We start from the raw sequence: 48214 nt of genomic DNA, 5'->3' as shown, positions 1-48214 counted from the left end.
AGGCCGGGGTATAAAATTGGCATTGAACATAGTGCACGCTGTTGAGTTCTCAAGAATCGGACACATCCCGCCTCCACACCAGAACGGTGCTTCACAACGGAAGTGATCGAAGATAATGTTGCTTGCGTCATACGCGTCTTCTCGGTAGACTAGGAGAAGTTTCTTTCTCCCTGTCGCCGTGGCAACTTGTATAACTTAGCACATCCGCAGGCCGTGTCAAATCCGGCTTCTTCGCGATGCCGTCACGCTCATAGGCGCTCCGACGTTGCTCGGTTCAGGACCTGAGTCCTGCGCCGGGCGGCGAAGTTGCTGGATCCGAGGGATCCTGCGAAGGCTTTACATCCGTGCGGCAGACCTGCTCCGAAAAGCTGTCTTGCCGGGTGGATGGTCCCGATTGAGGCCGGGACGTAGGAGCTGCTGCTCTTTCCGTTTCCCTGCGGCCTTTGTGGCGACTCGGAATAAGTTACGCAGCGATCGCGGTGCTGTCAAACGACGGGCCGAAATCGCACATCCCGGGCGTGTCGGGATCAGGGGTCCTCCCCGTCGGCGCCCGGTTCCGCGGGCGGATCCGGGGTCCGAGCCGGCTGCATCGGACCGAGGCGGGCACCCGCGCGCGCGGGATCCGACTCCACCGAGTGGAAGGACCCTCCCCGGAAACGACGAGGAGCGCGCGGCCCGGATCGCTCCGGTACCGCGCGCTCCTCGAGGGGATGCCGGGACTACGCCCCGATGCCGACCGCCTCGGGGGAGACGTCCGCACCGGGAGCCGAGGGCTCGAGCGCCTCGGCGACGCGCTGCGAGAGCGACGAGTCGACGTTCGCCCAGTACTGGAGCACGCGCTGCCGCAGCTCCGGACGGGTGACCTTCGACACGTGGCCGGCGATGTTCGCGACCAGGCGGGCGCGCGCGTCGTCGTCGAGGACCTCGCGGTAGAGCGTCCCCGCCTGACCGAAGTCGTCGTCCTCCGGGTGGAGGGTCGCCGCGGCGCGCGTCAGCTCGCCGTCGGTCTCCCAGCCGGCCGACTCCGCCGCCCGGGCGGGATCGGCGTGGGCGCCGCCCATCGTGTTCGGCGCGTAGACGGGCACCTCGGACTTCTGGAAGTCGAACCGCATGGGGCCGTCCTTCGAGTACGAGTGCACCGGCGACTTCGGCGCGTTCACCGGCAGCTGCGCGTGGTTGGTCCCCACGCGGTAGCGGTGCGCGTCGGCGTAGCTGAAGATGCGCGCGAGGAGCATCTTGTCGGGGCTGGCCGCGATCCCGGGCACGAAGTTCGAGGGGGCGAACGCCGCCTGCTCGATCTGCGCGAAGTAGTTCTCGGGGTTCCGGTCGAGCGTCATGGTGCCGACCTCGATCAGCGGGTAGTCGGCGTGGGGCCAGACCTTGGTGAGGTCGAACGGGTTGAACCGGTAGCTCTTCGCGTCCTCGTACGGCATGACCTGCACGGACAGCGTCCACGAGGGGAAGTCGCCGCGGTCGATGGCGGAGGACAGGTCGCGGAGGTGGAAGTCCGCGTCCTCACCGGCGATCTGGTCGGCCTGCTCCTGGCTCAGGATCTCGACGCCCTGATCGGTCTTGAAGTGGTACTTGACCCAGAAGCGCTCGCCGGCGGCGTTGATCCACTGGTAGGTGTGCGAGCCGAACCCGTCCATGTGCCGCCACGAGGAGGGGAGGCCGCGGTCGCCCATGAGCCATGTGACCTGGTGGGCCGACTCGGGCGAGAGGGTCCAGAAGTCCCACTGCATGTCGTGGTCGCGCAGGTGGCTGCCGGGCAGGCGCTTCTGCGAGCGGATGAAGTCGGGGAACTTGATGCCGTCGCGGATGAAGAAGACGGGGGTGTTGTTGCCGACGAGGTCGTAGTTGCCCTCGCTCGTGTAGAACTTCAGCGCGAAGCCGCGGGGGTCGCGCCAGGTGTCGGGCGAGCCCTGCTCGCCGGCGACAGTGGAGAACCGCGCGAGCATCTCGGTCTCGACTCCGGGCTGGAAGAGCGCGGCACGCGTGTAGGCGCTGACGTCGGCGGTGGTGGTGAAGCGTCCGAAGGCTCCGCCGCCCTTGGCGTGGACGACCCGCTCCGGGATGCGCTCGCGGTTGAACTGGGCCAGCTTCTCGACGAGGTAGTGGTCGTGGAGCGCGAGGGGTCCGTCGGCTCCGACGCTCAGCGAGTGGTCGTCACTCGCGACCGGTGCTCCGGAGTTCGTGGTGGTGAATCGTTCCTCGGTCATGTTCCTCCTGTCGGCGAGGGGCACGGAGCCCGCCGCTGCGGTGTAGCGGATGTCGGTCAGTGGGCCAGGGCCAGGCAGTCGGGGCAGGTGCCCCAGAACGTGACGTCGGCGGTGTCCACGGCGAAGCCGCTCGCGGTCTGCGGATGCAGGCACGGCGCCTCCCCGACGACGCAGTCGACGTCGGCCACGGCCCCGCAGCGCCGGCACACCACGTGGTGGTGGTTGTCGCCGACCCGCAGCTCGAACCGGCGGGGGTGGCCCTCCGGCTCGATGCGGCGGACGATCCCGGCGTCGGTGAACGCCGAGAGCACTCCGTAGACGGCCTGGGCCGAGGCCTCGGGGAGGCCCTCGCGCACTCGGGCCAGGACCGCGTCGACCCCGGAGTGCGGGTGCTCCTCGAGAGCGAGGAGCACCGCGCGCCGGGTGGCTGTGACCTTGAGCCCGGAGGCTCGGAGCCGCTCGTCCACTGTCGTCATGCCGAGGACACTACCCGAGTTGTCTTGAGCGGATCAAAACAACGGGCGGCGTGGCGCGCTCGTCCGGGTGAACGGCCGGGAACGCTCCGGCGGCCACGCGGAGGCTCCGATCAGGCGACCGGACCCTCGACCAGCACGACCTGGGCGGAGCGGGCGGCGCCCGCGGAGTCGGTCCACGAGATCGTCACCGACTCCCCGGGCTCGCGCTGCGCGAGCGAGGCGGACAGCTGGTCGGCCGAGGCGACGGCGACCCCGTCGACCGCGGTGACGACGTCCCCCGCCTCGAGGCCCGCCTGCGCGGCCGGCCCGCCCTCGACGACTCCGCCGATCACGGCGCCGGACTCGGTGGTCGCGAGCGCGCGCGAGGTCGGCGACGCGGTGCCGGAGGAGAGGGAGACGCCGAGGAAGGCCGGATAGCCGATCTCGACGGTGGCCGTGTCGGCGCCCGCCTCGATGGTGGCCACGATGTCCAGGGCCTTCGAGATCGGGATCGCGAAGCCGGTGATGTCGGCCGTTCCGCTGGAGGCGGCGGTGTCCATCCCCACGACGCGGCCGGCGGAGTCGACGAGCGGGCCGCCGGAGTCGCCGGAGACGATGTCTGCGTCCGTCTGGATCAGCCCGGTCAGCGTCTCGGCGGAGATCCCCGACTCGGAGCGGGTGGTGATCTGCTGATCGAGACCGGTGACCGTGCCGGTGGCGGCGACCAGGTCGCCCGTCCCTCCCGCGTTGCCGACGGCGGTCACGGTGTCGCCCACAGCGACCCCGTCCGTGTCGAGCGAGGCGGGGGTGAGGCCGGAGGCGTCCTCCAGCTGCAGGACGGCGACGTCGTTCGTCGCGTCAGTGCCGACGACGCGGGCGGTGTAGCTGCGGCCCGTCGACTCCACCGTGACCGAGATCGCGGTGGCGCCCTCGACGACGTGGTTGTTGGTGAGGATCATGCCGTCCGAGGTGAGGATCATGCCGGTGCCGGCCGAGCGGGCGCCCTGGTAGGTGAGCTCGGAGGTGATCGTGACGACGCCGGCGGTCTGCGCGGTGCTCGCGGCCACGGCGTCGGTCGCGCCGGTGGCCGGCTCGGCGGCGGAGGAGCCGCCCTGCGTCGAGCCGTACGGGGAGGAGCCGCCCTGCGTCGATCCGCCCCAGGAGGGGACGATCACGTACCCGCCGCCGAAGGATCCCCGCGAGCCGCCGGGATAGACGATCGTGGCGGCGCCGGCCGAGGCGGAGGAGGCCGCCTCGGTGCGGCCGGCGGTGGCGACTCCGCCTGCTGTCACTCCGATCAGCACGGCGAGGCCGAGGCCGCCGGCGATCAGCGCTCGACGACGACGACGGCGGTCGTCCGCGCGCAGCGCGCGCACCTCGTCGGCGCCCGTCGCCTCGGTGGTGGCGGGCTGGTCGGTGAGCTCTCGCTCGTCGGATTCGTGTCGCTCGTTCATGGTGTCGTCCTCGTGCCGGGGCCGCCCCTGACGGCGACCGGTTCCCATTCCACGCCCGGCCTCCCGGCGCCGCCTGGATGCCGCTTATGCGGTTCCTATGAGCGCTCACCTCCCCGAATGGTTGTAGCGTCAACCAAAAGCGGGTAGCGTCTCCGCGTGACCATCTCCTCCCCCGACCTGCTCGCTCCCGACACCGCGATGGGCGCGGTGACCCTCCGCGTCGCCGACCTCGACGGGATGATCGCCTACTACCGCGACGCCGTGACGCTCGAGCTGCTCTCGCACGACGGACCGGTCGCGGTGCTCGGCCGCGGCGGAGTGCCGGCCGTGATCCTCCAGCACGCGCCCGAGCTGGTGCACGCCTCGCCGCGCAGCGCCGGCCTCTTCCACACGGCGATCCTCTTCGAATCGGAGGCGGCGCTCGCCGCGGCCGTGTACAGCGTCGCGACCCGGCACCCCGGCTCCTTCACCGGCAGCTCCGACCACCTGGTCAGCAAGGCCTTCTACTTCGACGACCCCGAGCACAACGGCGTCGAGCTCTACTGGGACCGCGACCGCACGCAGTGGTCGTGGACGCACGGGCGGATCGAGATGAGCACGCTCTTCCTCGACCCGAACGCGTTCCTGCAGGAGCACCTCACCGAGGAGTCGATCGCGCAGCCGCGCCTCGGCGGCGCCTCCGTCGGCCACGTGCACCTGAGTGTGGGCGACGTCGCCACGGCGAAGGAGTTCTACGTCGACCGGCTCGGCTTCGAGACGACGATCGCGTACGGCGGGCAGGCGCTCTTCGTCTCGGCGGGCGGCTACCACCACCACATGGCGATGAACACCTGGAACTCGGCGGGCGCCGGACGCCGGCAGCAGGCCCTCGGCCTCGGACAGGTGGAGATCATGGTGCCCGGCGCCGACGACCTCGGCGCGCTCGGCGAGCGGCTGGCCCGCTCCGGAGTCGCCACCCGCGACGACGGCCGCACCCTCGCCTTCGAGGACCCCTGGGCGAACGCGATCCGCGTCACGACCTCCTGAGCGCCGCCGACCGCGGGGACCCCCGCGGGTACGATGGTCGCGCGGAAGACCGCACTCCCCCGAGACTCCGGAGAACACGGTGCCCACGATCGTCGTTGAAGTCATGCCCAAGGCCGAGCTGCTCGACCCGCAGGGGAAGGCCGTCGCCGGCGCGCTCGCGCGACTGGGCCACTCCGCCCTCCACGGCGTGCGGGTGGGCAAGCGCTTCGAGATCACCGTCGACGAGGTGACCGACGAGGTGCGCGCCTCGGTGCAGCGCATCGCCGACGAGATGCTCTCGAACTCGGTGATCGAGGACGTCGTCGGGATCCACTACCCGGCGGAGGCCGCCCGATGAGGATCGGCGTCATCACCTTCCCCGGCTCGCTCGACGACCGCGACGCCCAGCGCGCCGTCCGGTTCGCGGGCGCGGAGCCGGTCGCGCTGTGGCACGGCGACCACGACCTCGACGGCGTCGACGCGATCGTCCTGCCGGGGGGCTTCTCCTACGGCGACTACCTGCGCTGCGGCGCCATCGCCTCCCACTCCCCGATCATGCGCGAGGTCGTCGACGCGGCGAACGCCGGGACCCCGGTCCTCGGCATCTGCAACGGCTTCCAGATGCTCACCGAGGCGCACCTGCTGCCCGGCGGCCTGATCGCGAACGACATCGGATCCTTCGTCTGCCGCGACCAGCGCCTGATGGTCGCGAGCACCGAGACCGCCTGGACGAACGGCTTCGAGCCCGGCCAGGAGATCACGATCCCGCTGAAGAACGGCGAGGGCGGCTACATCGCCTCGGCCGACACGCTGCTCGAGCTCGAGGCGGAGGGACGCGTCGTCGTCCGCTACCTCGGCCACAACCCGAACGGCTCCATGAACGACATCGCCGGCATCAGCAACCGCCGCGGCAATGTGGTGGGGCTCATGCCGCACCCGGAGCACGCCGTCGAGGAGGGCTTCGGGCCCGACACGGCCGCCGCGATGCGCTCGGGCGTGGACGGGCTGACCTTCTTCACGTCGGCGCTGAAGTCGCTGCTCGCCTCCGCCTGACGCATCCGGTCCGGCCGGCTCCGCCCGCCCGCGACGCACGAGACCCCCGGTTCCGGCCGGGGGTCTCGTGCGTGATGGGCGATGTTCGCGGCGCCGGTCAGGGCCCGGTCAGCACCTCGGGCTCCGGAGTCATCGAGATGGTGGGGATCGAGGCGGTGATCACGGTGCCGTCGGAGCGGCGGGTGCCCTCGATGTCGGACGTGGTCGGCGCGCCGTGCAGCCGGCGGCCCTGGTGCGTGAGCGGGACGCGCACGGGGCTGCCGGCAGCGACGTGCACGCGCTCGTCGCGGACGGTGATCGCGGCGGAGTCGCCGGTCTCGACCGTCAGCAGGACCTCGGTCTGCGTCACCTCGACGCGCACGCGCGTGCCGTGGAGGGTGATGCGGAAGGCGAGGCGGTCCCAGTCGTCGGGCAGGCGCGGGTCGAGCGTGATCCGGCCGCCGTGGTCGCGCATCCCGCCGAAGCCGTAGACGAGGGCGCTCCAGACGCCGCCCGTCGAGGCGACGTGGATGCCGTCCGCGGTGTTGCGGTGCAGGTCGGCGAGGTCGACGAACAGCGCCGACAGGAAGTAGTGGCGGGCCAGGTCGCTGTAGCCGACCTCGGCGGCGATGATCGACTGCACGACGGCCGACAGGGTCGAGTCGCCGGTGGTCAGCGCGTCGTAGTACTCGAAGTCGGCGCGCTTCTGCTCGGCGGTGAACTCGTTGCCCTGCAGCAGCAGCGCGAGCACGACGTCGGCCTGCTTGAGCACCTGGAAGCGGTAGATCACCAGCGGGTGGAAGTGCAGCAGCAGCGGGCGCTTGCTCGCGGGGGTGTTCTCGAGGTCCCACAGCTCCTTCTCGAGGAAGGCCGCGTCCTGCGGGTGGATGCCCGCCCGCGCGTCGAAGGGGATGTGCATCTTCTCGGCGGCGCGCGCCCACTCGAGCACCTCGCCCTCGTCGAGAGCGAGGCGGTCGGCCATCCGCTCGTACGCGGCGGGCTCGACGGCCTTCAGCAGCTCGACGGCGCGGGCGGCCGAGCGGAGGTTCGCCCGGGCCATGACGTTCGTGTACAGGTTGTCGTTGACGACGGTCGTGTACTCGTCCGGCCCCGTCACTCCGTGGATGTGGAAGTGGTCGTCGCCGTTGCTGCGCCAGAAGCCCAGATCGGCCCACATCCGCGCGGTCTCGACGAGGATGTCGATCGCTCCGCGGGCGAGGAAGTCGTCGTCGCCCGTGGCACCCACGTACTGCATGAGCGCGTAGGAGATGTCGGCGTCGATGTGGTACTGAGCGGTGCCGGCGGCGTAGTACGCCGACGACTCCTGCCCGTTGATGGTGCGCCAGGGGAACAGCGCGCCGCGCTGGTTGAGCTCGGAGGCGCGCGCGCGGGCCGCCTCGAGCATGTTCTGCCGGAAGCGCAGGGCGTTCCGGGCGACGAGAGGCGCCGTGTAGCTGAGGAACGGGAGGACGTAGACCTCGGTGTCCCAGAAGTAGTGGCCGCCGTAGCCGGAGCCCGAGACGCCCTTGGCCGCGACTCCGCCGCCGTCGGTGCGGGCGGTGGACTGGGCGAGCTGGAAGAGGTTCCAGCGGGTGGCCTGCTGGATCGCGGGCTGGCCGTCCAGCTGCACGTCGGAGCGGGTCCAGAAGTCGTCGAGCCACTCGCGCTGCTTGACGAACTGCTCCTCGACCGGCGTCTCGCGGGCGCGGTCGAGCGTGCGGTCGCAGCGGTCGGCGAGCTCGCGCACGGGCACGCCGCGGGAGGTGTGGTAGGTCAGCGTCTTGACCAGGCGGACCGGCCGGCCGGCCTTGGCCTTCACGCGGTAGACGTGCTTGGCGAGGTCGTCGTCGATCTGGGAGGTCTGGTCCCACTCGTTCTCGGTCTCGAGCTGGTGCTCGGCGCCGCAGGCGACGGTCATCTGGGAGTTGGTGGTCCGGTAGCCGAGGAGGTAGCGGGTGCCGCTGACGCGCTTGAGGCGCGGCTGGAGCACGCGGTCCTCGAACGACTCCGCCTTGCGCGGGTCGAAGCCGGCCCCCTCGCTGCCGGAGGGGGCGTGGTACTCGTCGACGCCGTCCTGGCGGTTGAGGATCTGGCTCGAGATCAGCACGGACGCGTCGTGGTCGAGCATCTCGACCTCGTAGTCGAGGATCGCGAGGTGCCGGTCGGTGAACGAGACCAGGCGGCGCGAGCGGATCAGGACGCGCTTGCCGGAGGGGGTGCGCCACTCCAGCTCGCGGGTGAGCACGCCGTTCGCGAAGTCGAGGCGGCGCGAGTAGGCGAGGACGTCGGCCTCGCTCAGCACGAAGGGCTCGTCGTCGACGTAGAGGCGGATGATCTTGGCGTCCGGCACGTTGACGATGGTCTGGCCGACGCGGGCGAAGCCGAACGCCTCCTCCGCGTGGCGGATGGGCCAGGTCTCGTGGAACCCGTTGATGAAGGTGCCGTAGGCGTAGCCGTCGCGCCCCTCCTCCACGTTGCCGCGGAGGCCGAGGTAGCCGTTGCCGGTGGCGAAGAGCGTCTCGGTGCGGCCCTGCAGCTCGGAGGCGAACTCGGTCTCGACGAGGGCCCACTCGTCGATCGGGAAGCGGTTCCGGTCGAGCGGGTCGGAGGTGATGGGGTTCATGCGGCGTCCTCGGGGGCGGGAGCGGTGGGGAGGAAGGGGAGCAGCTCGGCCAGGTCGTCCACGACCAGGTCGGCGCCGTGCTCGAGCAGGGTGTCGGCCCCGACTCCGCGGTCGACGCCGACGACGAGGCCGAAGCCGCCCGCGCGGCCTGCCGCGACTCCGGAGTGCGCGTCCTCGAGGACGGCGCACTCGGCGGCCGGGAGGCCGAGGAGCTCGGCCGCGTAGAGGTAGGTGTCGGGCGCGGGCTTGCCGGCGATCGAGCGCTCGGCGGCGAGGAGCCCGTCCACGACGACCTCGAAGCGGTCGCGGAGGCCGGCCGCCTCGAGCACCGGCACGCCGTTGCGGGAGGAGGTGACGACGGCGACCTGCACGCCCGCGGCGATCGCGGCGTCGACGAAACGGAGCGAGCCCGGGTAGGGAGCGACGCCGGTCTCGGCGAGGGTGCGGTTGAAGGCGTCGTTCTTGCGGTTGCCGAGCCCGCAGACGGTCTCGAGCGACGGGTCGTCCTCGGGCGCGCCCTCGGGGAGGGTGATGCCGCGCGAGGCGAGGAGCGCCCGGACGCCGTCGTACCGCGGGCGTCCGTCGATGTACCGGAAGTAGTCGGCGTCGGTGTAGCCCTCGGCGATCCCGCGCGAGGAGAGGTACTCCGTGAACAGCCGCGACCAGGCCTGCATGTGGACGTCGGCGGTCGGCGTGAGCACGCCGTCGAGGTCGAACAGGAGCGCGCGGACGCCGCGGAGGGCGGAGGCGTCGGGGCGCGTCGGGGATGCAGTCACGGCGGGGAGGACCTCTGATCGGGGGCAGGCGTTCGGCGGTTCCGCCGATGACGGTCGTCCGCCGCGGACTGCAGGTATCGTATACGCCCCCCGGCCGCCGTGTGGAACCGTTTACACGTCCGTCATCTGCGCGCCGCCGGGGGCGTCGATCCGCTCGGGGGCGAGGCGGTGCCGCCCGAGGGGGAGCATCAGCGGAGTGCCCGAGGTCGGGTCGGTGATGATGCGGCTGTCGAGGCCGAACACGGCGAGCACCGTCTCCTCGGTGAGCACCGCGGCCGGGGTGCCGGAGGCGTGCACCGCGCCGTGCGCGATGGCCACGAGGTGGTCGGCGTAGCGGGCGGCCATGTTGAGGTCGTGCAGCACCATCACCACCGTCGTCCCGCGGGTGCGGTTGAGGTCGACGAGCAGGTCGAGCACCTCGATCTGGTGGCTGACGTCGAGGAAGGTGGTCGGCTCGTCCAGCAGCAGCACGTCGGTCTCCTGCGCGAGGGCCATCGCGATCCAGACGCGCTGGCGCTGCCCGCCGCTGAGCTCGTCGACGGAGCGGTCGGCCAGGGCGGCGGTGTCGGTCGCGTCGAGCGCGGTCGCGACGGCCTCGTCGTCGTGGGCGCTCCAGCGGCTCAGCATCCCCTGGTGCGGATGGCGGCCGCGGCCGACGAGATCCGCGACGGTGATGCCCTCCGGGGCGATCGGCGACTGCGGGAGGAGGCCGAGCGTGCGGGCGAGCTGCTTCGCCGGCGTCCGGTGCACGGCCCTGCCGTCGAGCAGCACGGCGCCGGAGCGGGGCGCGAGCAGGCGCGACATCGAGCGCAGGAGCGTCGACTTGCCGCAGGCGTTCGCTCCGACGATCGCGGTGATGCGGCCGGGCGGGACGACGAGGTCGAGGCCGTCGACGACCGTCCGGTCGCCGTAGCCGAGGGTGACCCCCTCGGCCGTCAGGGTGTGCGCGGTGGTCACAGTGAGCCTCCCGCTCTGTTGCTGCGGACGATGAGGTAGACGAGGTAGGGCGCCCCGAGGACGCCGGTGACCACTCCGACCGGGTAGCGCAGGCCCAGCCCGAACTGCCCGACGAAGTCGGCGACGAGCACGAGCAGCGCGCCGACGAGGGCCGAGGGGATGAGGAGCGACGCGCCGGGCCCGATCAGGCGGGCGGCGATCGGGCCGGAGAGGAAGGCCACGAACGCGATCGGGCCGGCGGCGGCCGTCGCGAAGGCGATCAGCCCGACCGCGGCGACGATCACGACGAGGCGGGTGGCGTTCACGCGGATGCCGAGCGCGGAGGCGGTGTCGTCGCCGAGCTGCGTGGCGGAGAGGTCGCGCGAGCGCGAGAGCAGGACGGGGGTGAGGACGACGACCGCGGCGAGGACCGGCACGACCTCGCTCCAGCTCGCGCCGTTGAGGCTCCCGGTGAGCCAGCGGGACGCCTCCTGCAGGTCCCACGCGGCGGCCTGCGAGAGCACGTAGGCGGTGAGGGAGTCGAGCATGGCGGCGACCCCGATGCCGATCAGGATCAGCCGGGTGCCGGCGACTCCGCTGCGGTGGGACAGGGCGTAGACGAGCAGGGCGACCACGAGTCCCGCGACGATCGCGAGGGCCGAGACCTGCGCGGCCCCGAGCGAGAGCGTCACGATCGCGAAGGCCGCGGCGGCGCTCGCCCCGGCGCTGATCCCGATGATGTCGGGGCTGGCGAGCGGGTTGCGGAGCATGGTCTGGAAGCTCACTCCGCCGAGCCCGAAGCACAGGCCCACCAGCAGGGCGAGGACGGCGCGCGGGAGGCGGAGGCGCCCGACGGTGAAGCTCGCGCCGGGGACCTGCTCGCCGAGGATCACGCGCAGCACCTCGTCGGGCGAGTAGACGGTCTGGCCGACCAGCAGGGAGACGGCGAGGACGGCCGCGATCAGGACAGCGAGCACGGCGACGACGATCCGGCGGCGGGCCCCGCGGCGGCGGCGGCCGGCCGCGACGGCGCGAGCGGTGGCGGAGGGCGCCTCAAGCAGCGGGGTCACAGCTCGCGCACCTTCTGGCGGCGGACGATCGCGATGAACACCGGGGCGCCGACCAGCGCGGTGACGATGCCGACGTCGATCTCGCTCGGGCGCGCGACGACGCGGCCGACGATGTCCGCCGCGATCAGGAGGACGGCGCCGGTCACCGCCGAGAACGGCAGCAGCCAGCGGTGGTCCACGCCGACGAGGAGGCGGCAGGCGTGCGGGACGACCAGGCCGACGAAGCCGATGGGCCCCGTGACCGCGGTCGTCGCTCCGCAGAGCACGACCGCGCCCAGGGCGGCCCCGCCGCGCGCGAGGGCGACCCGCTCCCCCAGGCCCGCGGCGAGCTCGTCGCCGAGCGCGAGGGTGTTGAGGCTCTTGGCCGAGAGCACGCAGAGGACGAGGCCGGCCAGGAGGAAGGGGAGCACCTGCGCGATGCTCGCGGACGTGGCGCCGCCCACTCCGCCGATCTGCCAGGAGCGGATGCCGCCCGCGATGTCGGCGCGCGGCAGGACGATCGCGCTGATCACCGAGACCAGCGCGGCCGAGGTGGCGGCCCCGGCCAGGGCGAGTTTGAGCGGAGTCGCGCCGCCGCGCCCGAGCGACCCGACCGTGTAGACGAAGACCGCGGCGACCGCGGCCCCGCCGATCGCGACCCAGACGTAGGCGGCGGAGCTCGTCAGTCCGAAGAAGACGATGCCCGTCACGACCGCGAGCGAGGCTCCGGTGTTCACCCCGAGGATGCCGGGGTCGGCCAGCGGATTGCGGGTCACCCCCTGCATCAGCACGCCGGCGACGCCGAGGGCCGCGCCCGCGATCGCGGCGAGCACGGTGCGCGGGATGCGCTTGGCGACCGCGGCCTGCGCGAATCCGTCCGTGGACCCGCCGAACGCGGCGACCACGTCGCTCCACGCCACCTCCCGCGACCCCACCAGCACCGAGACCACGGCGGCGGCGAGCAGCACGGCCACGGCCGCGACCAGCCAGAGGGCGCGCAGCCGCCTCGGGCGGCGCACGGCGGCGACGCCCGAGGCGGCGGGAGGAGCGGCGAGGGTCACGCGGGTCGGATCCCGGCTCAGGCGGCCGGAGTGCTCTGCGCGGCCTTGGCGGCGGCCTCGTCGAGCAGGTCCAGGTAGTCGTCGAGGACCCACGAGATCGAGAGCGGCGTCGGGTTGGCGGCGGTGCCGAGCGGGGTGGAGGGCAGGCGCACGATGGCGTCGTCGGCGACCGCGGGGATCTGCGAGAGCAGCGGGTCGGCCTTGAGGGTGCTCACGAGCTCGTCGTCGCCGTAGGTGACGATCACGTCGACGTCGCTGAACGCGTCGGCCTGCTCGGCGCTCTGCGTGAGCGAGAACTTGTCGGTCGCGGCGGAGGCGGTGGCGATGCTGCCCGGGGTCGCCATGCCGAGGTCCTCGAAGAACGCGGGGCGGGTGTCGTGCGAGGTGTAGAAGCTGACCTGGCTGAGGTCCGTCGGGTCGACGTGGGTGAGGAACATCGCCGAGGTGCCGGCCAGCTGCGGGTGCGCGGCGACCTTCTCCTCGATCTCGCCCTCGAGCTCGGTGATCAGGGCGGCGCCCTCGTCGGCCCTGCCCATCGCCTCGCTGTTCAGCGTGATCATGTCGCGCCAGGAGGTGCCCCAGGCGGTCTCGGGGTAGGCGACGACGGGGGCGATCTCGCTCAGGGTGTCGTAGTCCTCCTGCGTGAGGCCGGAGTAGGCGGCGAGGATGACGTCCGGGTCGGTGTCCGAGACTGCCTCGAAGTCGATGCCGTCGGTCTCGTCGAAGAGGACGGGGGTCTCGGCGCCGAGCTCGTCGAGCTTCTCGCTCACCCAGGGGAGGAGCCCGTCGCCGTCGTCGTCGCCGAAGTTGGCGGCGGCCATGCCCACGGGGACGACACCCAGCGCGAGCGGGACCTCGTGGTTGGCCCAGTTGACGGTCGCCACGCGCTCGGGGGCCGACTCGATGGTGGTGGTGCCGAGAGCGTGCTCGATCGTGATCGGCGTGAAGCCGCTGTCGGCGGCGGCGTCGTCTCCGGCGGCCGAGCCGCTGCAGCCGGCGAGGCCGATCGTCAGCGCGGTGGCGGCGAGCAGGGCGAGGGGCGTGGTGGCGCGGGGCATGGGTCCCTTTCGAGAGGCTGTGCGGGAGGCGGCGCAGGGTCCGAGTGGACCGGCACTAAGGACAGCCTAACCAAAGAATGTGCGTGCTCTCAGCCCCGATTCCTCGCCTCCCGAGGTCGGAGGCGCCCCGAGGCGCCGCTCGCAGAGCCCGGAGACGGCACTGCCACGGCCGCGGACGTCACGCCGTCGCGAGCCTCTCGACGGTGCGCAGGTTCCGGGTCGTGGTGCTCGAGCGGTAGGCGGAACGGGCGAGGATCCTCGCGACCGGAGTGTCCGTCGAGGAGCCGCGCGGGCAGCGCCAGTAGAGGACACCGGCACCCCGGGCGACGAGCTCGACCGCCGGATCCGGCTCGCCGATCGCGGCCTGCGCGGCGTCGAGCGCCTCCTCGTCCGAGCCGAAGACGACGTACGGATGCGCCTCCTCGTCGATCCGCGGGAACGGGTAGGCGGCGAGCACCGCGGCGAGCGCCTCCTGCGTCACGAGCACGATCCAGGCGTCGTAGCCGAACCGCTCGGCGAGCGCCGCCTCGAGCGCGGGCTTCAGCTCGGCGGCCGGGCGGTCGGAGTCGAAGGCCGCGTTGCCGCTCGCGAGGACCGTCCGCACCCGGTCCACGCCGATCCCGGCGACCGTCTCGGCGAGCTCGGCGCTGCGGACGGTGCGGCCGTTGACGTTCACTCCGCGGAGGAGGGCGAGGAACCGGGTCATGCGGCCGACGGTAGCGTGACGGCATGGCGCGCGGAAGCGGACGACGACGACCCCGGCGGACCCTCGAGGAGGAGATCCTGCGGGCGAGCGAGCGCGGACCCGGGGCGAGGACGCGGGCGGAGACCGTCCCTCCCTCTGGACGCCGGCTGGTGGCGCCGCCCGCCTCGGGCACCCTGCTCCACCTCGACGTGGACGCGCTGGTGGCGCTCGCCGCGCGGGAGGACCTGCTGATCGCGCTGGAGCGGCGGATCGGCGAGCACGCGGTGGCCGCGACTCCGGTGCTCTCGTGGTGGTCGGCGACTCCGTCGGTCCCGGGCGAGGAGGAGGAGCGCCGGCTCGACGCGCTCGTGCTGCGGACGGTGGAGCTCGGGGCGGGGCCGGCCGAGGACGTGGACTCGCGGCTGCGGGAGCTGGCGCACGAGGGCGATCTGGACGAGCTGGGCGCCGCACTGGCGCTGCTCGCGCGGGTCCCGGATCCGCCGGCGGCGTTCCAGGATCCGGACGGGTTCCTGCGCGTGACGGTCCCGGAGTCGCCGTTCGAGCGGCGGCTCGAGGTCCTCGCGGAGGCGCAGGGCCGGGCGGGCGAGCTGCTGGTGCTGCTGCGCGACTGCGCGTTCACCGCGACCCTGCCGCGGCGGCGCTCGGCGATCGCGGCGATGAGCGGGCGGATCAGGGCGGCCGCGGACCCGGGGCGCCTCGACTCCCGGCGGCTGGACGAGCTCGCGGAGGCGGTGGACGCGGCGCTCGAGAAGCGGTGGACCGTGCTCTGACGGCGGTCCGCGTTACGGGCGCGCCCGTCGCGGTGACCGTTCGCGCACCGGTTCAGCCCCCGCGCACCCCGGGTGAATAGGCTGGACGGATGCCTCTCACCGGTCTCGACCTCCGCCGCTTCCCCGCCGCCCTGAACGACGAGGGCGGTCCCGACGCCGCCACCGCCGCGTGGGCCACCGCGATCAACGCGGGCTTCCACGAGAAGGAGTTCACGCCGGAGAAGCTGCGCGACTGGGCCGAGCACATGGTCGCCGACCAGCGCGTGCTCACCGCGGTCGTCGACTCCTCCGCCCCGGAGGGGCTCGACGGCGCGGGCGTGCCGGTCGGCACCTACGCGGCGTTCCCCGGGGCCCTGCAGGTCGGCGGGGGACGCGAGCTGCCGGCGCACCTGGTGTCGCAGGTGACCGTGCGGCCCACGCACCGGCGCCGCGGCATCCTGCGCGCGATGATCACCGAGGACCTGCGCCTGGCGAAGGAGGCCGGCACCCCGGTCGCCGCGCTCACGGCGAGCGAGGCCTCCATCTACCGCCGGTTCGGCTTCGGCCGCTCGGCCTTCACCCGCTCGATCCGCGTCGACACCGGGCCGCGCTTCGGCCTGCAGACCGAGCCCGCCGGCCGCGTCGAGGTGGTCGCGACGAGCTGGCTGCAGCCGCGCATCCCCGCGGTGTTCGCCGCGTTCCAGGCGTCGACCCCCGGCTCGCTGACCCGCCAGTCGCGCTACGAGGCGAACTCCGTCGGCACCGCGTCCGGCGAGACCACGCCCGGCCTCGACGTCCGCTCGGCCGTCCACCTCGACGAGGAGGGGACGCTCGACGGCTTCGTGACCTACCGCGCGGTCGGGCCCGAGGACGACAAGACCCTCGAGATCGTCGACCTCGTCGCCCCCGGCGCCGACGCCTATCTCGCGCTCTGGGGCTACCTCGGCGCGGTCGACCTCGCCTCCGCGGTGACCTGGGACATGGCGCCGGTGGACGATCCGCTGACCTGGGCGCTCCGTGACGCGCGCGTGGTGCAGGTGAGCCACGTGGGCGACCTGATCTGGCTGCGGATCCTCGACGTCGCCGCCGCGTTCTCGGCCCGGCCGTGGACCGCTGACGGCTCGGTCGTGGTCGAGGTGGCCGACGGGCTCGGGCTCGCCGACGGCCGCTACCGCCTCACCGCCTCGGGCGGCTCCGCCACCGTGGAGCGCACCGGGGACGAGGCCGAGCTCGCGCTGGACGTGGCCGACCTGGGCTCGCTGCTGCTGGGCTCGGTGCGGCCGTCGATCCTGGCGAAGGCCGGGCTGGCGCGCGTCACGGGCGAGGCGGGGCGGATGGACCGCCTGTTCGCGCCGATCGCGACGCCGTACTGCATCTCGTTCTTCTAGGGGCACCGCCCTCTCGGCGGCAGCGCGCGGCCGGCGGTGTCCGACTCCCGTGCCGCCGCCGCCCCCGCGCATCCGCGGCCGCCGCGGACTGCCAGCCGCCTCCGGGCGTCCGCGCATCCCGCGTCGGTCATGCTGGAGGACCCGTCCCCGACACCGGCAGGAGTTCCGCGTGGGTGCATCCGTGATCGTCGACGTCATCGTCGTGCTGAGCCTCATCGGCGCGCTCGTCGACGGTCTGCGGCGCGGTCTGCTCCGGACCCTCGGCGGTCTCGCCGGGATCGTCGCGGGCGCGATCGGCGCCTCGTTCGCCGTGCCCGCCGTCTCGTCGTGGGCGGCCGGCAGCGAGTGGCGCCTGCTCGCCGTGATCGGCACCGCCGTGCTGCTGCTGGGCGTCGGCTACGCGATCGGAGCGACGCTCGGCGCGGTCATCGGCCGCGGAGCCTACCGGGTGAAGCTCGGTCTGCTCGACCGGCTCGCGGGCGGCGTCGCCGGCGTCGCGATCTCCGGCCTGGTCTGGATCGCCGTCACCTCGGCCGTCTCCCTCCTCGGCGTCCCCCTCGTCACGACCTCGGTCGCCGGCTCGACGGTCATCCGCACGATCGACGACCTCACCCCCTCCCCCGTCCGCGCCTTCCTCGCCCAGCTGCAGTCGACCGTGGTCGACGAGGGCACGTCCTGGGTCGTCGAGGCGCTCGACGCTCCGACCCAGGCGCCCGCGATCCCGGACGTCTCGACCGACGACCCGGAGGTCGCCGCCGCCACCCGCTCGGTCGTGCGCGTCTCCGGCACGGCCTGGGCCTGCGACGTCGGAGTGACGGGCAGCGGCTTCGTCGTCTCGGACGACCGCGTCATCACCAACGCGCACGTGGTCGGCGGAGTCTCGCAGCCGGTCGTCGAGGCGCCGGGCGAGGCCCCGCGCACCGGCCGCGTCGTCTACCTGGACCCGGCCGCCGACCTCGCCGTGATCGCCGTCGACGGGCTCGACGCGTCTCCGCTCCCGCTCGACGACGCCGTCGCCGCCGGGGACGACGCCGTGGTCGCGGGCTACCCCTTCGGCGGCCCGCTGACCCTCGGCTCGGCCGAGATCTCCTCCGACGCCACGGTCTCGCTGATGGTCGACGGAGCACCGACCTCACGGGAGGTGCTGACCCTCGCCGCCGTCGTCAACCAGGGCAACTCGGGCGGCCCGCTGCTCTCTCTCGAGGGCACCGTGTCGGGCGTCGTCTTCGGCAAGGCCGCCTCCGTCGACAACGTCGGCTACGCCATCCCGCTCTCGGTCCTCACTCCCGTGGTCGAGCAGGCCGCCTCGCTGACGGACGCCGTCGATCCGGGGGCCTGCCGCTCGAAGTGAGCGGTCACGGCAGCGGTCCGTCGACCAGCACGAGGGTGAGGTCGTCGAGCCGCACCGTCTCGGGCCGCGCCGACTCGAGGTAGGCGGACACGCGCGGATCGACGGGGAAGCGCGCCGACCGCTCGATCGCGATGGCGACGATCCCTGCGGACGACGGATCGGTCGTCACCCGGTCGCCGATGTAGGGCACGTAGACGCCCGAGGACATGCCCTGCGCGAGGACCAGGCCGCCGTCGAGGCCGCGCTCGCGCAGCACGTCGGCCACCCGCGCGATCCCGGTCGGCCGCTCCTGGGCGATCCCCGCCGAGGTGGCGATCGCGATCACGAGGGAGGCGGCCAGCAGCACCGCGCCGGCGCCGCGGGCGAGGGGTGCGGGCAGCACGATCCCGCCGCGCAGTGCCTCCGCGATGCCGATGCCCGCCAGCGCGCAGAGGAGCCACGCCCACGCCGCGTAGTAGTGCGGCAGCGCGACCGAGCTGATCGCCAGGTGGAACACGAGGAGGAGCAGCGTCGCGGCGCCCAGGTAGAGCACCAGCGCGCGGCGCCGCGGAGCGAGCAGGGCCAGCAGGGTCCCGAGGAGCAGCACGGCGAGCGCCGCCGGCCCGATGCCGACGACCATGAACCAGAGGTTCGCCCACCACGGAGGGAAGACGTACGCGGTCCCGGCGACCTCGATCAGGTGGCCGTCGGCGTTGTGCTCGGACTGGAACTCGAGCAGGTACCGGACCGCCTCGACCGGGTGCACCGGCAGGTAGGCGAGCACCCCGGTGACGACGAACGCGACGGAGAGGGCGAGGCCGCCCCGCAGAGCCCGGGCCCTGCTCCCCGACCACAGCAGCGGCAGCAGGAGCACGGGCGCGAGGACCGCGGTGGTCAGCTTCGAGGTGACCGACAGCGCCAGCAGCGCACCGGCCAGTGCGATCAGCCAGCCGCTCCGCCTGTCCGGGGAGGCGCGCGACCAGGTCCACGCCGCCGCCATCGCCGCGACGGCGAAGAGCACCATGAACGGCTCCAGGAGCGCGAGGCGGTCGATCCGGGTGCCGGCTCCCACGGCGGTGCGCGGGAGGAGGAGGAACAGGCCGGCCGGGACGAGCGCGAGCGTCGGGCCGAGCTCGCGCCGGAACCAGAGCCAGAGCACCACCCCGGTGAGGAACGCGGCCGCGCCGGCGGCGATCCTGCCCGCGAGCAGCCCCTCGCCGAGCAGCACCTGCGCGAGCCCGATCAGGTACTTCGCCGTCGGCGGATGCTCGAGGTTCGCGCTCACGTCGCCGTGCAGGTAGTCCCACCCCGCGGCGAGGTACACGGGCTCGTCCGACGAGATGTTCGCCGCTCCGAGGTTCCCGAAGCACTGGTAGAGCCCCCACAGCACGGTCCCGATCAGAGCCGCCCGCTTCACCCGCCCGATCCTAGGCGCCGCTGCCCGCACCGCTCCACCGGAGGGCCCGGGCCCCGGCGACCGCGGCGGGTAGGATCGACGCGCATCCCGTCCCCCTCCCCTGGAGCCTCCAGCACATGGCAGACAGCCGCACCGCCGTTCCCGACACCACTGCGAACGCGGAGGCGACGCCCGAGCGGGAGCAGCCCTACGCGGCCCTCGGACTCAAGCCCGACGAGTACGCGAGCATCCGCGAGATCCTCGGCCGCCGCCCCACGAGCGGCGAGCTCGCGATGTACTCGGTGATGTGGAGCGAGCACTGCTCCTACAAGTCGTCGAAGATGTACCTCCGCCAGTTCGGGCAGAAGGTCTCCCCCGCCATGAAGAAGAACCTCATGGTCGGCATGGGCGAGAACGCCGGAGTGGTCGACGTCGGCGAGGGCTGGGCCGTCACCTTCAAGATCGAGAGCCACAACCACCCGAGCTACATCGAGCCCTTCCAGGGTGCGGCGACGGGGGTCGGCGGCATCGTCCGCGACATCATCTCGATGGGCGCCCGGCCGGTCGCGGTCATGGACGCGCTGCGCTTCGGGGCGATCGACGACCCCGACACCGCGCGCGTGGTGCACGGCGTCGTGGCCGGCATCTCCTTCTACGGCAACTGCCTCGGCCTGCCGAACATCGGCGGCGAGACCTATTTCGACTCCGTCTACCAGGGCAACCCGCTCGTCAACGCGCTGGCCGTCGGCGTCCTCCGCCACGAGGACCTGCACCTCGCGAACGCCCGCGGCGTCGGCAACAAGGTCGTGCTCTTCGGGGCGCGCACCGGAGGCGACGGCATCGGCGGCGCGTCGATCCTCGCCTCCGACACCTTCGCCGACGGCGGACCGACCAAGCGTCCCGCGGTGCAGGTCGGCGACCCCTTCGCCGAGAAGGTGCTCATCGAGTGCTGCCTCGAGCTGTTCCGCAAGGACCTCGTCGAGGGCATCCAGGACCTGGGCGCCGCGGGCATCTCGTGCGCCACCTCGGAGCTGGCCTCCAACGGCGACGGCGGCATGTTCATCGAGCTCGACTCGGTGCTGCTGCGCGACCCCTCGCTCACGGCGGAGGAGATCCTCATGTCGGAGTCGCAGGAGCGGATGATGGCCGTCGTCACGCCCGAGAAGCTCGACGCGTTCCTCGAGGTCGTCGGCAAGTGGGACGTCGAGACCAGCGTGCTCGGCGAGGTCACCGACTCCGGCCGCCTCATCATCAACTGGCACGGCGAGGAGATCGTCAACGTCGACCCGCGCACCGTCGCGGTCGACGGCCCGGTCTACGAGCGCCCGATCGAGTACCCCTCCTGGCTCGACGCGCTGCAGGCCGACTCCTCCTCCCGCCTGCCCCGCTCGACCGGCGGCGACGCGCTGCGCGCCGAGACCCTGGCGCTCCTGGGCTCGGCGAACCTCGCCGACAAGAGCTGGATCACCTCGCAGTACGACCGCTACGTGCTCGGCAACACCGCGCTCAGCTACCCCGACGACGGCGGCATGGTCCGCGTCGACGAGGAGTCGGGCCTCGGCTTCGCGGTCGCGACCGACGCGAACGGGCGCTGGTGCCAGCTCGACCCGGCACAGGGCGCCCGCCTGGCGCTGGCGGAGGCGTTCCGCAATGTCGCCGTCACCGGAGCGACCCCGGTCGCCGTCTCGGACTGCCTCAACTTCGGCAGCCCCGAGAACCCCGAGGTGATGTGGCAGTTCCGCGAGGCCGTGGGCGCGCTCGCCGACGCCTGCCTCGAGCTCGAGATCCCCGTCACCGGCGGCAACGTCTCGTTCTACAACCAGACCGGCGACGTGCCGATCTTCCCGACCCCGGTCGTCGGCGTCCTCGGCGTGATCGACGACGTCGCGCGCCGCATCCCCTCCGGCTGGCAGGACGAGGGCGACAACCTCTACCTCCTCGGCACCACCCGCGACGAGCTCGACGGCTCCGCGTGGGCCGGCACCATCCACGACCACCTCGGCGGGCTGCCCCCGCAGCTCGACCTGGCCGCCGAGCGCGCGCTGGCTGAGCTGATCTCGGCGGGCGCGAAGGAGTCGCTCATCGCCTCCGCCCACGACCTCGCCGACGGCGGGCTCGTGGTGGCGCTGGCCGAGTCCGCGCTGCGCTTCGGCGTCGGCGCGCGCATCTGGCTCGACGAGCTGATGGAGCGCGACGGCGTCGACGCGACCGCCGCGCTGTTCTCGGAGTCGACCGGCCGCGTGCTCGTGTCGGTGCCGCGCGAGGACGACGTGAAGTTCCGCGGGCTCTGCGAGGGCCGGGGCTACCCGGTGCTGCGCATCGGAGTGACCGACGCGGCGACCCCCGCGGTCGAGGTGCAGGGTCTCTTCACGCTGCCGCTGGACGAGCTGCGCTCGGTGAACGGCGCCGTGCTGCCGCGCCACTTCGGCTGAGCCTCCGGGCGATCCGAGTCCGCAGGAGTCGCGGTGGTCGAGCTGGACCACCGCGACTTCTGCGGTACCGGCTCCGCTCCGGAGTTCCGTGATTACGGAATGTTTGCAATAGTGGAGGCATGACCTCCTCCCGAGACCTCGCCGGCGAGGTCGACGAGCTCCGAGCGCGGCTGGACCGCCTCGAGCGCGCCGACACCCCCGCCGCGCCCGCCGCCGACGATCCGCTCTGGGCCCTGACCGCTCTCCGCGAGCGCCTGCCCTCTCCCGGCGGAGTCGTCTTCGCCGGCTCGGTCGCCACTCCGGCCGGCCCCGTCGAGTGGCAGTACGGCCTCAGCACCGACGCGTTCTTCGAGCGCGACTGGGGAGCGAGCCCCGGGCCGACCGCGCTCGCCGCGCTGGGCAGCCCCGTGCGCCTGCGGTTCCTGCAGGCGGTGGCCGGCGGAGTCGAGACCGTCGCGCAGCTCGCCGAGAGCGAGGGCGCGGGCACCACCGGGCAGATCTACCACCACGTCAACCAGCTGGTCGCCGCCGGCTGGCTGGAGGCGCGCGGCCGCGGTCGCTACGGCGTCCCGCCGGAGCGCCTCGTCCCCCTGCTCGTGATCCTGCTCGCCTCCGGAGGACCCCGATGACCCGCCGCCGCCTCGCTCTCGCCGCCGCATCCGCCGCGGCCGTCGTCCTGCTCGGCGGAGTGCTGCTCCGTCCCTCCGCTCCCACCCTCTCGACCGAGGCGACCGGCGACGCCGAGATCGCCGGGTGGCTCCGGACCGACGTCGGAGACGGCGCGCGGAACCACCTCGTCGCCGCCGTGATCACGCCCGACGGCGTGCGCTACGGTGGACTCGGAGCCGACGAGCGGACCGAGGTCGAGATCGGATCGGTCACGAAGACGATGACCGCGCTCCTCCTCGCCCGGAGCGCCTCCGAGGGGACGGTCGGGCTCGAGGACCCCGTCGCCGAGCACGCCGACGTCGGCGGCTTCACCGGGACGCTCGAGGAGCTGGCGACCCACCGCTCCGGCCTGCCGCGCCTCCCCACCGGTGTCGGCGACCTCGCCTCGACGCTGTTCGCCCAGCTGCGCGGCACGGACCCCTACGCGGGCTGGTCGGCCGACGACGTCCTCCGGCAGGCCGCCGAGGCGGACCAGGGCGAGCACGTGCACGCCTACTCGAACCTCGGTGCGGCGGTGTTGGGCCAGACGCTCGCCCGCGCCGAGGGCCGCGACTACGCCGACCTCCTCCGCGAGCGCGTCCTCGCTCCGCTCGGGATGTCCGCGACCTCCGTCCCGGAGACCGCGGACGCCCTCCCCGCCGACGCGCCGACCGGCTTCTCGGCGAGCGGGCGGTCCGTCGACGCGTGGACGATGGCGGGCTACGCGCCGGCGGGCGGCGTCCGCTCCACGGCGGCGGACATGGCCCGCTACGCGCAGGCCCTCCTCACCGACGACCCCGCGCTGGGCGTGCCCGCGGCGAGCGTCCTGGATCCCCGATTCGACGCCGACGGGGCGCGGATCGGCCTCGGCTGGTTCACCTCGGAGTCGGAGGACGGCGGATCCGTGACCTGGCACAACGGAGGGACCTCCGGCTACTCGACGATGCTCGCGATGGACCGGGAGCGCGGCCTAGCCGTGTTCGTCAACGGGGACACGGCGAGCTCGGTCGACGAGCTCGGTCTGCGCCTGCTGCAGCGCGCCGGGGAGGAGTCGTGATGATCGCCTCGATCCTCGTCCTGCTCGTCGTCGCGTTCACCGTCGGCCGCTTCGCCATGGGGAGCATCCCCCGGCGCCGGGCGGCCGGGTTCCTCGACCGCGACCGCGTCCGGACGCTCGCCCGCGGCGTCGAGGCCGGCGCCGTGCTGCTGCTCGGGCGGGCGCTCGTCGACTGGTCGGCGCTGACGCTGCTCCCCTGGGCCGTGCTGGTGGCTCTCACCGCGGCCGGGGCGGCCGGCGCCGTGCTGCGCTGGGACGGGCTGCCGTGGTTCGAGGACCCGGCGCGCCGCCGCTCGCGGACGACCGGGCTCGCGGCGACCGTCGCCGTGTCGGCGGTCCTGATCGGCGTCCTGGGCTGAGTGCCGCGCACGTGCCGTCGGATCCGCGCCTTCCGCGGTGGTCGCGTGCTGCTGCGAGGCGGGAGGAGTGGCGGCGGGCGTCGGCGGCGTCAGCCGGTCTGCGCGGGGAGGTCGTCGGGCTCGGCGTTGTCGAGGACGCGGCCGTTCTGGTCGCCGACGCTCAGGACGGTCGCCGGGCGGAGGTTGAGGGTGTCGCCGCTGTAGAGGCTGTCGATGTCGACGCCGTCGCGGCGCACCGAGTTCAGCGCGGAGAGGTAGTCGGAGCTGATGCAGAACCGGTCCGCGATCCGCTCGCTGATGTCGCCCGCTGCCACCAGGTAGGAGGCCGGGGCGCCGTCGGAGGCGGTGCTCGCCGTCCCGGTCGCGCCGACGCGGGTGCCGCGGTCGCGCACGCGCTCGAGGTCGACGCCGTCGAGCGTCCCCTCGTCGAGCGCCTGGACGACGCACTCGCCCGAGACGTCCTCGACGGGTGCGGGAGTGGTCGAGACGCTCGGCACCGGCCGCGGCGTGGACTCGGCTCCGGCGGCGGGCGGTGCGGTGGAGGCGGTCGGCTCGGCGGGTGGGGCGGCGGGGCTCGTCGCCTCCGCCGTGCAGCCGGCGAGCAGGACCACGGCGGAGAGGGCGATCACGAGGCGCTGCGTCGTCCGGACCATTCCGCGACTCTAACCCGGCACCCGGGCGGCCGGGCGCCACCGCGCCCGGCGGGCTGCGGGCGATCCGGTCGAGGCCGCTGGACCCGGCCGACGCGCAGGCCCGAGGCGGGGCGCGGGGCGGCCCCTGGACGGTGCGCCCCCGATTGACCTCCCCCGTCGATCGCACCCATGCCGAGCACCTGTTGGACACGCGGCCCGAACCGGAGTCGACTGGGACCATGCAGTACACGCACCTCGGCCGCACCGGCCTGTCCGTCTCCCGCACCGTCCTCGGCACCATGAACTTCGGCATGCAGACCGAGGAGTCCGACTCGTTCGCGATCATGGACCGCGCGCACGAGCTGGGCGTCAACTTCTTCGACACGGCCAACGTGTACGGAGGCGAGGCCGGCCGCGGCGCCACCGAGGAGATCGTGGGCCGCTGGTTCGCGCAGGGCGGCGAGCGCCGCGAGCGCACCGTCCTCGCGACCAAGGTCTTCGGCGACATGGGCGAGTTCGCCGCTCCCGGAGCCGAGCGCGGCCGCGACTCCTGGCCCAACGGCGGCCGCCTCTCGGCGCTCACCCTGCGCCGCGCGCTCGACGAGAGCCTCCGCCGCCTGCAGACGGACCACATCGACCTCTACCAGTTCCACCACGTCGACCGGACGACGCCCTGGGACGAGATCTGGCAGGCGATGGAGGTCGCCGTCCAGCAGGGCAAGGTCCTCTACGTCGGCTCCAGCAACTTCGCCGGCTGGCACCTCGCCCAGGCGCAGGAGGCGGCGCGCGCCCGCCACTTCACCGGCCTCGCCTCCGAGCAGTCGATCTACAACCTGCTCGTCCGCGACGTCGAGCGCGAGGTCCTGCCCGCCGCGCTGCACTACGGGCTCGGCGTCATCCCCTGGTCGCCGCTGCAGGGCGGGCTGCTGGGCGGCGTCCTCGAGAAGACCGCGGAGGGCGGGCGCCGCTCCTCCGAGCGCACCCTCGCCGCGATCGAGGAGCACCGTCCCGCGCTGGAGCAGTGGGAGGCGTTCGCCCGCGAGCGCGGCGAGGCGCCCGGCGAGCTGGCGCTGGCGTGGCTCCTCCACCAGCCCGCCGTCACCGGTCCGATCACCGGGCCGCGGACGCTCGAGCAGCTCGAGAGCGCCGTCGCCGCCGTCGACATCACCCTCGACGCCGAGGCCCTCGTGCGCCTCGACGAGATCTTCCCCGGCCACCGGACAGCCCCCGAGGACTACGCCTGGTGACCACCCACCCCACTGCGAAGGAGCATTCATGAAGCAGCGCACTCTCGGCGACCTCCAGGTCGGCGCGATCGGACTCGGCGGCATGCCGATGTCGATCGAGGGCCGCCCGGACCGCGAGCGCTCGATCGCCACGATCCACGCCGCCCTCGACGCCGGCGTGACCCTGATCGACACGGCCGACGCCTACCACCTCGCCACCCAGGACGACCTCGGTCACAACGAGCTGCTGATCGCGGAGGCGCTGCGCAGCTACGGCGGCGACACCTCCGCCGTGCTCGTCGCCACCAAGGGCGGCCACCTGCGGCGCGAGCCCGGCCCCTGGGACCAGGACGGCCGCCCCGAGTACCTCAAGGAGGCGGCCCGCGCGTCCGCGAAGCGCCTCGGCGTCGACGCGATCGGCCTCTACCAGTACCACCGGCCCGACCCGGCGGTCCCCTACGCCGACTCGATCGGAGCGCTGGCCGAGCTGCTCGACGAGGGCGTCGTCCTCCGCGCGGGCATCTCTAACGCCGACCCTGACCAGATCCGCGAGGCGCACGGCATCCTCGGCGAGCGCCTGGTCTCGGTGCAGAACCAGTTCTCGCCGTCGTTCCGCTCCAGCGAGCCGGAGCTCGAGCTCTGCGCCGAGCTCGGACTGGCGTTCCTGCCGTGGAGCCCGCTCGGCGGCATCTCCTCGGCGGGCGAGCTCGGCTCGCGCTACTCCGCGTTCGCGGCGGTCGCCGAGGCCCGCGGCGTGACGCCGCAGGTCGTCTGCCTCGCCTGGGAGCTGGCGAAGGCCCCGGTCGTGCTGCCGATCCCGGGCGCCTCCCGCCCCGAGAGCATCCGCGACTCCGCCACGGCGGCCGACCTGGAGCTCACGCCCGAGGAGCTGGCCTCGCTCGACTGAGCCCGTTCAGGACGGAGGAGGGATCCGGTCGAGGCACCGGTCCGACGCGGATCGCGGGATCTCGGCGCTGGTCCCTCCTCCGTTGCGAGCGCGATCCGACTCAGACCGCGTCCTGCAGCGGCTGCGGGAGGGCCGAGACGAACGCGCGGGCCGCGGCGCTCGGCCGTTCCGGCACCGCCACCATCGTCCGCCACACCAGGAGCGGATCGGCGAGCGCCACCGCCCGCAGCCCGGCCGGGCGCTTCTCGGCGAAGTGCGCCGGCACGACCGCGATCCCCATGCCGTACTCGACCAGGTCGAGCAGCGTGTGCACGTCGTTCACCTCGAGCTCGACCTCGAACGCGAGGCCGTGCGCCGCGAACGCCCGCGCCGCGAGGTGACTCGCCGCCCAGTGCTCCTGCAGCCCCACGATCGTCTCGCCCGCCAGGTCCGGGATGCGGCAGCCGACGCGGCTCGCGAGCGGGTGACCCGGGCGCACGAGCACCGCGAAGCCCTCGCTCGCCAGCGGCATCGTCCGCACGCCGCCCGGCACGGCTCCGATGTCGGCGACCAGCGCCAGGTCGAGGCGGCCGGCGGCGACGGAGTCGAGCAGCGTGCCGGACCCCTCGTGGATCAGCCGGAGCGCGACTCCCGGGTGCTGCTCGCGGAAGGTCGCGAGCTCACGCGGCAGGTGCACGCCGCCGAGGCACTCCTCCGTGCCGACCGCGAGGCTCCCGCGGAGCACCCCCTGCACGGCGAGAACCGCGTCGCGGGCGGCGAGCGCGCTGGCGACCGATCGCTCCGACTCCGCGAGCATCGCCCGACCGGCCGGCGTCAGCTCGACCCGGCGCGTGCTGCGGGTGAAGAGGGGGCTGCCCAGCTCGCTCTCGAGCGCGCGGATCGACGCCGAGAGGCCCGACTGCGAGATCTGCAGGGCGCTCGCGGCGCGGGTGAAGTGCTGCTCCTTCGCGACGGCGAGGAAGTGTTCGAGCTGACGCAGTTCCATGGGTCCATCCTCGTCGCGCAGGCGGAGGAGCGGGGACCGGACCCGGCACTCCCCAGCGGCCGCTCGGCCGCCGGGTGCGGAGCCGGCCGGCGCATACGGCGGCGGCGGCCGCGAGAGCCGGCCCGGCTCAGGCGTCGGCGGACGAGATCGCGAGGACGATCGCCGTCAGCGTCGCCCGCAGGCGCTCGAGCGACTCGGGCTCCGACTCGTCCTCGAGGATCGACTGCTTCACCGCGTCGTCGTAGCCCGCCACCAGCAGGCGCACGGCCGTCGTCGGCTCGAGGGAGAAGTCGCGGCGCACCTGGCGCAGCGCCCCGTGCACGATCTGCACGAGCGAGGCGTCGAAGCCGGCGCGGAAGTCGCGGTACTGCGGAGCGATCCGCGGGTCGCGCAGCGCGAGCAGCTCGAACTCCGACTCGACCACGCACCAGCGGCGGTTGTCGGTGGCAGGACCCTGGAGGAAGTCGAGGATCACCACGGCCAGCGTCTCGGCCGTCAGCGGCTCGTCGGCCGAGACGACGCGCGGGATCGTACGGTCCATCTGCTCGACGAGGGCGGTCACCCGGGCGCCGTTCTCCCGCTCCATGAGCGCGAAGAACAGCTCCTCCTTGGTGGAGAAGTTGGAGTAGAAGGCGCCGCGCGAGAACCCGGCGCGCTCGCAGATCTGCTCGACGGACGCGCTGTGCACGCCGGTCTCGGCGAAGACATCGTAGGCCGCGTCGAGCAGGCGCTCGCGGGTGCGGCCTCGGCGGGAGGTCTCGGGAGGGGTGGAGTCGATCGCCGTCATCACCAGCCTCCTGCCCGCCCTGTCAACACCTTCGACGCCGTTCACCCTATCCGATACATTCACGTATCGAATACGGTCCTGTATCGGATACGCTCGTGTATCGGAGCCCGGCTCCGCCCTGGTACAGAGACGTATCGCCACCCTCCCCACCCATCGTCAGGAGACCGCGTGTCGTCGCTGCTCTACCGTCTCGGTCGTCGCGTGTACCGCGCCCACCGCCTCGTCGCCGTCCTATGGCTGCTGATCGTGGTGGCGGGCGGAGGAGGAGCGCTGCTGCTCAACCAGGGCACCGACAACACGTTCTCCATCCCGGGCACGCAGTCGCAGACCGCCCTCGACCAGCTCGAGCGCACCTTCCCCCAGGTCAGCGGCACGTCCGCGCGGTACGTGGTCGTCGCGCCCGACGGGGGCAGCGTCCAGGACGCCGACGTGAAGGGCCCCGTCAGTGACGCGGTCGCCGCGCTCGGCGACGTCGACGAGGTCGCGGCCGTCACGGACCCCTACTCCGACAGCGTCTCCGGCACGATCTCCGACGCCGGGAACGCCCTCGTCATCACCGCCCAGATGGACGGCTCCGCCACCACCACGAGCCCCGAGAGCCGCGATGCGCTGAAGGCCGAGGCGACGACCCTCCAGGACGCGCTGCCCGCCGGCTCCGTGGTCTCGCTCGGCGGCGACCTCTTCGCCCAGAACCTCCCCGGCGTGACCATCACGGAGGCGATCGGCCTCGTGGTCGCCCTCGTCGTCCTCGTGCTCACCTTCGGCTCGTTCCTGGCCGCCGGCATGCCGCTGGTCACCGCGCTGCTCGGCGTCGCCCTCTCGATGTCGGCCATCTTCATCGCCACCCGCTTCGCCTCGATCTCCTCGACCACGCCGCTCCTGGCGCTGATGCTGGGCCTGGCGGTCGGCATCGACTACGCCCTCTTCATCATCAGCCGCCACCAGGACCAGCTGAAGCAGGGCATGGACCCGGAGGAGTCGACCGCGCGGGCGACCGCGACCGCGGGCTCCGCCGTCGTCTTCGCGGGCCTGACCGTGATCATCGCGCTCGTCGGCCTCTCGGTCGCGGGCATCCCGTTCCTCACCACGATGGGCGTCGCAGCGGCGGGCGGAGTCGCGATCGCCGTGGTCATCGCGCTCACCCTGACCCCCGCCCTCCTCGGCTTCGCCGGCGCGCGGCTGCGCCCGAAGGAGCGCCGCGCGAAGAAGAAGGCCGCGAAGGCCGCCGCCGCCGCGGGCACCCACGTCGACACCGAGGCGCACGAGGAGGCGGCGACCGCCTCCCCCGGCGGCCACGTGCACGCCGAGGTCCCGCGCGGGTTCTTCCGCGGCTGGGTCCGGGTCGTCACGCGCTTCCCGATCGTGACGATCATCGCGGTGATCGGCGTGCTCGGCGTCGCGAGCATCCCGGCGCTCAGCCTCCGCCTCGCCCTGCCGGACGCCGGCTACCAGGCCGAGGGCACTCCCGCGCGCACCACCTACGACCTGCTCGCCGAGAACTTCGGCGCCGGCTACAACGGCCCGCTCATCGTCACCGGCACGATCATCGGCTCGACCGATCCGCTCGGCCTGATGGACGACCTCAAGGGCGAGATCGAGAAGCTCGACGGAGTCGCCTCGGTGCCGCTCGCGACGCCCAACGAGACCGCCGACACCGGGATCATCCAGGTGATCCCCGAGGGCGGCCCCGACTCCGAGGCCACCAAGGCGCTGGTCGCCGAGATCCGCGACAAGCACGACTACTTCCAGCAGGAGTACGGCGTCGACCTCGCGGTGACCGGCCAGACCGCGGTCGGGATCGACATCTCGGACACTCTCGCCAAGGCCCTGCTGCCGTTCGGCCTGCTCGTCGTGGGCCTGTCGCTGGTGCTGCTGACGATGGTGTTCCGCTCGCTCTGGGTGCCGATCAAGGCGACGCTGGGCTACCTGCTGTCGGTCGGTGCGTCCTTCGGCGCCGTGGCGGCGGTGTTCGAATGGGGATGGTTCTCGGACGCTCTGCACGTCGACAAGACGGGCCCGATCATCAGCTTCATGCCGATCATCCTGATGGGCGTGCTCTTCGGCCTCGCGATGGACTACGAGGTGTTCCTGGTCTCGCGGATGCGCGAGGACTACGTGCACGGGAGGCCGGCGCGCGCCGCCGTCGAGTCGGGCTTCGTCGGCTCGGCCAAGGTGGTCACGGCCGCCGCGGTCATCATGTTCTCGGTCTTCGCCGCCTTCGTGCCGGAGGGGGACACCAACATCAAGCCGATCGCGCTCGGGCTCGCCGTGGGCGTCTTCGTCGACGCGTTCATCGTGCGGATGACGCTGGTGCCCGCCGTGCTGCACCTGCTCGGCGACCGCGCCTGGCACATGCCGCGCTGGCTCGACCGCATCCTCCCGTCCTTCGACGTCGAGGGCGAGGGCCTCACGAAGGAGCTCGCGCTGGCCGACTGGCCGGAGCCCGGATCCACGGACGTGATAGCGGCCGAGGACCTCCGCCTCGACGGACCCGACGGTCCCGTCTACAGCGGCGTCTCGCTGCGGGTCGCTCCCGGCTCCTCCCTCGTGGTCCACGGGCCGCACCGCTCCGGCCGCACCGCGCTGCTGCTGAGCATCGCCGGTCGGCTCGCCCCCGACTCCGGGCGCCTGAAGGTCGCGGGCCTGGTCGTGCCGATCCGCTCCGCCGCCGTGCGCGGCCGGGTCGGGCTGGTGCGCCTCGCCGGAGCCGCCGACCCCGTCGCCGACGTCCGGTCGGCCCTGGAGTCGGCTCCGCCGATCCTGGTGCTCGACGACCTCGACACGGTCACCGACCCGCAGCTGCGCGGCGCGATCCGGGCCGAGCTCGACGCCGCCCGCGCCGCCGACGACGCGTTCACCGTGGTCGCCTCCTCCGTCGACGCCGAGGCGCTCGACGACCTCCTCCCCTCCGACCGCGGCGTGCTCGCGGTCTCGCCCGCGGCCGAGCGCCGCGCGATCGCAAAGGTCCTCTGACAGATGGCTCTCCTCTCCCTCGAACGCCCCCGCGGCGTCAAGAAGGTGTCCTGGCTGACCCTTCTCGGGATCGTCCTGGTCCCCCTCGTCATCGGCGGCCTCCTGGTGTGGGCGCTGTGGAACCCGACCGAGCGACTCGACACGATCACGGCCGCCGTGGTCAACGAGGACACCCCGGTCGAGATCAACGGGCAGACCGTGCCGCTCGGGCGCCAGCTCGCGGCCGGCCTGGTGACGGGCGGCACCGACTCCGCGAGCTCGGACGCCCCCTCCTCCACCCCCTCGGCGAGCGCGACGCCGTCCGCGAGCACGACCCCGGTGCCCAACGTCTCCGGCTCGGACTCGACGGGCAACTTCACCTGGGTCCTCACGGACAAGGACGACGCCGCCAAGGGCCTCGCCGACGGCAGCTACGCGACCGTCGTGACGATCCCCTCGTCCTTCTCCGCCGCCGCCACCTCGTACTCCGGCGACGCCGCGGAGGCGACGAAGGCGACCATCGACATCGCCACCAGCGAGAAGGCCAAGCTCGTCGACGACGCCATCTCGGCCACCGTGACCAGCACCGCCACGTCGCTGCTCAACACGCAGCTGACCACGGCCTACCTCGAGAACGTCTACGTCGGCTTCAACACCCTCAACGAGCAGATCGGCCAGGCGGCCGAGGGCGCGGGCACGCTCGCCGACGGCGCCGACCAGCTCGGCACCGGCGCCTCCACCCTCGCCGACGGCACCAGCAGCCTCGCCGACGGGATCGACGAGCTCGCCACCGGCGCCTCCTCGCTCTCGGACGGCGTCGGGCAGATCGGCACCGGAGCCTCGTCCCTCGCCGACGGCGTGGGGCAGCTGGGCACCGGAGCCTCCGACCTCTCCGGCGGAGTCGCGCAGCTGGCCACCGGTGCGCGCGGCCTCTCCGGCGGAGTGGGACAGCTCGCGACGGGCGCCCGCGACTCGGCGACCAAGACGACCGCGCTGCAGGGCGGCGCCTCCGACCTGGCCGACGGGCTCGACCAGCTGAGGGAGGGAGTGGTGAGGACCGGCGACGGGACCCAGCAGGTCGCCGCCCTCAGCGCCGGCGCCGCCGCCGCCACTGCGGGGACCTTCGAGGCGCTCAGCGCCGCGCTCGAGGGCTGCGAGACGACGCAGTGCCTCGCCGCGCGCGCCGTCATCGCCTCGGCGGGCGGACCCACCGGCGCGACCACCCTCGCCACGACGACCGCGGGAGCCGTCGCCGGGATCGACGCGGGCATCCGCCTCGGCGGCGACGGGCAGCCCTCGCTGATCGACGCGGTCGGGCAGTCCGCCACCGGCGCGCGCACTCTCTCGGGGGGCATCGGACAGCTGTCCGGCGGCCTGACGCAGCTCGCGGACGGCGCGGACGACGCCGCGGACGGAGCGTCCCAGCTCGCCGACGGCCTCGACACCACGGCGGCCGGGTCCGCGCAGCTCGCGACCGGCGCCACCACCGCCGCGGCCGGCGCCCGCGACCTCGCGACCGGCGCGACCACCGCCGCGGGCGGTGCCGCCGACCTCGCCGCGGGAGCCTCCTCCGCCGCCGACGGAGCCGACCAGCTCGCCGACGGCGCGAGCGGGGTCTCGGACGGCGCCGTGCAGCTCGCCGACGGCACCCGCACGCTCGCGACCGGCCTCGACGCCGCGGTCGCGCAGCTCCCGACCTACACCGAGTCGGAGTCGACGAACCTCGCCGACGTCGTCTCGGACCCGGTCGAGAACGCGAGCAGCGCGACCGACCTGTTCGGAGCCTCCAGCGTCCCGTTCTTCGCGACGATCGCCCTCTGGCTCGGCGCCCTCGCGACGTTCCTGGTGCTCGCGGCGTTCTCGCACCGTGCACTCTCCTCGACCCGCTCCTCCGCGGCGCTCGCCCTCTCCTCCTACGTGCCGGCGCTCGTGATCGGCGTGGTGCAGGGACTCGCGGTCGCGATCGTGATGAGCGGCGTCGCGGGCCTGGAGCCGGGCCGCTGGGTCGGCTTCGCCCTCCTGGCGATGCTCACCGGCGCCTCGTTCGCCGCGGTGAACCAGGGGCTGGTCGCCCTGCTCGGAGGGATCGGCCGCTTCCTCGCGATGGTCGCGGCGGTGATCGCGCTCGGCGCGGGCATCATCTCGACGGTCCCCGGGCTGTTCGACGACGTGCTCGGGTTCCTGCCGCTCTCGGCGGCGCAGAACGCGCTGTCCGGAGTGGTCGAGGGCACCGACGGCACGGCCGGCGCCGTCGTCGGCCTGGTGATCTGGCTGCTGTTCGGGCTGCTGCTCACCGTCGCCGCGATCGCCCGTCGCCGGGTCGTCTCGGTCCGCGCCCTGCACCGCACCGCGGAGGCGTAGGCCGCGCCTCGCGCCACTCCTCCCCCGAACCGGGGACGGGTGGCGCGAGGATCGCGCCACCGACGCGCCTCTCCGGGCGACCGGTCCCGGCCGGGGCTAGCCTGACGCGATGGAGTCGGAACCGATGGCGATCCGGACGCGACGGGTGTACGGCCCGTCGGTCCTGCGACGCCTCCGCGCCCTCCTCCTGCGGCTCCTCGGCGCCGGCCTCGCGGCCGTGCTCATCCCGTTCGCCGTCCTCGCGGACCGCCGCGGCGTCCTCGACGAGTCGGTGCTCGCGCTCGGGCTCCTCGCCCTCACCGTCGTCATCGGACTGGCCTCGGCGGTCTCGCTCTTCGTCGTCTCCCCCACCCGCGTGATGACGACCGAGACGCAGGTCGTGCTGATGCGCGGCCGCCGCCGCCGCGAGCAGTGGCCCCGCCGGTCGGTCCGCTTCCTCGAGTCCGCCGACGGCGACGGCTTCGTCGCCTGGTGCCGCGGAGACGGAGTCGAGGTCCGCTGCGGCCACTTCCGCCCGGAGGACCTCGCCGCCCTGCTCGCCGACCTCGGCGCCGCCGCCCGCGTCCGCGACGCCCTGCCGCCCGCTCTGGCCGGGCCCGCCTCGGCCGTCCGCTTCCGGCCGCACCGCGCTCCGCTCCAGCGCCGGGCGGTCGCCCTGGTCGTCGTCGCCACGGAGGCGTTCGCCGCCGGCGTCCTGGCCGTCGCCCTCGCGGGATCCCCGTCGGGCGACCGCGCGCAGATCGCGCTGGGGGCGGTCGTCGTGGCGCTCTCCCTCCCGCTCGGGCTGGTCGCCGCGCGGCTGGCGCTGCGGCCCGGGCTGCCGGGCTCGATCGTGGTGTCGGAGTCGGCCATCCAGATCGACGGGCTGATCTTCCCGCTCGAGGCTCTGCGCTCGGTCGTCGCCTCGAGCCCGACGGGGAGCCGGAGCCTCCGCCTGACCCTCACCGAGACGAACGGCCGCGTCACGGAGGTCCCCCTCGGGCTGCGGGTGCCGACGCTGCGGCGCGACCAGCTCTTCCCCGACTACCCGCTGCTGCTCGGCGTGCTGCGCGAGCGCACGGCGGGGCTGCTGCGGATCGAGGGCTGAGGCTCAGTCCTCGGCGCCGTCGGCGATGCGCTGGTGGTGGTGGATGACCTCGGCGACGATGAACCCGAGGAACTTCTCGGCGAACGCCGGGTCGAGGTGCGACTCCTCGGCGAGCGCCCGCAGCCGCGCGATCTGGCGCGCCTCGCGCTCGAGGTCCGCGGCGGGCAGCCCGTGCGCGGCCTTCAGCCGGCCGACCTTCTGCGTGAACTTGAAGCGCTCGGCGAGCAGGTGGATCAGCGCCGCGTCGATGTTGTCGATGCTCTGACGGATCTGCACGAGCTCGGCCCGCGCCAGGGACTCCTCGTGCGACGGCTCCTCGTGCGACAGCTCCTCGGTCATGCCCCGACCCTAACGGACCGCCCCCGGACACGACGACGGCCCCTGCCCGGAGTCCGGGAGGGGCCGTCGAGAGGGCCCGGTCAGTCGACCAGGTTGATCTGCACGGGGATGTTGCCGCGGGTGGCGTTGGAGTACGGGCAGAGCTGGTGCGCCGCATCGGCCACCTTCTGCGCGTCCTCGGAGCTCGCCTTCGGCACGTAGACGTCGAGCTCGACCGAGAGGCCGAAGCCGTCGGAGTCGTTCTTCCCGATCGAGACGCTGGCCGAGACGGCCGCGTCGGTCGTGTCGATCTTCAGCTGGCGACCGGCTCCGTGCAGGGCGCTGAGGAAGCAGGCGGAGTAGCCGGCCGCGAACAGCTGCTCGGGGTTGGTCCCCTCGCCGGAGCCGCCGAGCTCCTGCGGGGCGCGGGTGTCGAGGTCGAGACGGTCGTCCTCGGTGCGGACGTGGCCGTCGCGTCCTCCACCGGAGGCGTGGGCGATGGCGGTGTAGAGAGCATCCATCCCCCCATCCCACCACTCGGCCGCCGTGAGTCGGGTGAACGCGGGATGCACGTCCGTGCGTTCTCCCGGGAATCCCCCTCGGGAGCGCTCCGGGGAGCGTCAAGCCCCTCCCCCTCGGCGCCCTCCGGGTGTGCGGTGGAGGGACACCGACCCCGACCGGCGCGAGCCGGAGAACGGACACGAGCATGCGAGCACTCACCTGGCAGGGCATCGAGAAGGTCTCGGTCGAGACCGTCCCCGACCCCCGCATCCAGCAGCCGACCGACGCGATCGTCCGGATCACCTCGACCGCGATCTGCGGCTCCGACCTGCACCTCTACCGCCTCCTCGGGCCCTACATCGACCGAGGGGACGTGCTCGGCCACGAGCCGATGGGCGTCGTCGAGGAGGTGGGCTCCGGAGTCACCACCCTGAAGCCCGGCGACCGCGTCGTCGTGCCCTTCAACATCGCCTGCGGCGAGTGCTTCATGTGCCGCCGAGGGCTGCAGTCGCAGTGCGAGACGACGCAGGTCACCGAGTACGGCTCGGGAGCGGCGCTCTTCGGCTACACGAAGATGTACGGCCAGGTCCCCGGAGGGCAGGCCGAGCTGCTCCGCGTGCCGCTGGCCGACTACAACACGATCGTCGTCGGCACGGACCTGCCGGACGAGCGCTACCTCTTCCTCAGCGACATCGTGCCCACCGCCTGGCAGGGCGTGGAGTACGCGCAGGTGCCCGACGGCGGGACCCTGGTCGTCTTCGGACTCGGCCCGGTCGGCCAGTTCGCGGCGCGGATCGGCGCTCACCGCGGCTACCGCGTCCTCGCCGTGGAGCCCGTCGCCGAGCGGCGCGCGATGGCCGAGCGGTACGGCGTGGAGACGTTCGACCTGTCCGATGACATCGCCGCGCAGCTGCGCGACCTCACGGACGGGCGCGGCCCCGACTCCGTCGTCGACGCGGTCGGCATGGAGGCGCACGGCTCGCCTGTCGGCTCGTTCGCGCAGTCGATGGCGGGGCTCCTGCCCGACCCGATCGCCCGCAAGGCGATGGACACGGTCGGCGTCGACCGCCTCGCCGCGGTGCACGCCTCCCTCGACCTGGTGCGCCGCGGTGGCACCGTGTCGCTGAGCGGGGTCTACGGCGGAGAGGCCGACCCGATGCCGCTGAAGTCGATGTTCGACAAGCAGGTGACGGTGCGGATGGGCCAGTGCAACGTGAAGCGCTGGATCGACGACCTGCTGCCGCTGGTGGAGGACTCCTCCGATCCGCTCGGCGTGATGGACCTCGTGACCCACCGGGCGCCGCTCGAGGACGCTCCGGCCCTCTACGAGACCTTCCAGAAGAAGGAGGACGGCTGCATCAAGGTCGTCCTGCACCCCTAGCCGGGGAACAGCGAAGGCGGCGCCCCCCGAGGGGAGCGCCGCCTTCGCGGTACTGCCGAGACCTACTTGAAGACGTCCTTGACGTCCTCGCCGGCCTTCTTGGCCGAGGCCGCGGCCTGGTCCTTCTGGCCTTCGGCCTTCAGGCTGTCGTCGTTCTTGTGGTCGCCCAGGGCTTCCTTCGCCTTGCCGGCGATGTCCTGAGCGGCGTTCTTGATCTTGTCATCGAGCCCCATGGTGGTGCCTCCTTCGCTGATCGTTGGCACGACCGTAGGACCGGGAACTGCCCGCTTCCTGGGAGCGGGAAGGGGCTTGCCCGGGCGCCCGCTGGACTGCGATGATTCGCGCCCTCGACCGGTGCCGGCCGGTCGAGGGCGCGGGATCAGGTCGCCGGGGTGGCGGACTCGGACGGAGCGGACTGCGAGGGCGCGTTCGTGGGCGTCTGCGACGATCCGTCGTCGGCGCTGGTGGGCACCGCGCTCCCCGACTGGTACGGCGTCTGGGCGTCGCCGGTGCAGCCGGCCAGCAGGCCGATCGTCAGGGCGGAGGCGCCGAGCGCCCCGAGGACCCGTGCGGCGCTCACTTGCCCGTCACCGCGTCCTTGACGGCCCCCACTGCCTTCTCGACGATGTTCGGCTTCGGGTCGGTGCCGTAGAGGCGCTCGTCCGGCTGCGTGGGCGGGGGCATCGGGACGTTGCCGCCGGGCTCCGCGACACGGTAGCTGAACTCTCCCTTGCCGTCCGGGGTCGGGCCCGAGGCCCAGCTGCCCTCGGAGGCCGCCGCTCCGTCCGAGAAGTTGATGTACTCGTACGACACGGAGCGCTCCTCCTTCGAGATCGGGAAGTTCGAGGGCACGGGCAGGTCCTCCCGGCCCTCCGCGCGCAGCTCGGCGGCCGCCGCGATCCACTGGTTCTGGTGCATGGTGTCGCGGGCCAGGAGGAACGACAGGAGGTCGCGCACGCCGTGGTCGTCGGTCATGTGGTAGAGCCGGGCGACCTGGAGCCGGCCCTGCATCTCCGCGTTCGCGTTGGCGGTGAAGTCGGCCAGCAGGTTGCCGCTGGCGGTGATGTAGGAGCCCTGCCACGGGTTGCCCATGCTGTCGACGGGGCGCGCGCCGGCGCCGGCCACGATGGCGTGCTGCACGTCGGAGCCGCCGATGACCGCCGCGAGCACGGGGTCCTTCTTCATCGCGTCCTCGGACTGCTCGACCGGGGCCTTCTCGAGCAGCTGGGCGATCATCACGGCGATCATCTCGACGTGGCCGAACTCCTCGGCGCCGATGCCGAAGAGCAGGTCCCGGTACTTGCCCGGGTCGTGGGCGTTCCAGGCCTGGAAGCCGTACTGCATCGCCACGGTGATCTCGCCGTACTGGCCGCCGAGCACCTCCTGGAAGCGGCGGGCGAAGACCGCGTCGGGCTTCGAGGGCGTGGACGTGAACTGGAGTTCCTGACGGTGGAAGAACATGACTGGTTGCCTTTCCGGGGTAGCCGGGCGGATCCGGGTGCGGACGTCCGATGTCTGTCCTCTCGACGGTAGGGAGCCCTGTTCGCGGGTCAGAAGGGGCTTGACGAGGCGGCGGAGCAGTCGATCCACGGGCCCTCTGGGACCCGCCCTCGTGGGCGCGGGATGGTAGCCCCATCGGGGGGTCAGCCGCTATGCCCTTCCCGGTACTCGAGGGCCCGAACAGACTGGCGACGCCGGCACGCATTCATTCCCCACTCGATCCTGGAAGGGACAGACGATGTCGAACATCGATCCCGCTTCACCTCCGTTCGGAGACGGCGCCGCGAACTTCGGCGCGACCGAGACCCCCAACGACAGCGGGGCGCACGTCGCCTCCACGGACACCTCCTCCGGCTCCTCCTCGGGCAGCACGGCCGACTCCGCGAAGGAGAAGGCGAGCGCCGCCGCGGGCACCGCCAAGGACCAGGCCGGCGCCGTCGCCGGCGACGCCAAGCAGGCCGCGAGTGAAGTGCTCTCGACCGGCAAGGACGAGGCCGCCAACGTGGTCCAGGAGGCCAAGGTCCAGGTCAAGGACCTCTACGACCAGAGCCGCACCCAGCTCACCGAGCAGGCCCACGCCCAGAAGGAGAACGCCGCCAAGGGCGCCCGCGCCTTCAGCGACGACCTGGCCGCGCTGGCCAACGGCGAGGGCGGCAGCGACAACGCCGCGGCGAAGCTCGTCTCCCAGGCGGCCACCCGCGTGCAGGGTGTGGCCTCGTGGCTCGAGAACCGCGACCCGTCCGAGCTCCTCGACGACGTCCGCGCGTTCGCCCGCCGCCGCCCGGGTGCCTTCATCCTCATCGCCGCGGCGACGGGACTCGTCGGCGGGCGCCTCATCCGCGCCCTGACCGCCGAGGCGAAGGACGAGAAGGAGGCGACGAGCACCCGCACCGACGGGCCCGAGTTCGACGCCCCCGCCTCGACCACCGCGCACTCCGACGCCTCCGCGTACGACGCGCCCGTCGCGTCCGCCTACGGCACCGTCGGCTCGAGCTCCCTCGAGCGCGACTACGCGCCGACCGAGCCCGTCGCCGACCCGCTCGACGGCGGGTTCCCGAACGGCGGCCGGCTGTGACCGACCCGACGGGCGTCCACCGCTCGACGGAGACGCCCGACCAGCGGGCCGGGTCGACGTCGCTGGGCGATCTGCTCGGCGAGGTCTCGCGCGACCTCTCCACGCTGATCCGCCAGGAGATGGCCCTCGCGAAGGCCGAGCTCAAGGAGTCCGCCGGCAAGGCGGGCAAGGGAGCGGGCCTCCTCGGCGGGGCGGGCTATGCCGCGCTGATGGCCGTGCTCTTCCTCTCGATCGCCCTCTGGTGGGGCCTGGGCACTCTGATCGGCAACGGCTGGTCCGGAGTGGTCGTGGCCGTCATCTGGGCGATCGTGGCCGCGATCCTCTACGCGGTGGGCCGCAAGAGCCTGAAGCAGGTCGACGGCGCTCCCGAGACGGTCGACTCCCTCAAGAAGATTCCCGACACCCTCAAGCCGAACGGGGCAGGACGATGACGTACGACGCAGGACAGAACAAGACACCCGAGGAGATCCGGGCGGACATCGAGCGCACGCGCCTCGAGCTCGGCGGAGACGTCGACGCGCTGGCCGAGAAGGTCAGCCCGTCCGCCATCGCGCAGCGTCAGACCGACAAGGTCAAGTCGGCCGTGGGCTCCGTCCGCGACCGGGTGATGGGCTCGGCGCACGACGCCTCCGACTCGCTCTCGAGCGGTGCGGGGTCGGCGAAGGCCAAGGCCGAGGGCAACCCGTTCGCCGTGGGGCTCATCGCCCTCGGCGCCGGACTCCTCGTCGCCTCGCTCATCCCCGCCTCCAGCAAGGAGAAGGAGGCGGCGAGCCGCGTCAAGGAGCAGGCCCAGCCGGTCGTCGACAAGGTGACCGACGCGGCCAAGGAGGCGGCGAGCGAGCTCCGCGAGCCCGCGCAGCAGGCCTTCGCCTCCGTCAAGGAGACCGCGACCGACGCCGCGCAGAACGTCAAGGAGGCGGGCACCTCCGCCACCGACGACGTGAAGGACTCGGCCCGCGAGGCCAAGCACGCCGTCCAGGAGGACGTGCAGCACTGATCCGTCGGCGCTGACAGGGCGGCGGGCCTCCGGGCCCGCCGCCCTTCGTCGTGCCGCCGGGAATACACCGCCGCCCGCGCTCCTTGCCCTCCGTATGCGATCGATCGTCTACTCCCGCACCGGTGACTCCTCCGTCCTCTCCCTCGTCGACCGGGAGGAGCGGGCGCCGGGCGCCGGCGAGGTCCGCGTCCGCGTCCTGGCGTCGGGCGTGAATCCGACCGACTGGAAGGCGCGCGCCGACGGCGACCTCGCGTTCGACGAGGTCGTGCCGAACCAGGACGGCGCCGGTGTCGTCGAGGCGCTGGGCGAGGGCGTCGAGGGCCTGGCCGTCGGCGACCGGGTCTGGATGTACCTCTCCGCGCACCGCCGCCCCACCGGCACCGCGCAGGAGTCGGCGGTGCTCGCCGCCGAGCACGTCGTGCGCCTGCCCGAGGGCGTCGGCACCGACGTCGCCGCGAGCCTCGGCGTCCCCGCGATGACCGCCCACCGCGCCCTCACCGTGCACGAGCACGGCCCCTCCCGCCTCGCCCCCGGCGCCCTCGCCGGCCGCACCGTCCTGGTCCAGGGCGGCGCCGGAGCCGTCGGGCACGCCGCGATCCAGCTCGCGGTCTGGGCCGGGGCGACCGTCATCGCGACGGTGAGCAGCGACTCCAAGGAGCGGCTCGCCCGCGCGGCCGGTGCGCAGCACGTGCTGCAGTACCCGGACGACGCCCTCGCCGACCGGATCCGCGAACTCGCCCCCGAGGGCGTCCAGCACGTGGTCGAGGTCGCACCGGCTCAGAACGCCGCGCTCGACGTCGAGGTGCTCGCCAACCACGGCAGCATCGGGTACTACGCGAACAACAACGGCGACGAGTTCACCGTGCCGATCGTCGCGAGCTTCGCGAAGAACGCCCGGTGGCAGGGCCTGCTGCTCTACACGGTGGGCGAAGAGGCGCTGCAGGCCGCGGCCGAGGACATCACCGCGGCGCTCGCCGACGGCGCGCTCCCGGTGGGCGAGGAGGCGGGCCTCCCGCTGACCTGGTTCCCGCTCGAGGAGACCGCGGCCGCCCACGACGCGGTCCAGCAGGGCGCGACGGGAAAGGTGCTCGTCCGCGTCGCCGACTGACCGCGAGGGCTCGCCTCTGATCGACTCCCGGCCGGATCAGCTCCGGAGCGGGGGCGAGCCCGGGACGGTCGAGCGGTCGGCCAGGCCGGCCACGAGCTCGGCGAGCGCCTCCTCGGCCGTGCGGGTCGGCGCCCAGCCGAGCTCGGCGCGGGCGCGCTCGGTCGACATCACCGGGACGTTGCCCGCGATGTCGAGCCAGCCCGCGTCGGTGCGCTGCAGGCGCAGGTGCCAGGTCGCGGTGACGACGGAGCGGAGCAGCCCGAACGGCACCGTGACCAGGCGGGCGCCGAAGGCGTGCGCCAGCCGCTCCGGAGTGAGGACCGGCTCGGCCGCGATGTTGAAGGCCCCGCCGGCGCGCCGGTCGAGCGCGCGCCAGAAGGCGTCGGCCACGTCGTCGGCGTGCACGCCCTGGAAGACGATGCTCCGCGGCAGCGGCAGGACCGGGATCCGGACCGCCTTCAGCCACCGCGTCGGGTAGTGGGGACCGGCGAAGAGCCCGGCGATCTCCGTCGCCGCTCCGCGCTGGAAGACGAGCCCCGGGCGCAGGCGTGTGACGACGATCTCGGGGTGCCGCTCCTCGAAGGCGTCGAGCTGCCGCTCGTTCGCGGCCTTGTGGCGGCTGTAGGTCGAGGTGTGCAGGCCGCCCGTGGGCCAGTCCTCGGTCACCCGGATCGACTTCGGCGCGGCGCTGTAGGCGCCCACGGACGAAGCGACGGCGACCTGGCCGACTCCCGCGGCGGCGACCGCCTCGAGCACGGCCGCAGTGCCTCCGACGTCGACCAGCCGCTGGAACGGCTCGTCGTGGCTGGGCTGCAGCGCCCAGGCGAGGTGCACGACGGCGTCGACGCCGGCGAAGGCCTCGCGGAGCCGCCGCGGGGCGACGCTCGACGCGAGGTCGATCTCGACCCAGCGCACGTCGCGGTACTCCTCCGAGCGGAGCCGAGGGGCCCGGCGGGCGATGCCGATGATCTCCTCCACCCCGGCCCCGCCGTGCAGGCGCCGCAGCAGCGCCGTCCCCAGGTTGCCGGTCGCCCCGACGATCGCGATCCGCATGGCGTCATCCCTCCGGGAGCGGCGCACGCCGGCCCCCTCCTTCGAGGCTAGGCAGGGGTGCCGCCGCGGAGGAGCCGCTTGACAGCGGGGACGACGGGACGCTCGGCGGGGACCGCCGGCCGCCGGCGGGGTGAACGCTCCTCCCCAGGGCGGATGCGGCCTAGACCACGGCGGGAGCGGGCGCATCCCCCCGCGCGGCCGGCCGCCGATCCCTAGCCTGGGACAATGCTGCCGACACCGCCCCGCCGCGTCCTCCCCATGCGACACGAGGTCGAGGGCGTCACGCTGCGGACGGTCGACACCGGTCCGGCCGGAGCGGGCGCGGTGTTCGTCCTGATCCACGGGATCGGGATGTCGCACCACACCTTCTCGCCGCTCGCCGCCCGCCTGAAGCGGCACGGCCGGGTGATCGGCGTCGACCTCGCCGGCTTCGGCGCGAACGCGCGCCCGCGGCGGAGGGTCGGCCTCGAGGACCACGCGCGGCAGGTCGAGCAGGTCCTCCGCGGACTGGGCGTCTCGCGCGCGGTCGTCGTCGGGCACTCGATGGGGTCGCAGGTGGCGGTCGAGCTGGGGCTGCGCGCGCCCGGCCTGGTCGACGGCGCGGTGCTCATCGGGCCGGTGGTGGATCCGCAGCAGCCCGGAGCGGTCCGCCAGGGGCTCGCGCTGCTGCGGGACTGCCTCGGCGAGCCGGTGGGCGTCGACGCGATCCTGCTGGCCGACTACCTGCGCGGCGGCCTGCGCTGGTACCTGCGCCAGCTGCCCGAGATGCTGCGGCATCCGGTCCAGGTGCGCGTCGCCGAGCTGGAGGTGCCGGTCCTCGTCGCCCGCGGCCGCGACGATCCGATCGCCACCCGGGACTGGTGCGAGCGGCTCACGGCCCGCGCGCGCGAGGGGCGGCTCGTCGAGTTCGCCGGCTCGCGCCACGTCGTCCCCCGCACCGAGCCCGGAGCGCTCGCCCGCGAGATCCTCCGCTTCGCCGCTGCGCTCGGCGAGAGGCCCGCCGCCCCGCTGCCCCTCCGGTCGGAGCCCGCCGCATGAGCCGGCTCCGGCGCCTGGTGCGCGACGCCGTCTGGTGGATCCGCGACTACGCCTACGCCGTCGCCTGGCAGGTGCGCGGCGTCCTCTCGCGCCGTGCCCCGGACGACTACCTCGACGGCGACCGGCGGCCCGTCGTGGTCCTGCCGGGGATCTGGGAGACCTGGTCCTTCCTCCGCCCGATCATCGATCCGCTGCACGAGCGCGGGCACCCTCTCCACGTGCTGACGAGCCTCGGCCGCAATGGCCGCCCGGTCGCCCGGACGGCCGAGGACGTGGCCGCCTACCTCGCCGAGCACGGGCTCCGCGACGTGGTGATCGTCGCCCACAGCAAGGGCGGACTGATCGGCAAGTACGTGATGACCGAGCTCGACCCGGACGGCCGGGTCGACCGGATGGTCGCCGTGGTGACCCCGTTCGGCGGCTCCCGCTACGCGCCCTACCTGGTCCTCCGGAGCCTGCGAGCCTTCTCGCCGCGCGACGCCACGACCCTGCTGCTGTCGAGCCGCTCCGGAGCGAACGCGCGGATCACGTCCGTGTTCGGCCTCTTCGACCCGCACATCCCCGAGGGCAGCATGCTCGAGGGCGCGGTCAACGTCCGGATCGAGACCGGCGGGCACTTCCGCATCCTGAGCGACCCCGAGACGCTCACCGCGGTCGTCACGGCGGTCTCGGCGGAGGAGCGCGCCGACGGAGAGGCGCCCTGACGGCGGAGGAACCCCTCCGTAGCAACCCGCGTCGCCGCGGCGGAACCCCCTGGCGCCTCCGGCCCGCGAGGCGGAGCGTGGAGCCATGCCCGCCTCCTTCACCGGCCCGACCGAGCTCCTCCTCGTCCGCCACGGCGAGAGCCTCGCCAACATCGCGGCGAGCGCCGCCGAGGCCTCGGGGGCGCACGAGATCGCCGTCGACCGCCGCGACCCCGACGTCGAGCTCTCCCCCGCCGGCGAGGAGCAGGCCCGCGCGCTCGGCCGCTGGCTGGCCGAGGAGGCGCGGCCCGCCTCCGCCTGGACGTCGCCCTACCGCCGCGCCTCCGCGACCGCGCGTCTCGCCCTCGGCGAGGCCGGCATCGACCTGCGGCTGCGCCCCGACGAGCGCCTGCGCGACCGCGACCTCGGCGTCACCGACCGCCTCACCTCCGCCGGCGTGCGGGCCCGGATGCCCGAGGAGGCGGCGCGGCGCGAGTGGCTCGGCAAGTTCTACTACCGGCCGCCGGGAGGCGAGGCCTGGACGGACCTCGCGCTCCGCGTCCGCGCCTTCGTCGACCACCTCGCCGTCGCCGCGCCTCCCGGGCCGGCGATCCTCTTCTGCCACGACGCGGTCGTCCTCGTCCTCCGCTACGTCCTCGAGGGGCTCTCCGAGCACGAGCTGCTCGACATCGGCGCCTCGACGCCCGTCGCCAACGGCTCCGTCACCCGTCTCGTCCGCGACGGCGACGCGTGGCGCCTCGAGCTCTTCAACCGCACGTCCCACCTCGAGCGCTCCGGCGCACCCGTCACCCGGCACGACGACCGCGCGGCCGGAGAAGGAGACCCTCATGAGTGGCCTCGTCTCCCGCGCCCTGCTCGAGCAGCGCTGGCCCCTCCCGGAGCCCGGAGGCTCGAAGCACTCCCGCGGCGACGTGGTCGTCGTCGGCGGCGCCCGCAAGACGCCCGGCGCCGCGATCCTCGCGGGGACCGCCGCGCTGCGGATCGGCGCGGGTCGCATCACGCTCTGCGTCGCCGAGTCGGTCGCGTCGGCCACCGCGGTCGCGCTGCCCGAGTGCGGAGTGGTCCCGCTCGCGGAGACGCGCAGCGGCTCCGTCTCGGGCCGCGGGCTCGACGTCCTGGCCGGCGAGCTCTCCTCCGCCGACGTCGCCCTGATCGGACCCGGCCTGGACGACCCGCGCGCGACCGCCGCGACCCTCCGTGCCCTCGCTCCGCTCCTCGACGACGTGCCGGCCGTGCACCTCGACGCCTTCCCGCTCGGAGTCCTGCCCGGGCAGCGCCGTCTCGCGCGGAGGCTCGCGGGCCGGCTCCTGCTGACCCCGAACTCGGAGGAGGCGTCGCGGCTCCTCGGCGAGGAGGTCGACGACGTCGAGCGGGCCGCCCTCGCGGTCGCCGAGCGCTACGGCGCGGTGGTGAGCCTGTTCAACACCATCGCGTCGCCGGACGGCGACGCGGTGCGGATCGAGGGCGAGCACCCCGGGCTGGCCACCGCGGGCAGCGGCGACGTGCTCGCCGGAGCGACGGCGGGCCTGCGCGGGCGCGGCGTCGATCCGATGGGCGCGGCCGCGTGGGGCGCGTTCCTGCACACGGAGGCGGACACGCGCCTCTCCGCGCGCATCGGCCCGGCCGGGTACCTCGCGAGCGAGATCCCGGGGGAGTTCCCGCGCGTGCTGGCGGGCTGAGCGGGGCGGGTGCGCTGAGGACGGCAGTCGTTCCGAGGCGGGCCGGCGGTGCGAGCGCCCCGGACCGAGCCGGCGGCGTGAGAGGCGGCGATCACCGTGACCGCGGCGTCGACCTCAGTGCGCGACGTCGGCGACCGAGAACGCCACTCCCGGCGTGATCAGGATCGAGGTCTCGCGGGGCTCGCCCTCGCCCTGGTTCACCGTGATCCAGCGCGACGCGGAGCCGTCCAGGGCGCGGTCGATGCTCTCGCGCACCTCCGCGGCCGACGTCTCGCTCAGGCTGAACGGCGCTCCGCCGTAGATGATCTCGACGCGCTTCACAGCATGCTCTCCTCGCTCTGACGGGCGGTCCCGTGGGGCTCCTCGCTGATCCGCAGCCCGTGCGCCGTGTGCGAGTCGGCGAGCAGCTGGCGGATCCAGTCCGGGTTGATGTTCGGGGCACGGCCGCCGTGGTACTTGAAGCGCAGCGGGATGGCGGGGTGCAGCCAGATCGAGGTGCGTCCGTCGCCGACCGCCTGCGAGTCCTTCCACGAGAAGTAGAAGGACTCGTTGCGCGCGAGCTTCGAGCCGATCACGATCTGCAGGTGCGCCAGCAGACGGTCGTCGAAGTCGGCCTCGAGGGTCGAGTCGTAGATCAGTCGCCCCATCAGGCGGTTCTCCGTTCGGGAAGTCGCCCGTCCGCGAAGGATCGGGCGGAGTCGTGAGTGTCGATCCTACCGGCGCCCCGGATGCTCACCAGGAGTCGTCCTCGCCGTGGAAGTGCGGGATCTCGGTGTCGACGGCGGAGAGGGGCCCGGCGCCGCCGTCCTCCTCGGCCACGGGGTGCGAGACGCCCAGGCGGGCCGTCTCGCGGGTGAAGCGCTCGACGAGCTCCTCGTCGAGCAGCTCCTCGGCTCCGTCGTCCTCGGACTCCGAGAACAGCTGGCTCGCCGGTCCGATCAGCAGCGCCGCCCGTCCGGGCCGGCCGGACTCCTGGCGGATCGGGATGTCGACCGTGATCGACCCCTTGGTGAGCGCCAGCGCCTCCGCGTAGGCCAGCAGCGACCGCGCGATGGCGGTACCCGTCAGCACGGAGCTGCCGGCGTAGTGGATGCGTTCCATGCCTCCTTCCTACTCCTCGGGCGGCCGCCCGGTCAGCGGTTGCGCGGTCGAGGGAGGGAGCGCTAGCGCCGCGTCGATCCGGCGGTCGAGCGCGTCGCGGACGGCCGGCCACTCGGCCGCGAGGATCGAGTGGACGGCCGTGTCGCGCCACGAGCCGTCGGCCCGGCGCTGGTCGTGGCGGAGCACCCCCTCGAACACGGCGCCGAGGCGGAGGATCGCGGCCCGCGAGCGCGCGTTCACCGCATCCGCCTGGAGCTTCACCCGCTCGTAGCCGCTGTCGAAGGCGAGCCCGAGCACCAGCCGCTTCGCCTCCGGGTTCACGACGGTGCCCCACGTCTCGGGCGCGTAGGCCGTCCAGCCGAGGTGGGCCGCCTCGCGCGTCTCGTCGAAGTCGGCCAGCGAGGTCGTGCCGACGACGCGCCCCTCCTGCAGCACAGCGAACGGCAGGCCCGTGCCCCAGGGGTAGTAGCGGTCGACGAAGGCGCGGAACTCCTCCGGGGTGCCGGGGAGGCCGGAGGGTCCTCCTCCGTAGCCGCCGGCGAACACCTCCGGACGCCCGATCGCCCGCCCGAGCGGCTCGACGTGGTCGGCGGCGAGCGGCTCGAGGACGATCGAGCGGCCGACGAGCGTGACGGGACCGGGGCGGCGGGGACTGCTCATGCGATCAGTGTGGGGCACCGTGCCAGCATGGCTCCATGAGCACCGCCGCGCTGTTCGAGTCCGCCGCCGCCGCCCTCGTCGGCCTGCTCGCGCAGGTGCGGGACGACCAGTGGGAGCAGCCGGGGCTCGGTGTCTGGGACGTCCGCGGCCTCGCAGGCCACGCGTCGCGGGCGGTGCTGACGGTCGAGGCGTACCTCCTCGCTCCGGAGCCGCCCGAGCCGACCATCGAGGATGCTCTCGACTACTACGCCGCGCTGGCCGGGAACGTCGCCGACCCCGCGGCGGTGGCGCGGCGCGGGGTCGAGGCGGGGCTGCTGCTCGGCGACAGGCCGGCTCGGGCGCTGGCGGAGGCGGCGGGCCGCGCGGTCGAGCTGATCGCCGCTCAGCGTCCCGGCCGCCTCGTCGCCGTGGGCGGCCACGCGATCGAGC

At 73.4% G+C, this 48214-nt stretch carries 47 protein-coding genes and 2 pseudogenes; 25 read left to right on the top strand and 24 right to left on the bottom strand.

What is annotated here, in order from left to right; genetic code table 11:
* Window positions 1-719 precede the first annotated feature (719 nt).
* The 3 genes from C5C82_RS10635 to C5C82_RS17840 all read right to left on the bottom strand — a co-directional run bounded on the left by C5C82_RS10635 (window position 720) and on the right by C5C82_RS17840 (window position 4128).
* Window positions 720-2219 carry a catalase gene (locus C5C82_RS10635; RefSeq protein WP_104355048.1) on the bottom strand — a complete coding sequence of 500 codons (1500 nt, stop codon included), beginning with the start codon at window positions 2217-2219 and terminating at the stop codon, window positions 720-722.
* 56 nt (window positions 2220-2275) lie between these two features.
* Window positions 2276-2695, bottom strand: coding sequence for a Fur family transcriptional regulator (locus tag C5C82_RS10630; RefSeq protein ID WP_104222735.1), 420 nt, complete (start codon window positions 2693-2695; stop codon window positions 2276-2278).
* 110 nt (window positions 2696-2805) lie between these two features.
* Window positions 2806-4128 carry a S1C family serine protease gene (locus C5C82_RS17840; RefSeq protein WP_219814837.1) on the bottom strand — a complete coding sequence of 441 codons (1323 nt, stop codon included), beginning with the start codon at window positions 4126-4128 and terminating at the stop codon, window positions 2806-2808.
* A gap of 198 nt (window positions 4129-4326) precedes the next feature.
* Between C5C82_RS17840 and C5C82_RS10620 the strand changes: the two genes are divergently transcribed.
* From C5C82_RS10620 to purQ, 3 genes are all read left to right on the top strand, one after another.
* Window positions 4327-5154 (top strand): VOC family protein, encoded by an 828-nt coding sequence (locus C5C82_RS10620; protein ID WP_104355049.1) that lies wholly within the window; start codon window positions 4327-4329, stop codon window positions 5152-5154.
* A 79-nt stretch (window positions 5155-5233) separates the two neighbouring features.
* The gene (gene purS / locus C5C82_RS10615; RefSeq protein ID WP_104222736.1) at window positions 5234-5491 is read left to right on the top strand and encodes a phosphoribosylformylglycinamidine synthase subunit PurS; all 258 of its coding nucleotides are present in this window, start codon (window positions 5234-5236) and stop codon (window positions 5489-5491) included.
* Entirely contained in the window at window positions 5488-6186 is a 699-nt protein-coding gene (gene purQ, locus C5C82_RS10610; protein WP_104222737.1) for a phosphoribosylformylglycinamidine synthase subunit PurQ, read from the top strand. The genes purS and purQ overlap by 4 nt, the downstream gene beginning before the upstream one ends.
* A gap of 97 nt (window positions 6187-6283) precedes the next feature.
* Here the strand turns inward: purQ and C5C82_RS10605 are convergent, their stop codons facing one another.
* The 7 genes from C5C82_RS10605 to C5C82_RS10575 form a co-directional block, all read right to left on the bottom strand.
* Window positions 6284-8788 (bottom strand): glycoside hydrolase family 65 protein, encoded by a 2505-nt coding sequence (locus C5C82_RS10605; protein WP_104222738.1) that lies wholly within the window; start codon window positions 8786-8788, stop codon window positions 6284-6286.
* A complete protein-coding gene (locus C5C82_RS10600) occupies window positions 8785-9564 on the bottom strand; it encodes an HAD family phosphatase (protein ID WP_104222739.1) in 780 nt (259 codons plus the stop codon). Before C5C82_RS10600 ends, C5C82_RS10605 begins: the two co-directional genes overlap by 4 nt.
* A 111-nt stretch (window positions 9565-9675) precedes the next feature.
* Entirely contained in the window at window positions 9676-10521 is an 846-nt protein-coding gene (locus tag C5C82_RS10595) for an ABC transporter ATP-binding protein (protein ID WP_104222740.1), read from the bottom strand.
* Complete coding sequence (locus tag C5C82_RS10590) at window positions 10518-11570, bottom strand: iron chelate uptake ABC transporter family permease subunit (RefSeq protein WP_104355047.1); 1053 nt, start codon at window positions 11568-11570, stop codon at window positions 10518-10520. Before C5C82_RS10590 ends, C5C82_RS10595 begins: the two co-directional genes overlap by 4 nt.
* Window positions 11567-12610, bottom strand: coding sequence for an iron ABC transporter permease (locus tag C5C82_RS10585; protein ID WP_104234258.1), 1044 nt, complete (start codon window positions 12608-12610; stop codon window positions 11567-11569). The genes C5C82_RS10590 and C5C82_RS10585 overlap by 4 nt, the downstream gene beginning before the upstream one ends.
* Window positions 12611-12627: 17 nt before the next feature.
* A complete protein-coding gene (locus C5C82_RS10580) occupies window positions 12628-13668 on the bottom strand; it encodes an iron-siderophore ABC transporter substrate-binding protein (RefSeq protein ID WP_104222743.1) in 1041 nt (346 codons plus the stop codon).
* 178 nt (window positions 13669-13846) lie between these two features.
* On the bottom strand, window positions 13847-14374 hold the full coding sequence (locus tag C5C82_RS10575; protein ID WP_104247463.1) for a DUF1697 domain-containing protein: 528 nt from the start codon (window positions 14372-14374) through the stop codon (window positions 13847-13849).
* 23 nt (window positions 14375-14397) lie between these two features.
* On the opposite strand from C5C82_RS10575, the gene C5C82_RS10570 reads away from it, so the two are divergent.
* From C5C82_RS10570 to C5C82_RS10560, 3 genes are all read left to right on the top strand, one after another.
* The gene (locus C5C82_RS10570) at window positions 14398-15144 is read left to right on the top strand and encodes a DUF2254 family protein (protein ID WP_104355046.1); all 747 of its coding nucleotides are present in this window, start codon (window positions 14398-14400) and stop codon (window positions 15142-15144) included.
* An 89-nt stretch (window positions 15145-15233) separates the two neighbouring features.
* On the top strand, window positions 15234-16511 hold the full coding sequence (locus C5C82_RS10565; protein ID WP_104222746.1) for a GNAT family N-acetyltransferase: 1278 nt from the start codon (window positions 15234-15236) through the stop codon (window positions 16509-16511).
* Between the two features lie 169 nt (window positions 16512-16680).
* A complete protein-coding gene (locus tag C5C82_RS10560) occupies window positions 16681-17862 on the top strand; it encodes a MarP family serine protease (RefSeq protein WP_258066070.1) in 1182 nt (393 codons plus the stop codon).
* A gap of 4 nt (window positions 17863-17866) precedes the next feature.
* Here C5C82_RS10560 and C5C82_RS10555 read toward each other — a convergent pair whose 3' ends face one another.
* The gene (locus C5C82_RS10555; protein ID WP_181134433.1) at window positions 17867-19258 is read right to left on the bottom strand and encodes a glycosyltransferase family 39 protein; all 1392 of its coding nucleotides are present in this window, start codon (window positions 19256-19258) and stop codon (window positions 17867-17869) included.
* Between the two features lie 116 nt (window positions 19259-19374).
* Between C5C82_RS10555 and purL the strand changes: the two genes are divergently transcribed.
* From purL to C5C82_RS10535, 4 genes are all read left to right on the top strand, one after another.
* Window positions 19375-21669 carry a phosphoribosylformylglycinamidine synthase subunit PurL gene (gene purL, locus C5C82_RS10550; protein ID WP_104234263.1) on the top strand — a complete coding sequence of 765 codons (2295 nt, stop codon included), beginning with the start codon at window positions 19375-19377 and terminating at the stop codon, window positions 21667-21669.
* Window positions 21670-21788: 119 nt separating this feature from the next.
* Entirely contained in the window at window positions 21789-22298 is a 510-nt protein-coding gene (locus tag C5C82_RS10545; protein ID WP_104222749.1) for a helix-turn-helix transcriptional regulator, read from the top strand.
* Window positions 22295-23374 (top strand): serine hydrolase, encoded by a 1080-nt coding sequence (locus tag C5C82_RS10540; protein WP_104355043.1) that lies wholly within the window; start codon window positions 22295-22297, stop codon window positions 23372-23374. Before C5C82_RS10545 ends, C5C82_RS10540 begins: the two co-directional genes overlap by 4 nt.
* A complete protein-coding gene (locus tag C5C82_RS10535) occupies window positions 23374-23733 on the top strand; it encodes a hypothetical protein (RefSeq protein ID WP_104326202.1) in 360 nt (119 codons plus the stop codon). The genes C5C82_RS10540 and C5C82_RS10535 overlap by 1 nt, the downstream gene beginning before the upstream one ends.
* Before the next feature lie 89 nt (window positions 23734-23822).
* Here C5C82_RS10535 and C5C82_RS10530 read toward each other — a convergent pair whose 3' ends face one another.
* Window positions 23823-24386 (bottom strand): hypothetical protein, encoded by a 564-nt coding sequence (locus tag C5C82_RS10530; protein ID WP_104355042.1) that lies wholly within the window; start codon window positions 24384-24386, stop codon window positions 23823-23825.
* A gap of 218 nt (window positions 24387-24604) precedes the next feature.
* On the opposite strand from C5C82_RS10530, the gene C5C82_RS10525 reads away from it, so the two are divergent.
* Together C5C82_RS10525 and C5C82_RS10520 are read left to right on the top strand one after the other, a co-directional pair.
* Window positions 24605-25612 (top strand): aldo/keto reductase, encoded by a 1008-nt coding sequence (locus C5C82_RS10525; protein WP_104355041.1) that lies wholly within the window; start codon window positions 24605-24607, stop codon window positions 25610-25612.
* A 28-nt stretch (window positions 25613-25640) separates the two neighbouring features.
* Window positions 25641-26498 carry an aldo/keto reductase gene (locus C5C82_RS10520; RefSeq protein WP_104239446.1) on the top strand — a complete coding sequence of 286 codons (858 nt, stop codon included), beginning with the start codon at window positions 25641-25643 and terminating at the stop codon, window positions 26496-26498.
* Window positions 26499-26598: 100 nt separating this feature from the next.
* Here C5C82_RS10520 and C5C82_RS10515 read toward each other — a convergent pair whose 3' ends face one another.
* The gene (locus C5C82_RS10515) at window positions 26599-27483 is read right to left on the bottom strand and encodes a LysR family transcriptional regulator (protein WP_104222755.1); all 885 of its coding nucleotides are present in this window, start codon (window positions 27481-27483) and stop codon (window positions 26599-26601) included.
* 127 nt (window positions 27484-27610) lie between these two features.
* Window positions 27611-28270 carry a TetR/AcrR family transcriptional regulator gene (locus tag C5C82_RS10510; protein WP_104247472.1) on the bottom strand — a complete coding sequence of 220 codons (660 nt, stop codon included), beginning with the start codon at window positions 28268-28270 and terminating at the stop codon, window positions 27611-27613.
* Window positions 28271-28438: 168 nt separating this feature from the next.
* Between C5C82_RS10510 and C5C82_RS10505 the strand changes: the two genes are divergently transcribed.
* The 3 genes from C5C82_RS10505 to C5C82_RS10495 all read left to right on the top strand — a co-directional run bounded on the left by C5C82_RS10505 (window position 28439) and on the right by C5C82_RS10495 (window position 34670).
* A complete protein-coding gene (locus C5C82_RS10505; RefSeq protein ID WP_104250664.1) occupies window positions 28439-31243 on the top strand; it encodes an MMPL family transporter in 2805 nt (934 codons plus the stop codon).
* A gap of 3 nt (window positions 31244-31246) precedes the next feature.
* Window positions 31247-33583 carry a YhgE/Pip domain-containing protein gene (locus C5C82_RS10500; RefSeq protein ID WP_104222758.1) on the top strand — a complete coding sequence of 779 codons (2337 nt, stop codon included), beginning with the start codon at window positions 31247-31249 and terminating at the stop codon, window positions 33581-33583.
* 109 nt (window positions 33584-33692) lie between these two features.
* Window positions 33693-34670, top strand: coding sequence for a hypothetical protein (locus C5C82_RS10495; protein ID WP_146085978.1), 978 nt, complete (start codon window positions 33693-33695; stop codon window positions 34668-34670).
* A 3-nt stretch (window positions 34671-34673) separates the two neighbouring features.
* Here C5C82_RS10495 and C5C82_RS10490 read toward each other — a convergent pair whose 3' ends face one another.
* Window positions 34674-35009: a chorismate mutase gene (locus C5C82_RS10490; RefSeq protein ID WP_104222760.1), complete on the bottom strand. Its 336-nt coding sequence runs from the start codon at window positions 35007-35009 to the stop codon at window positions 34674-34676.
* Between the two features lie 80 nt (window positions 35010-35089).
* The gene (locus C5C82_RS10485; RefSeq protein WP_104222761.1) at window positions 35090-35509 is read right to left on the bottom strand and encodes an organic hydroperoxide resistance protein; all 420 of its coding nucleotides are present in this window, start codon (window positions 35507-35509) and stop codon (window positions 35090-35092) included.
* A gap of 185 nt (window positions 35510-35694) precedes the next feature.
* Between C5C82_RS10485 and C5C82_RS10480 the strand changes: the two genes are divergently transcribed.
* Window positions 35695-36870: a zinc-dependent alcohol dehydrogenase gene (locus tag C5C82_RS10480; RefSeq protein WP_104247475.1), complete on the top strand. Its 1176-nt coding sequence runs from the start codon at window positions 35695-35697 to the stop codon at window positions 36868-36870.
* Window positions 36871-36932: 62 nt separating this feature from the next.
* Here the strand turns inward: C5C82_RS10480 and C5C82_RS10475 are convergent, their stop codons facing one another.
* The 3 genes from C5C82_RS10475 to C5C82_RS10465 all read right to left on the bottom strand — a co-directional run bounded on the left by C5C82_RS10475 (window position 36933) and on the right by C5C82_RS10465 (window position 38331).
* A complete protein-coding gene (locus C5C82_RS10475; protein ID WP_104222763.1) occupies window positions 36933-37103 on the bottom strand; it encodes a CsbD family protein in 171 nt (56 codons plus the stop codon).
* 146 nt (window positions 37104-37249) lie between these two features.
* On the bottom strand, window positions 37250-37450 hold the full coding sequence (locus C5C82_RS10470; RefSeq protein WP_104222764.1) for a hypothetical protein: 201 nt from the start codon (window positions 37448-37450) through the stop codon (window positions 37250-37252).
* Window positions 37447-38331 carry a manganese catalase family protein gene (locus tag C5C82_RS10465; protein WP_104222765.1) on the bottom strand — a complete coding sequence of 295 codons (885 nt, stop codon included), beginning with the start codon at window positions 38329-38331 and terminating at the stop codon, window positions 37447-37449. The genes C5C82_RS10470 and C5C82_RS10465 overlap by 4 nt, the downstream gene beginning before the upstream one ends.
* 277 nt (window positions 38332-38608) lie before the next feature.
* On the opposite strand from C5C82_RS10465, the gene C5C82_RS10460 reads away from it, so the two are divergent.
* The 4 genes from C5C82_RS10460 (at window position 38609) to C5C82_RS10445 (ending at window position 41550) form a co-directional block, all read left to right on the top strand.
* Complete coding sequence (locus C5C82_RS10460; protein WP_104355039.1) at window positions 38609-39445, top strand: hypothetical protein; 837 nt, start codon at window positions 38609-38611, stop codon at window positions 39443-39445.
* A complete protein-coding gene (locus C5C82_RS10455; protein WP_104222767.1) occupies window positions 39442-39876 on the top strand; it encodes a phage holin family protein in 435 nt (144 codons plus the stop codon). The genes C5C82_RS10460 and C5C82_RS10455 overlap by 4 nt, the downstream gene beginning before the upstream one ends.
* Window positions 39873-40442, top strand: a complete 570-nt coding sequence (locus tag C5C82_RS10450; protein ID WP_104222768.1) for a DUF3618 domain-containing protein — start codon at window positions 39873-39875, stop codon at window positions 40440-40442. Before C5C82_RS10455 ends, C5C82_RS10450 begins: the two co-directional genes overlap by 4 nt.
* A gap of 94 nt (window positions 40443-40536) precedes the next feature.
* Window positions 40537-41550, top strand: coding sequence for an NADPH:quinone reductase (locus tag C5C82_RS10445; RefSeq protein ID WP_104355038.1), 1014 nt, complete (start codon window positions 40537-40539; stop codon window positions 41548-41550).
* Window positions 41551-41586: 36 nt separating this feature from the next.
* On the opposite strand, the gene C5C82_RS10440 is transcribed toward C5C82_RS10445, so the two are convergent.
* A complete protein-coding gene (locus C5C82_RS10440) occupies window positions 41587-42603 on the bottom strand; it encodes an NAD-dependent epimerase/dehydratase family protein (RefSeq protein ID WP_104355037.1) in 1017 nt (338 codons plus the stop codon).
* A gap of 225 nt (window positions 42604-42828) precedes the next feature.
* On the opposite strand from C5C82_RS10440, the gene C5C82_RS10435 reads away from it, so the two are divergent.
* The 4 genes and pseudogenes from C5C82_RS10435 (at window position 42829) to C5C82_RS10420 (ending at window position 46024) form a co-directional block, all read left to right on the top strand.
* Window positions 42829-43641, top strand: a complete 813-nt coding sequence (locus tag C5C82_RS10435; RefSeq protein ID WP_104355036.1) for an alpha/beta fold hydrolase — start codon at window positions 42829-42831, stop codon at window positions 43639-43641.
* Window positions 43638-44345 (top strand): triacylglycerol lipase, encoded by a 708-nt coding sequence (locus C5C82_RS10430; RefSeq protein WP_104355035.1) that lies wholly within the window; start codon window positions 43638-43640, stop codon window positions 44343-44345. The genes C5C82_RS10435 and C5C82_RS10430 overlap by 4 nt, the downstream gene beginning before the upstream one ends.
* Window positions 44346-44430: 85 nt before the next feature.
* Window positions 44431-45087, top strand: a pseudogene (locus C5C82_RS10425) (histidine phosphatase family protein); the annotation flags it as partial.
* Window positions 45088-45172: 85 nt separating this feature from the next.
* The gene (locus tag C5C82_RS10420; RefSeq protein ID WP_104355034.1) at window positions 45173-46024 is read left to right on the top strand and encodes an ADP/ATP-dependent (S)-NAD(P)H-hydrate dehydratase; all 852 of its coding nucleotides are present in this window, start codon (window positions 45173-45175) and stop codon (window positions 46022-46024) included.
* A 114-nt stretch (window positions 46025-46138) separates the two neighbouring features.
* Here C5C82_RS10420 and C5C82_RS10415 read toward each other — a convergent pair whose 3' ends face one another.
* The 4 genes from C5C82_RS10415 to C5C82_RS10400 all read right to left on the bottom strand — a co-directional run bounded on the left by C5C82_RS10415 (window position 46139) and on the right by C5C82_RS10400 (window position 47785).
* Window positions 46139-46345 (bottom strand): hypothetical protein, encoded by a 207-nt coding sequence (locus C5C82_RS10415; RefSeq protein ID WP_104222775.1) that lies wholly within the window; start codon window positions 46343-46345, stop codon window positions 46139-46141.
* A complete protein-coding gene (locus C5C82_RS10410) occupies window positions 46342-46671 on the bottom strand; it encodes an ATP-dependent DNA ligase (protein ID WP_104222776.1) in 330 nt (109 codons plus the stop codon). Before C5C82_RS10410 ends, C5C82_RS10415 begins: the two co-directional genes overlap by 4 nt.
* Window positions 46672-46756: 85 nt before the next feature.
* Complete coding sequence (locus C5C82_RS10405; protein ID WP_104222777.1) at window positions 46757-47125, bottom strand: hypothetical protein; 369 nt, start codon at window positions 47123-47125, stop codon at window positions 46757-46759.
* Window positions 47126-47134: 9 nt separating this feature from the next.
* Window positions 47135-47785 carry a GNAT family N-acetyltransferase gene (locus C5C82_RS10400; protein WP_104355033.1) on the bottom strand — a complete coding sequence of 217 codons (651 nt, stop codon included), beginning with the start codon at window positions 47783-47785 and terminating at the stop codon, window positions 47135-47137.
* 35 nt (window positions 47786-47820) lie between these two features.
* Here C5C82_RS10400 and C5C82_RS10395 point away from each other — a divergent pair.
* Window positions 47821-48214 (top strand): annotated as a pseudogene (locus C5C82_RS10395) (maleylpyruvate isomerase N-terminal domain-containing protein); the annotation flags it as partial.

The sequence above is a fragment of the Rathayibacter sp. AY1D5 genome, assembly GCF_002932515.1.
Taxonomy (GTDB): domain Bacteria; phylum Actinomycetota; class Actinomycetes; order Actinomycetales; family Microbacteriaceae; genus Rathayibacter.
Note: the sequence above shows the minus strand (reverse complement) of the source record. Positions and strands in the feature narration are given on the sequence as shown.

What these genes read in the sequence shown, in the direction of transcription:
- C5C82_RS10510 (WP_104247472.1), bottom strand. Translation starts at nt 28,270, where the DNA reads ATGACGGCGATCGACTCCACCCCTCCCGAGACCTCCCGCCGAGGCCGC.
- C5C82_RS10450 (WP_104222768.1), top strand. Translation starts at nt 39,873, where the DNA reads ATGACGTACGACGCAGGACAGAACAAGACACCCGAGGAGATCCGGGCG.
- C5C82_RS10620 (WP_104355049.1), top strand. Translation starts at nt 4,327, where the DNA reads ATGGGCGCGGTGACCCTCCGCGTCGCCGACCTCGACGGGATGATCGCC.
- C5C82_RS10530 (WP_104355042.1), bottom strand. Translation starts at nt 24,386, where the DNA reads ATGGTCCGGACGACGCAGCGCCTCGTGATCGCCCTCTCCGCCGTGGTC.
- C5C82_RS10495 (WP_146085978.1), top strand. Translation starts at nt 33,693, where the DNA reads ATGGAGTCGGAACCGATGGCGATCCGGACGCGACGGGTGTACGGCCCG.
- C5C82_RS10630 (WP_104222735.1), bottom strand. Translation starts at nt 2,695, where the DNA reads ATGACGACAGTGGACGAGCGGCTCCGAGCCTCCGGGCTCAAGGTCACA.
- C5C82_RS17840 (WP_219814837.1), bottom strand. Translation starts at nt 4,128, where the DNA reads ATGAACGAGCGACACGAATCCGACGAGCGAGAGCTCACCGACCAGCCC.
- C5C82_RS10535 (WP_104326202.1), top strand. Translation starts at nt 23,374, where the DNA reads ATGATCGCCTCGATCCTCGTCCTGCTCGTCGTCGCGTTCACCGTCGGC.
- purL (WP_104234263.1), top strand. Translation starts at nt 19,375, where the DNA reads ATGGCAGACAGCCGCACCGCCGTTCCCGACACCACTGCGAACGCGGAG.
- purQ (WP_104222737.1), top strand. Translation starts at nt 5,488, where the DNA reads ATGAGGATCGGCGTCATCACCTTCCCCGGCTCGCTCGACGACCGCGAC.
- C5C82_RS10540 (WP_104355043.1), top strand. Translation starts at nt 22,295, where the DNA reads ATGACCCGCCGCCGCCTCGCTCTCGCCGCCGCATCCGCCGCGGCCGTC.
- C5C82_RS10635 (WP_104355048.1), bottom strand. Translation starts at nt 2,219, where the DNA reads ATGACCGAGGAACGATTCACCACCACGAACTCCGGAGCACCGGTCGCG.
- C5C82_RS10575 (WP_104247463.1), bottom strand. Translation starts at nt 14,374, where the DNA reads ATGACCCGGTTCCTCGCCCTCCTCCGCGGAGTGAACGTCAACGGCCGC.
- C5C82_RS10565 (WP_104222746.1), top strand. Translation starts at nt 15,234, where the DNA reads ATGCCTCTCACCGGTCTCGACCTCCGCCGCTTCCCCGCCGCCCTGAAC.
- C5C82_RS10440 (WP_104355037.1), bottom strand. Translation starts at nt 42,603, where the DNA reads ATGCGGATCGCGATCGTCGGGGCGACCGGCAACCTGGGGACGGCGCTG.
- C5C82_RS10400 (WP_104355033.1), bottom strand. Translation starts at nt 47,785, where the DNA reads ATGAGCAGTCCCCGCCGCCCCGGTCCCGTCACGCTCGTCGGCCGCTCG.
- C5C82_RS10475 (WP_104222763.1), bottom strand. Translation starts at nt 37,103, where the DNA reads ATGGGGCTCGATGACAAGATCAAGAACGCCGCTCAGGACATCGCCGGC.
- C5C82_RS10405 (WP_104222777.1), bottom strand. Translation starts at nt 47,125, where the DNA reads ATGGAACGCATCCACTACGCCGGCAGCTCCGTGCTGACGGGTACCGCC.
- C5C82_RS10485 (WP_104222761.1), bottom strand. Translation starts at nt 35,509, where the DNA reads ATGGATGCTCTCTACACCGCCATCGCCCACGCCTCCGGTGGAGGACGC.
- C5C82_RS10570 (WP_104355046.1), top strand. Translation starts at nt 14,398, where the DNA reads ATGGCGCGCGGAAGCGGACGACGACGACCCCGGCGGACCCTCGAGGAG.
- C5C82_RS10410 (WP_104222776.1), bottom strand. Translation starts at nt 46,671, where the DNA reads ATGGGGCGACTGATCTACGACTCGACCCTCGAGGCCGACTTCGACGAC.
- C5C82_RS10435 (WP_104355036.1), top strand. Translation starts at nt 42,829, where the DNA reads ATGCTGCCGACACCGCCCCGCCGCGTCCTCCCCATGCGACACGAGGTC.
- C5C82_RS10520 (WP_104239446.1), top strand. Translation starts at nt 25,641, where the DNA reads ATGAAGCAGCGCACTCTCGGCGACCTCCAGGTCGGCGCGATCGGACTC.
- C5C82_RS10500 (WP_104222758.1), top strand. Translation starts at nt 31,247, where the DNA reads ATGGCTCTCCTCTCCCTCGAACGCCCCCGCGGCGTCAAGAAGGTGTCC.
- C5C82_RS10430 (WP_104355035.1), top strand. Translation starts at nt 43,638, where the DNA reads ATGAGCCGGCTCCGGCGCCTGGTGCGCGACGCCGTCTGGTGGATCCGC.
- C5C82_RS10480 (WP_104247475.1), top strand. Translation starts at nt 35,695, where the DNA reads ATGCGAGCACTCACCTGGCAGGGCATCGAGAAGGTCTCGGTCGAGACC.
- C5C82_RS10580 (WP_104222743.1), bottom strand. Translation starts at nt 13,668, where the DNA reads ATGCCCCGCGCCACCACGCCCCTCGCCCTGCTCGCCGCCACCGCGCTG.
- C5C82_RS10420 (WP_104355034.1), top strand. Translation starts at nt 45,173, where the DNA reads ATGAGTGGCCTCGTCTCCCGCGCCCTGCTCGAGCAGCGCTGGCCCCTC.
- C5C82_RS10460 (WP_104355039.1), top strand. Translation starts at nt 38,609, where the DNA reads ATGTCGAACATCGATCCCGCTTCACCTCCGTTCGGAGACGGCGCCGCG.
- C5C82_RS10515 (WP_104222755.1), bottom strand. Translation starts at nt 27,483, where the DNA reads ATGGAACTGCGTCAGCTCGAACACTTCCTCGCCGTCGCGAAGGAGCAG.
- C5C82_RS10445 (WP_104355038.1), top strand. Translation starts at nt 40,537, where the DNA reads ATGCGATCGATCGTCTACTCCCGCACCGGTGACTCCTCCGTCCTCTCC.
- C5C82_RS10465 (WP_104222765.1), bottom strand. Translation starts at nt 38,331, where the DNA reads ATGTTCTTCCACCGTCAGGAACTCCAGTTCACGTCCACGCCCTCGAAG.
- C5C82_RS10605 (WP_104222738.1), bottom strand. Translation starts at nt 8,788, where the DNA reads ATGAACCCCATCACCTCCGACCCGCTCGACCGGAACCGCTTCCCGATC.
- C5C82_RS10545 (WP_104222749.1), top strand. Translation starts at nt 21,789, where the DNA reads ATGACCTCCTCCCGAGACCTCGCCGGCGAGGTCGACGAGCTCCGAGCG.
- C5C82_RS10490 (WP_104222760.1), bottom strand. Translation starts at nt 35,009, where the DNA reads ATGACCGAGGAGCTGTCGCACGAGGAGCCGTCGCACGAGGAGTCCCTG.
- C5C82_RS10525 (WP_104355041.1), top strand. Translation starts at nt 24,605, where the DNA reads ATGCAGTACACGCACCTCGGCCGCACCGGCCTGTCCGTCTCCCGCACC.